Source organism: Arthrobacter sp. SRS-W-1-2016 (assembly GCF_002009585.1).
In the GTDB taxonomy this organism is placed as follows: Bacteria; Actinomycetota; Actinomycetes; order Actinomycetales; family Micrococcaceae; genus Arthrobacter; species Arthrobacter bambusae_A.
Map to the genome: position 1 here is coordinate 1 of NZ_MTPV01000001.1, position 54,023 is coordinate 54,023.

Sequence of the window (54,023 nt, forward strand, 5' to 3'; positions counted from 1 at the left end):
CAATCACCACAGGCCCCACACCGCCACCGGGAACAAACCACCCGTCAGCCGGCTAACCAACCTCCCTGGGCAGTACAGCTAGTCGGAGGGTATGACACTCAACGGCTGGCTGTTCGAAGGTAGCTGAATCAAAGCGCTTTCCGCGAGGGCGAGGTCCGGGAACTGTCCGTGTAGCGACGTAAGCTGGCAAAGTGAACGCGATACCTTCTCCGATCACCGTGGACGTCTTCGTCCGAACCGGGCCTGCCGAGTGGTGGCAGATCCTCGCAGCCTTGGGACCGCTGGCGGCCCTGCTGGGGGCAATTCCAATCGCCTACACTGTCTGGCGAGTCCGGAGGCACCGCGCGACGGCTGGGCGGAGCTTGCTGGAGCAGCAGCGCCAAACCTGCGCGACGGCCCTCGCGCAGCAGACTGAAGCGGATGATCGCGCGGAATGGTGGCGACGGACACAATGGGCGCTGGATCGTTCCCTTGACGACAACGAAGGTGCGAGAAGACTAGGACTGGCTACTTTGGATGCGCTGGCCCGGAGCGATTTGGCGCGCGAGGAAGATCTTAAGGTGCTGCATGCGGCTCGGGGGGCGGTCGCGCGCGCCGAGGGGAAGCGCCACGATCCGGGCACTGGCCTGGACGATGGACCCCGCTCAGGAAAGCACCCGGGTTCTTAGTCGCACCTATCTGGCAACGGCTGTGCGAGTCAGGGGACCACATACCAATAAGTGCGGCTAGAAGCCGCTTCAAAAGCTGACGGAAACCCCGCGGCGGGCCGGGATACTGTCGTCGGCGCCGAAATCGGTAGTCAGCGCGCTAAGCAATGCCGCCTCGTCTGGGCCTTGTCGAAGGGTTCAGGACACGGGAAACGGTTCGCTGGCCTCGGAGAAGACCCTCTCGACTGTCGTCTTGGAGCACCCGACGCGCTGGATAATGGCTCTCTGACTAGGCTTCTCGGCGGCCAGTTCCCGGACCTTCGCCGGGTCCACTTCGGTACGGGTTTACGGGGTGGTCCACCGAGTGGTCCTTTAGGTGGTCCACCGAGTGGTCCTTTAGGTGGTCCACCCTTGGTCCATTTACTGGTCCGCAGAGTGGTCCTTTTCGTGGTCCACTGTTCCTTTGCCTGGTCCATCTGGTCCGCACGAACCACCTGATCGCGGGCCCGCTTGCGGCGCTGGGCCACGGATCCGTAGGCCGGAGCCACCACCAGGTTGACCGTTGTTTCCGTGGCGAAGAACAGGCTGACGGGCATGATGGCAGCCAGGCAGGCAGCAGCACCATCGTCCGGCTGTCTGGTTCGATACGTGAAGTCATTCGTTCGCTTCCTCCCTTGGCGATGGTCCATGTGAACCGCTCGAGTGCCAGTCCGGGACTAGTCCACGACCGTTTTCACAGCACGCATGGACCAAGGGGTGGACCCCGGACCACGAAGGACCACCATGGACCACCATGGACCACTACTGTGGACCACGCCGAAGGACCACCATGGACCACCCTGATGGACCACTGTGGACCACATCGAAGGACCACCATGGACCACCCGGATAGGCGAACTGACTGCGCCTCGGCCCCATGGCCGGACGCCCAGACTTCGTCGCCTGAGGCGCTGTGGACGCAGGTCGAGTAGGACCAATCATGGCCAACAGCTCAAAAGACAAGGGCGACCGCTTCGAGCGCGAGTCCGTTCCCGTCCTGGTGAACCTCCTCCCCGAGTTCGCCCTGGAAAAGGCGATGCGCTACCTTGGCGCCGGACGCAAGGAAGACGTCGGGGACCTGTACGTCCTGTCCGACGCCGCCGTGCAGGTAAAAGCTTGGGACGACATGGGCGGCGCGATCCGCACCGCAGTCGCCGGCTCCGTCATCCAGGCCGGCCACGGGGACAAGGAATACGCCCTCGGCATGGTTCCCATTCTCGGCGCCCGGGCCCACCAGGTGCGCTGGCCCGCCTGCGTGGCTCCAGGCCGCTGGCCGGTGCCGATCGAACCGGTAGCCGAGTTCAAGCTGGTCTCCAAAGCCCTCAAATGGGTCAAGGACGACACCGGCCCGTACGGCTTCCGTGTCTGGGACCGGCTGGAACGCGTCGGCCTGCTCGGCGGCCCGGGCGAGCCGGCACTGATCGCGCCCATCGAAGCCTGGGCCGCGGCGTACCGGCAGGCGCATGAGGTCCAGCTGAAGCTCGCCGCCTGACCCGTGCCGGGCGCCGGCCGCACACAGTCCTGATGACACCGCCTTCGAAGGAGCATCATGACCGAAAGCACCAGCCGCCAGCCTCAGGGGATCCCCGTCGGCGGCCAGTTCGCGCCCACCGCCCATTCCGAACCTGACGTGGCCTTGACCCCGGCTGCCCCAGCCCGGCCCGCCGAGACGCAGCGAAAGCGCCGCGGGCATGACTTCTACCCGCCGGCCGAGGAGATGGCGTCCTGGCCTGAGCTTTACGAGACCGATGGCGAGGGCCCGATCGGCGATAAACCCATCCAGGCCCACTACTTCCAGGGCGGCATGGACTGGTATATCGCCGAATACGACCCCAAGGCGAACGAGGCGTTCGGCTACGTGAACCTGGGGCACGGCGGCGAATGGGGCTACATCGACCTCGCCGAGGTGGAAAGTGTGCGCGGCCAGATGGGACTGCCGATCGAACGCGACCTGGACTTCACGCCGGGCACGCTGGCCAAGGAATGCATCGACAGGTACAAGGCCGAGGCCGCGGCGGCTCTGGCCGAGGATCGGGACGAGACAGACTTGGGCTGGGACGGTCCCGACGAGCCGGATCCGCTGAGCCCCGAAGACCGCAAACAGTGGGACGAGCACCACCGTTTCGCCTTCAACTATGTCCACGAGGGCAATCTGCTGGGGGTCACCGGGTTTGAGGACCGGGACACCGTCGAGCGCTTCGCCGGCTTCGCTGCGAACGCGTACATGGAATCAGGCTGGGACGGCATGATGGACATCCGCACCATCGCCCAGGCCTGGAGGGACCAGGAACGCCCGCTCGGCTAAGGAGACCGGGGCCCGGCCAATCTCCGGCCGGGCCTTCCTCATCCGTCTCAACACCACGTACTGTAAGAAATATCGAACATTTCTCGTTTAACGTTGAATGTTCGAGATATTGAACAATTAGCCTTGAAGGCAATATGATCGATATATGGAACATGACGAGCTGACCCCGTTCTATCGGGCCGTGGATGCCCCGTCCCTGGGGCGGTGCATCAGTGATGCGCGCAAGGAGTCCGGCCTGACCCAGCAGGACCTGGCGGATAGGCTCAAAGTGACCCGCGGCACCGTCATCCGGCTCGAAGCAGGAGAGGCCGTGTCTGTCGTCGTCGCCATGCAGGCGATCAGGATCCTGGGCCGTGATGTCGCCCTCGTGCCGCGTTTCTCAAAGCTTCAGGTCAGCTCATGAGCGCACGCACCCTCGACGTCTTCCTTCGCGGCAGTCGGATCGGTGAGCTCACCGGCAGTGGACTTCGCCTGTCTTTCCAGTACGACCGGGCACCCCTGGCCGAGTACGGTGCCGAGTCCATCCTGCTTTCATTGTCCATGCCTTTGAGCCGGAAAAGGATCGTCGGACCGGAGGTCTACAACTTCTTCGACGGGCTGCTGCCGGAAGGCCAGGTGCGCTCCCACCTTGCCAAGGAAAACAGGCTTACCGCACCGGACGCCTTCGGCCTCCTGCGCGTGCTGGGCGCAGACTGTGCCGGCGCCGTCCAGGTCCTGCCACCCGGCGAATCACCGGAACGCCCGGGCGCCGCCATCCCCATGACGGAGGACGAAGTGACAGGGGTCGTGGAGTCCCTCCCGACCTGGGACCTGCCCGACGACTTCCTCGTCACCGCATCCCTGGGCGGCGTCCAGTCCAAGGTATTGCTGACCCGGCACGGCGACGGCTGGGCATGGCCTGGCCGCGGAGCCGTCTCCACCCACATCATCAAGCCGGAACCCCTGGATTCGACCATTCCGGATCTCCTCGGCTCGGAGGACTGGGCGCTGAGGACGGCTGCGGCCGCCGGATTGCCCGCCGCGAAGGCGCACCTGGAGATGTTCGGAACCCGGCAGGCCATCGTGGTGGACCGCTTCGACCGCGCACCGGACGGAAGCCGGCTGCACCAGGAAGACTTCACCCAGGCCCTGGCCCTGACAAGCGAAGCGAAATACGAGGGCACCTCGGCCCCGCCGTCGCGGCTGACCCGGCTGGTCAACGCGGCCGCCCCGCATACGCGCGATGACGCCGAGTTCCGCCGTGACCTGCTCCGGGCCGTTTCCTTCAACGTGGCGATCGGCAACGGGGATGCCCACTCCAAGAATTACTCACTCATCCTGCGCGACGGCGGCGAAGTGCTGCTCGCCCCGCTCTACGACGTGGCGCCCACCCTGCTCCTCTATGCGCCCAGCAACAACGCAGGCCATACCGTGGCCGGGCAGATCCGCCTGGGCTACATCACCCTGGAACACCTCGTCCGCGAGGGGACGGCCTGGGGGATGGACGCGGATGATGCACGCCAGACCGCGGTGTCCGCGCTGGAGTCTGTGGCGGCAGCGGCCGCCGGATCCCCGGCCGAAGGCAATCTCGGGTTCCTGCGGGAGCTCGTCCCGGCCCGCGTCAGCGACCTGCTCGACGGCAGCACCGCCCGGCGCGCTCTGGGCTGAGCCGCGGAGTGCCCGGCGTTTCCGGCGCGGGGAGAGACTTGGCCGGTTCCGCACACATAGGGTCCAGAAACGAAAGCCAACCCCCGGCGGGGAGGATCTGCCGGGGGCCAAGCCCTAATGGCTCAAGGCAGAGCGACCGGAACGTGAGTCCCGGAGGACAGCGGATTCGAGGCCGCGCAGGGCACTGGCACCCGATGGTGTCATTCGCAGTAACGCGCACCCGGCCGGGTGCCTCCCGATGGGGCAAACGGCCGGCGTCCTGGGAGTCGGGACGGGAGCCTTCCAAGCGGGGTGCTGCGCTGAAAGGTCCGGTACGGGCGCCCCCACGGTGCCCGCCGAGCACTTCATCGGAAGGAAGGCCCTAGAGCCACATGACGGAGCCGCCGGCGCGGGGCTCATACCGCTTGCCGACCAGGCTGAAGGCGAAGAGCCGCTCCTCTTCGGAAGAGGTCTCCGGGAAGGTTTTTTCGTAGGTCCGGACTTCACCTGTGAGGCGGCCGAGGAGCTCGAGCTCGAAGCGAGCTTTCCGGGGATCGCCGGAGGGGACGGCCTTGATGACCTTGGTGACGCCGGTGATCAGGCCGCCGAGTCCGACCAGCAGGTAGCCGACCTTGAAGATCCGGTCGGCACCGGCGCCGGTCCAGTCACCGCGCTGGGCATCCAGCCAGTCAGCGTCGCTCAGGTGCGGGGCGTCGCCCCACCATTTGCGCCAGCCGTCGGTGCTTTCCTCCGCGGGGGCCGTCTGAATCAGAGGCAGCGATCCGCCGCCGGTAACGAAGTCAGCCTTGCGAAGAGGCGTCAGGGACGACATGGACAAGTGCCTCAGGTACCCGGAGGCCAGCAGCTTGGCGATGTTCGGGCGGGTGGTGTTCAGGTAGGCCGCGGCGGCGTTCGGGGTGAGAGGCTCATCGAGGATCGGTTCGGCAGGGATGATGGTGAGTTCCGGGAGGGTCATTACTTCCTTCTTTCGATTCGTCGCCTTCAGTGATTCAACCATAAACAACATTATGTAAATGTGTCAATGGTTTTAGTGGGGGATGCTCCCGTAGTGTCTTCACCCGCGGCATTATCGAACGGCTGCTCGGGTGGACCGACCTACTTCGGGAAGTCCCCGGCTTCGACGAAACTCTTACGGATGCGGAGGCCCGATCTCCGGCGGCGCTCCTTGCGGCCCACTGCGGCGTCAGTTGGACCACTCGGCAGTATTTCATGGCCCATCTAGCACCCATCTCTGTGACGCCCATCAACCAATCCGGGCTGGACGTGGGCTCAAGGGCCGGCCGCCTGCTGATGGGACAAAATCGGAGGCTGTTGCTGTTGTTGCTGCTGTCACGCAGCCGACGCTGAGACCCCGAGCCGCTACCGCTGCGCCGCAGGCCTCAAGCCACTGAACCGGCAGCCAGTTCGCGGGCCATGCAAAGGACTGGGTCCACTGAGCCACCCTTCTCCAGCCACCGCGTCACGGACGCCGCATTTCCGTTCACGACCAAATCCGGTTGCGGGGTCAGGAAGAACCCGGCGACAGCCTGCGGATGCAAGTCGCCAGGGAGAGCAGCGAGAACCCGATCCAGGCCCGGGAGTGTCTGGTCGCCTGGCTGTATGAACTGCCAGTCCGGAAACACTAGGCGGCCGCGACTGCGGTAGGAGTACAGCCTCCGCACCGCCGTGCGGCGCCGAACGGTAGGTGCTGACAGGTGTAGCTTTTCGGCGACCTCGGCGACCGTGAGGGTTGATGAATCCACGGGTCCCTGCGCTGCAACGGCGTCATCGCGTGCACCCTCGGAGATCCCCGAATGGGCGACCCAGAAGGCGCGGTCGCGGGCAAGGGCCACCGCCGACTGGTTGGCAGCCGGGGTCACGCTCGATCGCTGCATGTTTGCTTGCAAAGCCGTAGTCCTCTCCTTCGGTCTCTATTCCAATCTAAGCTTGGACACAATAGCGCGAGAGGCAAGTCACCTCATCCCCGCTTGGGGGCAGTTTCCGTACTGGAAGCGTATGCGTTGGTTGCGGTTTCATAGGCATTCGGAATATAGCCCGAATCGTCCCTTTCAAGGTGTGTAAGGGTCCAGGAAGCCTTACCGCTTGGCATGCCGCCGAAGTTCGTTGCGTGAATGGAAGCGACCTCATTGAAATCGCTACGGAACTGATCGTCAGCCGTTTGCAGGGAGATTCCTGCCGTATGCGCCGGCGGCGGGGTGGAGGAGGGGCAGCGGCGCGGCTGCAAGCCGTTAGGAGGCCTGTAGCGGTTATTGTGAGCGTAATTTGAACGAGGGTCTTGGGCACGGTTGTTCCTTTGTCATGAAGAACAGATGCCGGCTATGTGGGCGGAGTTCCGGAGGACTTTCACCAGGCCCAGCGAGCCCTCGCTCATTCCATCGGGCAGGATACTAGTATGTGATTTGTCGGATTATCGTCAGCTCCGGCATTACCAGACCAGCAGGGGGATGCCATGTCTGAGGATGAGAGCGTGCCGGAAAACGAAGTTATAGGGGAGCCTCATCAGGACCCGGACGCTGTCGAGCACGCCGACTCTCGCCCGGGGACAGCGACTCGGCGCCCTTCGATGCGTAGCTGGCCCTACCCTGACTGGACGGATCCGTTCTACTGGCCCTAACAGGTAGAGGGACAGATGGGTGTCCACGCAACGGTGAGCCGGCCCGCTGGCCGTTCTGACCGGATGTGTGCGGCGCATTCGAAAAGCACCACTGCCATCGGAAAAATCGAGGCGACTTCCGGGTAAACACTGGGCTGCATGGCCAACAGCCGCACACAAAATAAGCATGACGCCTTCTTCACGCCAGCCCCGCGGCGTCCGGATCGGCGGCTAGTTCGCCGCTACCGCGCATGCCGAACCGTCCCTGACCTCACTCGCTCCTCTCGACACCCCGCCCACTGCCGGCACCGCGCCGCTGACCAAGCGTGAACTGATGGGTCCCGGCACCCTCAACGACCGGAACCCCGGCGTGGACGCCGGCGGCCATCAAGAAGTTCCTGGGAGAGCCGGACAAGCTGGTCCGCAACCCGGTGTACCGGAACGCCCCGCAGATGCGCATGTTCCTGACCAGCCGGGTCGAAGAAGTCGAAGCGACCGACGAATGGCAGACCTGGGAGGACGGGTACCGGCGTCGCAGCGCCGCAAACGGCCGCAAGAAGCCAGACGAGGAAAAGACTGCTCCGAAGGTCGAGCTCGGCCAGGGCCGCAACGGTTTCTACCCGGTTGTCCGGAGGTAATACAGACTGGCCAGGCTTTTGGGTCCGGTGAGCGATCTTCCGCACACATGGGTTCTGTCTGGGTTGAAAAGGCCCGGGTTGACGCTAACACCGGCATGCAGCCCATAGAATGCTCAAGCACCGGAAATGACACGAGGGAGATACCAGGACGCACATGGATAACTATGCGAAGTTTCTGGAGCGCCTCGATGCCGCCATTGCCAGCCTTACCAAGCGGAGAGCGGTTCTCATGACGGCGCATGATGTCGTTTCTTCGGCGCTGAAACACAACAATTCTGGACTTGCGCAATGGGCTGAGCGAAAGGCTCGGTTGGAGGAATCCCTTCGGAACGGAAGCATGGCCAATGGACCCAGACTCAAGGACCTCTACGATGTTTCCCACAAGATGGAATCGGTGTTCGGAGGTCGGGCGCAGCGCGTGGCTGAAAGACTGGACACAATCCGGGCGCGGATGGGCGACATCGACAGATCGCTCCAAGATCTTCGGATGAGCAAGCAGAAACTCACGTCCTCCCGCAAACTTGCCGAGGAGCGGGAGAACCTCAGCCGGGTTGTCCTGGGTCTTGCCGGAACCCCGGATGGCTCAGCGACCGCCACCCCGGACGGGGGACTCCGTGAAGATTTGCGGGCAGCTAGCGAGGCTGTCGTGCTTGCCGAGGCGCTGCTCGAACTGAAGGGGGACTGAGAATGCCGCTCAAAAATGGAGAACACCCTCTTACGAGCTTCGTTGCGAAGAAGTGGGGGCGCGAAAAGAACCCTGGCTGCGTTTTCATGGGTGCCGGCTTCGTGACTTTCCTCTTGTGCCTGATCCTGGTGTTCTTTATCGAACCGATGAGAAACGCCTCGATTGTCATCGGCTCATCCTTGGCCATCGCCACCCTCGCCGCAGTGTCCGAAAACATGTCTACCCCGGCGAGGGTGAAGTCATTTCGGGTCATGCTAACCAGAAAGGTCAACGAGCTGATCCTTGAAATGACCGGGGACCCGACGGCCAGGGTTTCCATCGCGGAATTAGGTGCACTGATCCAGCTCGAGTACGCCAAGCCGCTGCACATCAACGGGGTGCCGGGCCTTGAACTCAAAGTGGTCGACAAGGAACCAGGCATGAAGCAACTCATCGCTAAAGTCACCGCCCCGGACTACGGGCTGGAAAGCTTCGACTTGTTGCTCTCTGCCGAGCTCAAACGGAAGCCCTAGCCCGCAAGCGGCCATGACCACGCAGTCTGAAGCGCCGCGGGTACGGCTATCGGCCGGCCGATCCTTCCGCTCCGGAGGGGCGCATGGCTTCTACATTGAGCTCCAAAGCGATCCTCTCGTCCTCGGTCAGCGGGCGGACCGCTTCTTCATACAGTGACACGCCGGCGGCCCAGTTGCCCCAGCGCCCGTCACTGCGGACGGTCCCGGTGGGAGAGCCCAAGGCGTGAACTGCGGCCGCGATGAGAATGGCGGTCACGACGGCGTCGTATGGCTTGCCAGCAGTCGTGCAAAATGTCCACATGTCCGCGTGGCGCGGCTCAACGGAGCCCTGTAGCCGGAACGTTTCGTGAGCTTCGCCGGCGGCCCCGAACCCGTTCAGACGGATCCCCTCCGCAGCGTTGAGGACCGGCAAGCCCTGCCCCTTCGGCCCGCAGATAGTCACGGAAGAGGCGTCTATGACTTTCCCGGCGTCGGTGATCACTCCTGGTGTGGCCTTCAGGCCCGGGAAGTAGTGGGTGTAGCCCATCGAGCGTTCCTATCCTTAGCCTCGAATCTACCGGGTGGCTTCCTGAACTCGACACAGGCCTAGCTCCGTGTGGGGACGCGTCTGAACAGACCCTTAATGCGATAGGTTCCTCAACATAAGCTTCAGTGACCATCATCCGAAATGAATTCAAACATGCGAAGATTTGCCACTCTGGGCGTTGCCGCCATCTTGCTACTCACCGGCTGTTCCTCCCAAGCTGGGGCCACGGCCTCTCCTTCGGCGGCGGAAGCTTCTCCAGCTGCTCCAAGCCCCACGCAGACGGCCACACCATCGGCCTCGGTTTCAGCGTCAACTCTGGCGCTGGGCAACGGCACCATCGACGATGCCACCCTTGATAAGGCGTTTCTGGCCGGTGCGCGGAAAGTAATCCCTTCCGGGCCCGACGACGCCACGGTGATTTCCATGGGGAGGGGTCTATGTGCCGACCTTGCCGCAGGTGTCTCTACACAGGCAGCCCTGGACAAAGTAAAAGCTCACGGGCTGTCTCAGACCAATGCGTTGATCTTCTTGGTCACGGCCAAGACGGTTTACTGCACGACGACTAAGTAATCCAACCAGCACGAAGGCCCCGCACCGCCGAACGGTCCGAGGTCATTTCTGCCGAACCGTTCGATGACACCGGTTCGGTCGCCGAGTGCAACCGCATCCTGGGCTTGGCCCGCGGCGTGAACATCTCCTACAGCAGCATCGTGAAGTCCATCAGCTATGCAGCGGGCCAAGGCATCGGCGGAAGCGGCGCGGTCCAGTTCGTCACCAGCGGCAGCATCCAGTCAGATCAGGCAAACGTCGTGGCCTTCGATTTGCCCACGGCTGGGTACGGCCAGATCAACATGAGTATCAGCAGCCCCGGTTTCAGTGGTTCCAGCCAGGACGTGTACGCTTCCGTAGCCAATTACGCGGCCGACGGCACGTTCATCTCCGAGAGTTCCCCGGTCACTGCCTATGTGGGAGGCAGCTCCGGGTGGGTCGCTATGAATGTTCAGCGGCCCTGGATGCCCACACCGGCAGGCGGCACGCTGAAGCTGCTTGTCCGGGCGGGCGCGAACTACAACTATGCACCGCTTGAGAACGCGGTGTTCTACGTAGACAACGTGTCTTCCACTGACAACGGCCAGTACTTCGACGGTCAGACCGCGGCCTTGGGCGAATACACCTACAAGTGGTCCGGCGTGCAATACGACTCCCCCTCCCAGAAGATCACTCCGAAGCAGGTCGCCCTGTCGTCGGTCATCACGCTGGGTCAGCAGTTCACCGTGCAGGGCCGTGGGTTCCCCGCAAACACGGCGGTGCACCTGGAGGACAACGACTGGGGCGAGGGGGCTACCGATGTCACCACGGATGGCTCCGGCAATTTCACGACAGCCATGACCTTCCCGGCCAACACCGATCCGAACAACGGGCTGGTGGCCGGACCTGGGACGCTCCACGTCTTCTCCGGGTGGTCCCAAGCTCAGCTGTATCTGCCGATCACCCTCCAATAAACCAGGTGGATGCCCGGGTGATGAAGCGCCTACGCATGTTTCCGGACAGACGATGATCCGAATCCTCGACGGGGAGCATTTTGAAGAACCGTAACGCAGTCCGTGCCCTTGCCGCCACGTTGGCGAACGCTGCCACCTCAACCTCAGACACTCGTTCAGGCGATGAGCAAGGCGGCGAAGCTGCCGATAGGGCTGGTCACGACCGGGTGCCACCGGGTCGGTGATACTGATGCGCGGGGAGTGCTCAAATGCGGCGCCGTTCGCGAGCAAAGCCGACTCAGGCACGTCTTCGTTCTATCGTTGGCACGACATTTTTGGTTCACTGGCGAGAACAAGGATGGCAACCATCTCAGGAGGCTCCGTGGCAGCAATTGAAGCCGACTACCTGGTAGTTGGGAGCGGCGCGGTGGGGATGGCGTTTGCCGACGTGCTGCTCCACGAGACGGACCACACGATGGTCGTCGTCGATCGCCACCATGCTCCTGGCGGGCACTGGAACGATGCCTATCCGTTCGTGCGATTGCACCAGCCGTCGGCCACCTACGGGGTGAATTCACGTGATCTGGGCAGCGGCGCGCGCGACAGGACAGCGCTCAATCTGGGCCTGTGCGAACGCGCGAGCAGCGCCTCAATCCTCTACTACTACGAGGAATTGATGCGCGACTTTGTCGACTCCGGCCGGCTCCGGTACTTCCCGATGTGCGAATACGAGGGCGACTACGTGGAGCGTCATCGATTCACCTCGCTCACGGGCGGTGAGATCCACGAAGCGCACGTGAGGGACAAGGTCGTCGATACCTCGTACCTGAACACGGCTGTGCCTTCCACGCATCCGCCCAAATATGGAGTGGCTGCCGGCGTAGAGTGCGTGCCGCCCAATGATCTGCCGCACGTGAAGCGGCCGCCTGCAGGCTACGTCGTCATCGGGGCCGGTAAGACCGGTATAGATGCGTGCCTCTGGTTGCTGCAGAACCAGGTGTCGCCGGACGACATCTGCTGGATCGTGCCGCGCGACCCGTGGCTTCAGAACCGCGCGAACGTGCAGCCCGCCGAGGAGTTCTTCGAGCGATCGTTCGGCGCGTTCGCGATCCAAGCCGAGATCGCTGCGGCTGCGGAGACGATCGATGCACTTTTCGCCCAACTGGAAGCCACGGGACAACTGTTGCGGCTGGATACCGGCGTCACACCCACCATGTACCACGGGGCCATAGTCTCCTTGGCGGAGCTCCACGCGCTGAGGCAGATCAAGAACGTCGTTCGCATGGGCAGGATCCAACGTATCGAACGCGACCGGATCCTCCTGGAACGCGGGACAGCCGAGTCGTCATCGGAATGTCTGTACGTGGACTGCTCAGCCAGTGCGGTCGAGAGACGGCCGGCGACTCCGATCTTCACTGGCCGGAAGATCACCCCACAGATGGTACGTGCGCTCCAGCCGACGTTCAGCAGCGCCTTCATCGCCCATATCGAGGCCTCGATCGTCGGCGAGACCGAGAAGAACGAGCTCTGCACACCCATACCCATGTCGGATGCTCCGCAGGACTGGCTCAACATGATGCTGATGAATCTGACCAACCAGGACCGTTGGAGGCGCGATCCCCAGCTCAGGGACTGGATCACGCGCTCCAGGCTCGACCGGTTCTCCGATTTGGCCCGCAAGGCCACGCCGGCCGACGCCCACAAGGTCGCACTCCTGCAACGGTATGGCCACGCGGCATCGGCCGCAGTACCAAACCTTCAACGACTCATAGCCAATGCCACCGCGCCTGGCTCGTAAATCGGAGCGGAACGAGTACCGGGTTGCCGAAACCGGGTCAGCCCTGGGCGTCAAACGCGGCGTGGTGGAAGCCGCCCTCGCCGACGCTTCAGGTATTTTCGTGCCCCGGTGGAGGCCCTGCCGGAGAAGATGCGTTAGGTCGTCGAGGAGATCTACTTCGCCGGAAGGGGCATATGGTGCGCCTATCGGTGAGGCCGCGCGCCCGTTCTTCAAGAAGTACGCCACCTTCACTGGCCGTGCCAGCCGCAGCGAATACTGGTGGTGGGCCCTGATCTCCGGCGTCGTGGCCATCATCCTGAACATCATCATTTCCGCAGGCGCGACCGTCAGCGACTCCGGCGCCAAAGTCCCGGGCCCAGGTGCGGTCGTCGGCGACATTCTCCTGGGCATCTGGGGTCTGGCCACCATCATCCCGTCCGTTGCCGTCGTCGTCCGGCGCCTGCACGATGTGAACTTCAGCGGCTGGATGATCCTCATCGGGCCCGTCCCGTTCCTCGGAGGCCTGGCCCTGCTGATTTTCATGATCCTTCCGTCCAAGCCGGAAGGCCAGCGCTTCGACGTCCCCGCCTAGATTCGGTTGGTGGGGAAGCTGAAGGCCACCGGCGTCGTGCTGGTGACCTTCAGCTTCGTCGCGATCTTCCGTCTTTGTGTCTATCGTTGCCCGGCGTCCCCCCAGTGTCTGGGGACAAGTTCTATCGTCGGGCCGACATTCTTGATTCACTGACAAGAACGGAATTGATTGCACGAATTCGACGGGAGGATGGGTGGCCACAACGGAAGAAGTTCGCCGCAGGCTACTTCGCATCAGTTATTGGTTCCTTCCCGTCGTGGCCTTCGAATTCGTGGCCAACATACTGAGCCTCAGGGGTATCGATTCCGAACCATGGCGTTGGATCCGGACCATCATCCTGGCAGCCGCTGTGACGGTACTCTGCGTTCAGGTAACCCGGTTTTCGTTGTGGCAGCGCGACGAATACTGGCGCGAACGCGGTAAAGACCCCAAGCACCCGGAACGGCCAGGGAAGATGGACGGCCCTTGACGTTTCGAGAACTAGTCCCACATTCTTTGTTTGCATTTAACGTCCTTCGCCATCTCCGTGGCGTAGGTGATCCTCGACAGATTTCAGACTTTCTTCTGTTCCTGCCAGCTCGATCTCCCCTTTGTCGGTTCTAACCGCGATGACCCGGTTCGCCCGTCTCAAAGCCAGCACCCTCTTGTCCGACAAGGCCCGGTCGCCCATCGAGTGAAGATCCTCAAAAACCATCACAGACCCTTTTCGCTGCACCGCCATGTCGAATGCCGCCTGGAATTTGATGGTCCCGTCACGGACCTCCGCGAAGCCCGACGACCAGCCAGCCCCAAGCGACCCGGACACGGCACCCGGGTAGCGGATGGCACACTCAATCACTCCGGACTGGGCATCCTCCTCCAGCCGCCTGTTCCTCTCGGCAGTGGCCGGTAGCCGGAGGAGGAATGTTCCTGTCCCCATCACGCCGAGTGCGACCAGCAGCGACAGCCAGAATCCAAGCATGGTCCGAAGAGAGTTTGCGACGATCAACGCGATGGGAAGCATCCAGAACTGGGATGAATCTAGTGCCTTTTCCCATTTTCCCTTCGGCGTCGGTTTGCGCATTTCCATGGTCATTTTCGAATGATAGTCGTGCCGGGCCTTCGTGGATTCTGCATTTTCGTCAGCCCGGGCGACGATCCATAAGGGCAACGGCGGATCCACTCAACGGTTTACGGTCGTGAGCTCTCCGGCGAGGGTCGCGCCGAACAAGGCCCTCGGGTGTGCGTCCACCGGCCTGGTCTCGTTACGGAGTCCCAATTTCGGGCTGCACCAGGGTTAGGCCCCCGAACTGCAAGCGGCTTGGGTTTTTCACAAATTGACTGGAATGTCGGGAAGGAACAGCTGCCCGCTCAACTTTAGGATTGGATGTCAGCTCTACGCAATCACCATTTGGGGATCCATGAAAATCAGTTATGCCCTTGCTCTGTTCGCAGCTTCAGCGCTCATTCTCTCCGGCTGCTCCAGCAGCGCCCAGGCAGTAGCCCAAGGCACGCCAACCCAGACAGCTTCACCCGGGCCCTCCGTGGAGCCGTCGCAGACTTCTTCTCCCGCGGCATCTCCCAGCGCCAGCCCGCTAATAAATGCCCACGGGAACATTGTGAAGAAAGTCGGAGAGTTTGCGGGAGCAGGGGGGACATCGGCAGCTGACGGCACTCTGAAGTTCAAGGTCACGTCGATCGAGCCGATCAGCTGTGACTCCCCGTACTCGACCCGGCCGGCAGGCACGGCTTTGGCTGTGGCGCTGGAGGTTGAAACCACCGCCAATTTCAAGGGCGGCCTGACCATGAACAATGAGTCTGGGTTGACAAGCTTTATGGCTAATTATTGGAAGGGCTATACCCCCGACGGGACTCGCATGAACAAAGTTGACACCGTCGCGGTCCAGAGTTGTGTAGCGGACCAGAGCCGGCTCCTGCCGGACACCATCGGTAAAGGCGAGAAAGCCGCTGGCATCGTGATCCTTGAAGTCACGACGCCGACCGGCACAATCGCCTACGACGGCGCCGGCATGACGAGCGGCGGATGGGAATGGGATTACCGGGCCAAGTAGCCGGATCTGTCACGAGCAAGGCCCGGCAACTATTCAGTTCAAAGCTCGGCCCTGCTTTGACAAGCCAATACGATGTGAATGCGCCGATCTGCGGCCACTGTTGAATATGGGGAAGCATGATGACGGATCATCTCGAAGGCGAGTCTGCGCCGAACAACTCTCAGTCGGCAGTTCGTAAGAGGAAGCGCATCTTCCTCATTCTCGCTCTGGTCTTGGTCCTGGTGGCCGGGTCCGGGGTGGCCTGGTGGTTCAGTTCAGGGCTCCCATCAGCCCAGGCTCGAGATGCCCAGGCGGCTGCGCAGGCATCCGCGGATGCCTGCCGCCAAGAAGAAAAAGGAAGACTCGGACGCGTTCTGGGCAAAGGTCCAGGCAGACAACACCAAGCTGTACGACAAGCAGCGCAGTGACGTTGCCGCTGTCAATGCCTCCCAGGCAGTCGACCAGGCTGCCCAACAAGCCGGTACATCCGAATCGATCCGGACCCAGATGGAAGCCCAGGGATGGACCCGGTTCTCCGGCCCCTTCTACTACCAGTACGCGCCCAAGTCCGAGTACACCTGCGGGTACCTGAAGTGCTCCGTCGTGCACGTCACGACCATGGCCGCCGCAGGATGCCCGGGAGGGCTGTACGTAGCGGCCAGCATCGAGCACGGCTCCTCATCGCTCGGCGTCGCCAACAGCATCACCTTCCCGCTGACCCAGGGCAAGGACGCCATCGTGAAGCTGGACGACACCACAGGCCAAGGTGACGGCATGCGCCTGGCTGACATTCACTGCCTCTAGTCGATTTCTGGCTGGTGAAGCAAGGATTGGGCTGTTTCTGTGTAGCATGACGTCCAGTGACGGCGATGCGTCCGATTGCCTGTGGGGAGGGTTTGAATGGCCGAGGTGAGGTTCGTTCCACGCAGCGAATGGGACACTCTGCCTGTCCAGCCGCCGGCGGGGAAATGGCTGATCCGGGCCGTTCCTTTCATCAAGGGGATTCTGGCCGCCTTGGGTATCGGTGCGCCGCTGGCTCTGATCGACGCCGCTACCCACTATGCCTTCCCGACGTGGATACCTTTGGTGCCCCTCTGGCTGGCCATCGCTCTGTGCGCCGTGGCCATGGTGATCGCCGTCTTAGCGATCCGTCCCTACTACGCCGAGCGGAAACTCGGCTACACCACCTGGCCAGAGAGAAACCCGGCACCGGGGCCAGGCCGCGGATGAACCAGCTCACGAAGTCCGAAAGCCGACTTGGTCCGATCGAACCCCCAGGAGGCAAACGTGCTTCACACCATTAAGGACCAGGGCGGCGGCTTTGTCCCGACCGTGCCATGGGAGCCGACGGTCCGGTATCCCATGCTCCACGGTTTCAGCGCCGCAGCCTGGCAGCGGGTCTCCACAATGAGTTTCCTGACGTTTATAGGCGCAGGCATCCTTACGGTTGGGTTTGCGATCGCAAGCAACAAGGGCGCCGGTGTTAAGACCCTCGCCATCGCTTTTTACTGCATGCTCCTGCTCGCAGGACTCACCGCGGCCGTGTCGGGTGCTGTCTCCACTTACAAGGCCCGCAGGGAGTACCGGCACGGCTACACGACCCTGCAGAGCTTCTCAAAGTACGGGATGTACTACAGGACGCTCCCTCAACTCGACCCGCGCTCCGGCGTGCAAGTCAGGGCCGCCGGGGAAGCGAAGCTTGCACAGTCGGGGCTCACCCAACGCTGGGCCGTTTCCCGCGCCCGGTACCCCCGCGCGGACCGGATGTCCCGACAGGACGCAGCCGAGGCGGCCGCAACGGCGAAAAGAATCAATGAGACAAACCTGGAGCTGGTCAGAGCGAAATCAACCCGCGCCCGACTCGTCAACAGATTCGGCGCCGCCGCCGGGAACATGCGCGCGGACGCCCGGAAGTACACGTTCGCGGCACTCCTCACTGCCGGCGGCGGGCTCCCTGCATTGATTTTCGGCCTCATGGGTGCGTCCCTTGGAAAACCGGTCTGGGTGCTTCCTGCAATTGTTCAAGGCTCCGTCATTGCCGTCCTAGCGCTGATCGGCCGGCGGAAGAGCGTGCACGCCGCGCGGCTCGCGGCGGAGTTTCTGGGTGTGGCCCTCAAGGACCTTCCGCCGTGGACGAGCGCCGGCGCGCAGGATTCCCCTTTCCCGCGGGACCACGGGGCGGGCAATCCTGCAGCATAGGGACCTGGGTGGTGCTGCTTAGCCCGTGTCGATTCGTTCGGCCTGTGCATCCGGTGACCAGGGCTTTCGACGGAATGTTGGCCGAGTTTGAGATACCTGAGCCGCGTGGCGAGGCCGCCCCTCCGGTTGCGTCGCACCCGGGACACATCGTGATTAGTAAGTAGGCTGAGTGTTTTCGCTCGAGTGCCCGTCAGAAATCAAGTATCTTGCACTCGTGCGAGGACCCGTCCCCGGGCCGTTGACTCTAACCAAGAACCTTGGTGCCTTTGGGGAGGACATGGATGGACGCTGGAGTGCCGTCACGGCCGGCCCGGTTGACTTTGCGGCAGGCAGCTAAACGGGCTGGAATGGACGTGATGTCCTTTAAGGCCTTGGCAGACGTGAACAACGGTACGTTGGCTGAATTGCGCCTGTCTGGGGCGCGGCGTCGATGACGGACCGCAATGATGGGGACGCGGTACAACGTTGGGCTGCGGCCGAACGTGTCGCCCAGGGCTTGCCGTCAGGGACGGGGCCGCCACCCAAACGCGAGGCCTGGACCCTCGTCGTCTTTGCCGTCCTGGTTGTTTTCGCGATCAGTGGCGTCGTCACGTTCTTTATTCTCCAGCCGCAGCCCCTGTTCGGGGATGTCGTAGCGGTGCCCGGATGGTTGAAAACGGTGGGCGCAATTGTTGAGTGTGCCGGGATACTCCTCGGTGTCATTGTCTGGGTCCGTGCCGCTCGAAGCGGAGAAAGACCCATCAGTCAGGGCTCGGTAGTGGCTCAGTTGTCCCGCACGCAGCGGCGCCGCGTCGCGAACCAGATCAAAGGCCGGGAGCCGGTCCTTCCCGAAGAGTTGAACGTCGTGCTTGCGGCCGCCCGGCAGGCTCTCATTCTCCAGCGATTCTCATTGCGTCTGCTTCCGGCATATTTCCTGTTCGCTTTAGGAAATCTGATGTGGACGGACTTGGGACTCGCGAAGGCGTTATATGTCCTCACCTTGATCCTCTTCGTCGTAGCGGCCCCCATCGCACTAAGAAGATTGCGGCGGACCCAGGACTTCCTTCAGCGCACCGGCCCTTTGCCCTAAATACGTAGAGATTTACTCTCTGGGAAAGGCTTGGTACAGGCTCAATAGGAGGAAGCTAGTCAGTTGTGAATGTGCTAAGCGCCAGTTTCAGTCGCTGTTGTGGGTGGTTCGTGTCTAGTTGTCCGCGGTGGTTCTGTCGCCGAACGTGCCGAAAAGGAAATCGGACATGGCGGTTCTGAGGGTGTCGATGTTGCAGGGAAGGGCGACGGCGTTGCGTGCAGCGCCTCGCATGTCGCCGTGGAGGAGGCTTTGTTCGAGGCCGTTGCAGGTTTTCTCCAGGGAGCGTGCACCGACCATGTGGGCGTTGACTTTGAGGCTGAGGACGGCGTCCATGGCGTCCTCGGTGTCATTGTTGCTGATGGTGGCGAGGATTCGTTCTACGCGGGCCTGGAGCATTTCGAGAAAGGTCAGCGCGTAGCGCCTGGGGATGGTTGTGCATTGCAGCTGGTCTGCGAGGTCGAGCAGGGCGTCCGGGTGGAAGACCGCATCGCATGCTGTGGCTGCCAAGTTCTTGTCCTGTTCGGGTTCTGCGCGGTTGCCGCGGGTGCTTTGCGGGTCCAGTGTTGTCATGGTTCAGCCGCTGGTGGTGGTCGCGGTCCGAACCTGGGTGCGGTCTACGTTGATGTTGATGGTCAGCGTCGAGGCGGGTGTTTTGGTGACGTTGCCGTTGCTGTTGGCCCTGGCCCGTAGCCGGATGCCCGTTCCGGAGGCGGCCGGGGCGGGTCCCGTGGTGGCCGGGATTGTCGAGGATCCAAAAGACGTGGTCAGGATTGTTGCCACCGTTCCGCCCGGGCACGTGCCGGTGCTTTCGTTCCACGTCGTGCTGCAGGATTCGATGATGAACTGCACGGTGGACTGGGCTGAGGTGGAGCCGCCGTAGGTTGCCGCTGTGATGGGCAGGGTTCCGGTGTTCCCGACCGTGAAGTATTGGGGGGTGAACGAAGGGCTCCCCGTACCGCCGTTGTTGCTGAACGAGAGGGTCAGGGGGCCGCTGCCGTACGGGGCTGCGGTACTCAGTGACGGGGCGGCTCCCCAGCTGCCGCTCGAGACGGCCTGGGACGCGGAGGCGGCATTGGCTGTGGTGGCGGCCTGGGCTGGTGTGGACGTGCAGGCCAGCAGGACCGCTGCCGCGATGGCGGCTGCGGCCCTGCCGGTGTGGTGGTGCACGTTCACCCGGTGTTAGCTTCCGGTGGTGGTGGAGGTCCGCTGGGTTTCGCCGAACTTCCAGGTCAGTGCCGAGGACAGGCCCTGGATGCTGCTGGTGGGAAGGACTCCGTTGACCGTTGTTTCGGCCTGGTCCGGCAGGGTGAGGGCGACCTGGAGGTTCAAAGTGGACCCGGCCGTCACGGTGCCGGCGATCAAGGTCGAGGGCGTCGTCAGGAGGGTGTTGAGGGGGACGTTCGTCGCCAGGACGGTAGTGGTGGCTCCGGTGCCTGTGCAGGCTCCGGCACCGGTGGTGGTCCAGGTGCCGCCGACGCATTCGGTGACGGTGACGTGCAGCCCGTTGGTGGCGTCGGTGGTGAGCTTGCTCGGGGTGGCGTCTGCGACGGCCAGTGTCAGGGCCTTGGCGTCCATGGCGTTGCCCTGGGTGAGGTTGATGTAGCGGTTCACGATGTCGCCGGGGGCCAGGTTGGAGACGGATTGGCCGAACCCGGTTCCGTTGTTGGCCATGGTCAGGCTCAGGGTGCCGGAGGTGGCGTTCTGGGCGGTGGCGTTGGAGGCGTTGGCGTTCAGGGCGGCGAACACGCCGCCTCCGGTGATTGCCAGGCCGGCTGCTGCGACGGCGCAGGCGGCGAACAGGGCAGGGGTGGGGCGGCGGGTGGAGCGGGCGGCGCGGCGGGCTGTGGTTGCAGACATGACTGATCCTTTGGAGGAGGTGGTGCGGGATGGTTTTTAGAGAGCGGGGGCGGCGCTGCGGCGGCCGGAGGTACCGGATTTGCGGCGTGCCGATGGGGCAGGGGTGCTTCGGAGGATCCACCAGACAGCTGACCCGGTGACGGTCAGGCCGAACAAGGCCGTCAGGAGGGCCCTCTGCAGAGGATTCTCGATCCACAGCAGGGCGCTTCCCACCGAGGGAACGACGGCGACGACGACGGGCACCTGGGCCTGGTCCAGCACGGCCTTCCAGTTGTCCGGGGCCGGGTTGGCGTCGCCCTTGGTGGTGAGGACCGGCTTCGACGGTGTGCCGGAGATGGCGGTGATGCGGTGGGCGAAGGGGGTGCTTTCATCTGGAGGTGTGAAAACGGCGATCTGGCCCGGGCGGAGACTGGTCACGTCGGCCGGTGCCGTGATGAGCAGGTCGCCGGGGGCGTAAGCGGGGCGCATGCTGCCGGTCAGGACGGGGGAGAACCCGATGTGGAGCAGCGGTGCGACGACACCGACGGCAAGGAATGCCAGTGTCGCGAGCGTCGAGACGGTCGTCGTGATCATGCGGAGTAGGCGGCGTGCAGATGAGCGTTGGCGGTTCCTCGCCCCCAGGCGGGAACCCATGCCAGAGCTGAGAGAGCTGTCCATGGGGACGTTTCCGTTTCGTTTGAGACCGTGTAGCGGAACAAGATCCACTTTTCGGGGCCCACCTCAAGAAAGCTCAAAGATTCAACTAAGGTTCGTTTAGGTTTTTTCCTCAAGACTTAAGCGAATCTTGAGCAGAACTTTGAAGAAACCTGCATCGTTGGAAAACACAACGCAACCGCCGAGCATGAGTCATTGTGGCGATTGCGATGGCCAGCCCGAAGGAGCCGGTGCCGGCGAATAGACCACCAAGCGAGAAGTGCTCTACAACGACCGGTTGATGGAACCCGGGAGCAGAGCACGGGCGAAAATAAATTCTTTGGATTTTCGCGTCACGATCCGGTTCGAACCCGCACTGTAACCGTAGGGAGTGGTCTGCGACTGGCAGCCATGACGTGCCTTCAGGCAGGCTGTCTACCCCCTAAGCATTGCCCATGCCCATGCCCATGCCCATGCCGCTGTCACGGTCAGAAAACTCTCGGGAACTAGAGTAGGAGGCCAGGCGGGAGCGGAACTTCCGGCGCGCTAGGGCCCGCCTGCAAAAAACCTTGGATGAAAGATTAGATCGGCATACGGCCGAGCGTCTTACGTTTAGCGGCCGAAAACGATGAGTAATATTCACTGGACCGCACTGCAGCTGGCATAATGGCCCGCACTGCTGCACCAGCGCACCGAGAACGATTTGTCGGTCTGACGCTACGATTTGCTAAGTGGTCAATACGCTCTTACTCCTCGACATAGACGGCGCCGTCCTTCCGATGAGGCACCCTAATATTCTGCCGGCTGTCGATCAGGTGACCTTGGCAGTGGCGATCCCGCCGCGCGTCCCTGCAAGCGTCAGCGTCCGCCCGGCGGTCATCGACGCCATCAAGCGGTGGACGGTTTCCGGGACTGACGTCCAGTGGCTGACCTCCTGGGGTTGGCGGACAAAGTGGCTTGACCAGATCGGTTTGCCGCAGCTTCCCATCTTTTACGACCCAGAACCAGGCGAGGTCTTCATGTGGGGCCGTTCCGGCTTGTCTTGGAAGAGACCCGCCGTGTCCGAGTTCCTCGAGAGGCAGACGGAAGGCGTTAGGCTAGTCTGGGTTGACGATGACTCATTTTATGCGAGCTACGGGGACGAATTACGGGGGACCTACGACCAATTGGAGGATCTTCTCTTGGTCCAACCCGACAGTTTCGTCGGCCTGACCGACGAGGATCTTCGTCGAATCGACGGGTTTCTCTCACCTTAGCGGCCCGCGCCGCTCACAATGAGCGTCTCGATCCGCAAACGGGGCGCCGGGCCAGACCGAGACGGCGTTGCCATCGCGCGAACCATTCAAATTCAGGACGCCCACTCGGGTTGGAAGAACGAGTGGAAGACGGCCGGGGGCGAACTAAGAAGTCACTTCTGGCTCCCTCGTCCTCTACCTCATGGGCAATCTTCGCGCGGATCTCGATAACGCCCCACCCCTTCGTGAGACCCGTTCGGGACACGGGCCTCATCAAAGTCGGAAGACAACATACGCAAGCGGACCGTTACCCTCTGGGTTGCACCTCACTGACGGATGCTGCCGCGGTTACATCTTGGCTGGCCGGTCAACCCGTCCTGCAACGATGTGTGGCGATTGCCGACGACGGCCGGATTGCCGGTCACATCTCCGTCAACCAGCTGCGCCCGGCCCTAGGGGCCCACCTGCCGGTCATGGGGTGTGTGCCGGTGGCGGAACGGGGCTTCTGCGAGATCAGTCAGTTTTTCGTTCACCCGGAATTCCAGGGCCGCGGCGTGGGACGCGAACTGTTCTCCATCGCGACAGGCTACGCGTGGGAAAACGGCTATCAGCCGGCGCTGACGGTCGAGGAAACCTCATGGGATGCCCGGCGGTTCTGCACCGCCCGGGGCTTCCGCGAGGTCGGCACCTTCACCGGACTTCGCGGAGTCAGCCATGTCTTTGTTGATGAGACCGTCCATGTTTTCACCGGTTGGTGACCAGTCGCTGACGTCCCCGATCAGCCTCCCCTCCGCCTTAGTTGCCGCCAACCAAATACAGCGGTTCTGAGTCGTGATAGACCGTGTCCTGTTGATGATTTGGAAGGACAACGACCCTGGGCTTGGTCGTGTCGTGCGCGGTCGAGTAATCCGGATCGCAGGTGTGGAGTTGAGCTGCGTAGCGATTCTTTGAGCAATCCCATCCGACTCCGGCCGGGAAATAGCGGACAAACATCGATGCGAACGTGGGACAGGAGTTGCCGTACTTGGGATCGATGCAAAATATGTAGTCCGTTGCGCCTGGCGCATCATCCGCCGGCGCACTGTCTGAGACGAACAAATTCGGAGACTGGGCCTTCTTGTCTGCGGCGCTGAAGCAGTAGTTCGAGTTCGATGGAGAACACCACTTACCTTCGAGTGATGCTGGAAGACCTGGGATGGACGGCGGCGCCGGATAGGACAGGACAATGGTGTAGCCGTTGAAATTAAGGGCCGTGTCCGCTGCCGCGGCCAGGCCATTGGCAGCGATCTGTATGCCGGACCAGACCCAAGTGAAGACCTGGGCGAATGATACCGCCAGGACATCGAGCAGTTTGCCTTTGGCAAGGTTCTCAAAGACTTTGCCCATACAGGACATCACAGTGCCGATGGCGCCGTTCATATAGTTTGCGGCGGCTTTCGCATCTTTCACGTCAGCGGTGGCCATTCCCTGGAAGCCGGCTATACAGTCCGCGGCATCAGCTGCCGTGCCGACGGCTTCGGCGGATACTTTGCCAAGCACCTTGGTGTAGACCATGGTGGTCGTTTGGATACCGAACCACAAAGCCGTGGCCAGGTAAGCCGGCGGTGATGGCTCCAGCCGGACGCCCTCCGATCCGGCCGTGGTGACCTTGTATTCCACCGTTTCGCCGGGACCGATGATGTCGATGACGTTGCCGCGCTTCGAAGGCGCGGTGATGTACTTGGCGAGCCTCGGAACCATCTGCCCGAAATCCAGGCTGCGGGTCCCCATCGTCAGACCAGGGGTATGTTCAGCGGCCACGGCATACCCTCGAGAGTTGTTCACCTTCAAGACGGTGGACCCGTCCGAAGATTTGCCCAGGCACCATTGCACCCGACCGCCGCTGTCGCTGGTGACCGAAACGTTTCCGGCCCTAGCCTCGGACTCGCGGTCGCACTTTGGCTGCTCCCCGGTCCCGGCGTCCTTATAGATCCGGTCTAGTTGACCGCGTGCCCAGCTCGTCACCCAGTCCCAGCTGTCGGTGAACCAGTTCGAGAAGTGGGTGGTGTGTACGATCAGGTCACGTCCAGAGATTTCGCTGTTCAGGACATACTGCGGCGCGTCGGTCGGGTTCTCTGTAAAGCCCACCAGCGGTGCAGGAGTTCCATTGTCTGGGACAGCATTTTTGAAGACGAGGGTAGCCTGCCCGGTCAGCTGGGCACCGCTCAGCTTGATGGACCACCCGTGGCGGTTCTCCGGGAGATCGACAGCTGCGACCTGAAGACTTCCTTCTCCCTTGAGCGACGACCCGGGAATAGTCACATCCGGTGCGCCGTCTTTGCCCGGGAGCGTCACGTCTTTGCCCTGGGTGACGGCGACAGGGGAACCTGGCTGTGACGGCGCCGCAACCACCCAAGGTGGAGACCAAACCCCGGTAAGGACCAATGCGACGGCTGCAGCGCATAACAGGGCGACGACGGAAAGAGCTACCCCCAACGGCTTTTTCATACTCCGAGTTTGGATGACGTGTTCGGGTTTCGACTCAATTGATCAATATGTTTCTTTCCCACGTCGCGTCCGGCTTGAGCAAGCATCCTACGCCGATGGAGTAGACCTCGAATTCACAAGTCCTACATGGGCCTGCTGGCACCCCGGTGAGCTTAGGGCCCGGTCAGTACTTCGTCTCGAAGATTGTAGAAGGGCGCATCGGGGATGACTTCCTCCTCGGGGCTCCCAGGGGCGAAGTGGAGGCTGTGCAGTTGCTCGACCATCGCGAACAGCGCCGCGGATCGCTCCAGGTCAGCGAGACGCTGAGAGTCGATCCTGGCCACACGGTCACGAAGTTCAGCTGCCATTCTTCCGCCGACCCCGGTACTAACGCTTGCGATCTCTTCCCGGAGCCCGTCGACGTTTAGGATCAGCTCACCGACCCCGTACCCGGTGTACCAGCCGACCTGGGAGATCCGGGCTATCGGGAACTCGACGAAGGCCTTTGTGAACCATCCCTCCATCAGGAACATCAGGCGCCGACCGGTCAGCGCGACGAGCCCGAGCTTCTTGCCGTAGCGGACACCGGCGACGATCTGGACTTTTTCGTCCGGCTCCAGCCGGGCTTCCAGGGCACGGAGTTCACGCCCGCACCCACGGGTGGCGCCGCCGCTGCGGCGGACGGCGGAAGCGATGTCGGTGCGCAACGCGGGACGGGCCATGATTGCCTCTCGGGGAACGGGTGAAGCCTCTGCTCGCATACATGCGCAGACGGTGCACTGCTGTTCAGGCCGCTTTCCGGTCAGGCCATGGCCAGCGTGAGACCTTCCAGTGAGCGGTAGGCCCGTTCGCGGATCTCAGGCCATTCCTCTACCAGAAGGGACAGAATGGTGATGTCCCGCCAGGTGCCGTCCACACGCTGGGAGGACCGGCGCCGGGTCCCCTCGACAGTGAACCCGAACCGGGTCAGGGAGGACAGGGACCGGTGGTTGCGCGGGTCCACATCGCATTCGATCCGGCCCGCTCCGCGGGCGACGAGCCAGTCCAGGAGGGCCAACTTCACTTCCTGGTTGGCCTTCATACCCCAGAAGGCAGGGCTGATTACGGTCCGGCCGATCTTTACGCGCTCGGTCCTGGCGTGCGATTCGGTGATTCCGGTCGTGCCGATGAAGAGCGGGCCGTCGGGCAGGCCGGTGTAGTAGATGGCGAATACGCGCAGTCCCTCGTACCGGTGGTGGATGTACGCCACGATCTCGTCGTGGGTTCCCGGACGGTGGTCACCGTCACCGAAGCCCTGGGCCCAGATGTCGTCGTTGGCCAGGATGTGCGCCAGGGGTTCCACATCGACAGTGCTGAACGAGGCCATGACGAACCGGCCTGTGGCCGTCGTGAGGGTCGGGAGGGTGTGGGGGAGTCGCAGTGCCATCGCGGATCCTCTCAATGTTCAATAGGCTCTCTGGGCCAAGGTGTTCAGTTGTTGCCCGTTAGTGTGCGGCGCGAAAAACACAATCCTCTGTTGCCAAGACCAACAAGAAGTGAACGTGCTGTCTCGCTTCGGTCACGGGTTGAATCCGACCACAAGGAAGCAGCGCCACGCTCATGCTTCCTTGTATAAAAAGGTCGGGTCTGAGGAGTGTAGGCCTAGAATCTTCGGAGGCATCAGTTACGTGCCGAACAACTGCGGCCCCCGGCAGAATCACCGGCACGCCGTTGGAGAGACTTCACGTGAGGGGGCCGATGAGCGACGCCAAAGGGACCGGCCAGGCGCCAAGTAGCACGACGGCCGCGGACCAGGTACGCCACGAGAACAACGGCACCGACCGGGACTGGTCATGGCCCTGTTGGGATCCTGAAGGCGGATACAACCCGTACGGCTGGGGAGAAGCCGACCAAGCACTGTTCGCGACAGTGTGGGGCTCGGACGGTGACGCGCTCGTGGACGAACTCATCGAAACATACGGCGCCATGTGGGTGTGGATGATCCCTTCGACACTGCTCACCCGTCTGCCTGAGATCGCTGACGGCATCTACGACCTCGCCAAGCGGCGCCTGATCAACCAGCACCACACCTACAGCCAAATGCCGGACGCCGTCTATGAAAACGCCTCGATGTACGGCTCATTCCATGCGACTCGCAAGCGCCGGACATGGGCTGACGCGAAACCGCAGAACTGTGTCCTGTGCGGGGAAGCCTTCACGGCTGGCCAGCTAAATCCGTGGATCATCCGTCAGTTCGGCCCCGCCAGATGGTGTAAGGAATGCTGTATCGAGGCCCGCAGCGGCAGCTACCTTCCAGCTACTCCGGACACTGTCCGTTCGGCTGTCGCCGCGCTTGCCGCCTTTTTGGGCGCTGTCCCGGCTCAGAACGTGGCCTCGAGCCCGATACCGGTCGATCTGGAATCCGAACGGCGGGACGGGATCGTTGCCGCCCTGGTGCGGTGCCCGCCGCCACAGGTCGCACGTGAAGTCCTCGGCGCGGCGAGCTGGCTGGAAGTCTTGCATGAAGCGGGCGTCATCACCGGAGCATGGCGCCCCTCGATGGGCACCTACTGCCTCGCTGAGGACCGTCACCCGTGCCGATCCTTGGCGGAGCAGACAATAGACAACTGGTTGACCCGACACGGCATACCCCACGACATCGAACCGCCTTGGCCACGTCACCCCGAGCTGAACCCGAGCGGCCGCCGACGCGCCGACTGGCTCCTCGCCGACGGGACCTACCTGGAGTACGCAGGGCTCAACGACGACAAATATCTCACGAAGATCCGGGAAAAGAGACAGCTGGCAGCCGCAACCGGCATCCACCTTGTCGTGATCAGCCCCGGCGATATGGTGAACCTCACCGCCATCCTCGGAGAATTCATTCCCGACGTCGAGCCTGCGAACTCAGGTGTCCTGTAAATCCTCTTCGGGGCCGGCCGGGATGGCCAGTTGTTCGCAGGGTATCCGACAGCCGGCCCGTGGCGTACGTGGAGAACCCGCCCACACATGGTTTCCGGCACGCATCCCTCATCGTCCCGGTCGACCGCAGCTTTCTGAGGGCCGCCGAGAAATAGGTAAGCCGCCATACTGCGACACTAGACAGCTCGGGACAAACTGGCCGGTTTCACCTGATTCGTGCGATATGTTCAGCCGAAGGTCTTCGGCAAACAACGATGGGGTACAAGTGGGAATCATTCGACGGGCTGGATGGGGTATTCGCAAATCGATCCGCAGAGACATCCAGGCCGGGCGGCGCCGCAGGGCAAGGTGGGCCGCAGAGTCCAAGCGTCAGTCCGCAAAGAGCAAAGCCTGGGCCCGCGCCCGCACTGCCAGGAAGTTCAACGGGCCCAGTTGCGACATCGCCCATCGAAGCATGGGAGCTTCCCTCCGGTGCCCACAATGTCAGCTAGGCCGTGCGACCCGGGCAAGGAATGAAGCAGCGCGGGTCGCGGAGGCACAAGCCGCGGAGCAGCGCCGTCGTGCATTGAAGGCCGCCAAGGTGGCACGTCACGCCCATGCAAAACAGATGGTGCCCGAAGCCCGCTGGCGAGAGATGCTGGCACCTGATGGAACCGCGCCAGCGCTCAGGAACCAGCGGCAATATGTCCGCAACATAGTGCTCTACGCCATGGGCACCAAGCCAAGCCTCAAGCACCTGACCATCGGCCAGGCGGATAAAATCCTTCGCGCCTACCAGGTTGACCCCGCAGGCCTGTGGGCGAACCGGAGAGGTGAGCCGGGCAAAAACCGACTGACATTGTTCACAACATGGTCCTTCGGCATCCTCGCCTTCCTGGTACTTTGCCTGATCCCAGTCCTCGGCTGGATCGGGGCAGCCGTGTGGATCGTGGTATTCGTCGTCAAAATGGTCAATCGGAGCAAGCGCCAGACCTACGAAGACATGCTCGCGTCAACGCCGCCGCCATTTCCAGCCCAGCAATACTTCCAGGAACCTGCGGCCGGTAGCCAAGCGCCAGCGGAGATGCTTGGCGATCCAGCGGCCGGCCACGATGGTTCAGAACCCGACCCATCGACCTGGCCGGTCGGACCGGGCGAGCGGTGAGGTCACCCTTCCGGGCGGCAGTCGATGATGAACTGCATCAAAGGGGTCGCGTCGGCGTCGGCATAGAGAACGATCAGTTCCTGGTTGAATTCGAGGCGTCGGCTGAACGGGATCGAGATCGCGTCATGCCCTGAGCTCATCAGGATTCCGTTCATCATCAGCCGTGACGTGCGCTTGTTGCCGTCGAAGTAGAACTGGTGGCGTGTGCCGAAGCAGAAGTAGGCGGCAGCTCGCTCCACTGGGTTTTCAATGGAGGAGAGATAGACGAGACCCCGGTCGTATTCTGCCCCGAGCTCCTCACCGCCATCTTCACACCCGGTCGCGTAGGAGGTGCCTGCCTCGCCAAGGTTGACTGTTCCCCCACCCCGGACGGAGCCTTCGCCTCGGAAGTGGCCTGCTTCGATCGCCTCGTGGGGCGCGACGACACCGTGCAGCCGGTCTGATACCTCTTTATCGGTCCGGAATGTTCCGTCCTTGACCATGTCGTGGAGCAAGCGGGTCGATGATGCCAGGGCCAGCACCTGCATCTCGTCATCCAGCCTGTGGCCGCCGACGGTGACCCCTTCCAGAAGGGTCCGGACTTCGGGAAGTGTGTAGGGATTGCCTTCAAGGGCGGCGGCGTCCCAGACATGGCCGGCGAGTTGTGATTCGAAACGGGCGAGGGCTCGCGGAACCTCCATCTCCGTCATCTGATCCCAGGGTACAGCGGAGGAATCCCATGCAAACCCCAGTTCCTGTGCTTGGTCTTTGGCGGCCGCACCGAGAAGATCCGGGGCCGGCTCATGCGTCCGGGGCCGCCCTGGGCGTTTCTTGTACTGGTTGGAGCCGACGCCCCAACGTGATGGCTCACTCATTGTCTCCCTGCCATTCCTTTGTCAGCTCATCTGCCATGCGAACCGTGGAAGGCATCCCGTAACAGTCAAGGATGATCTGGATCGGATCAGCCCACACGACGCCTTCGTCATTCCACGCGCCACTCTCACTGGTCCCGTCGAAAGGCAGCAAGAGCACCTCTACCGCCGCTGCGCCTGGACGGTTGATGATGGAAGCAACCCTGAGTGGCTCCTCTACATATAGGATCAGCGGGCCGGTCTGCTCGGGGGCGCCGATCCGGGCCGCCGCAGGACCGCCGCTGGCAGCCCAACCCTTGCGGGTAGCCGCGACGGCGGAGCAAATACGCAGGAAACCCCAGTCGCTTGCCACCGTAACGGCGCCCGGACGCAGCAGCGGCGGCGCGGCGGCGGCGGCTTCACGGACCAACGAACGCGGGCGGGGGCGGCCGTCGGGGCTCGCCCAGCGCATTAGAGCGGTCGCCATCTCCTTGACCGCCGTCATTTCCTCATCCGGACCAGGCTCTGCAATTGAATCGTCGAGGATGGCCCGTGCCGCACGCAACGCGGTGACATCGCAGAGTGGTTCGGAACGCGACGGGATCTGGAGTCCGGTTGCGGCCAAGATACGTGATGCCATTCCCAGTGTCGGATCGACATCGCCTTTTTCGATGCGTGTGATGGTCGATGCGGACACGCCTGCCCGTCGGGCTAGCTCCCTGCGGTTGAAGCGTGACTCGCGAATGGCTTCCTGGACGAGATTTTGCATATACGCAACAATAGTCAAGAAGTTGCATATATGCAACAAGATGGAGGTGTTTGCGTATATGCAACTGTGAGGGCCATTGCTCCAAGACCCGATCGCCCCCCCGAACCACTGTTAGTAAAGCTGGAAACCGGTTCGCTGTGCCCGTAGGCGGCGAAGCTGCCCCGGTTGGACGCCGCCGTGGTCTTGCCCCGTCCGGCGGCCGCAGTTACCTTGGCCATCCGCTGCTGCAGCTTGCGCTGGGCGTTCCACAACTCCTGTTGGATACGGCTCAGGTCGCTGCGCGTGACCCGGTTGCCTTTCGAGTCGGTGTACTCCTCGCAGTGGGACGGTTCAGTGGCGGCGCCGATCGGCCCGAACGCGACGTGGCAGGACGGGGCCACGCCTTCCTCCTGGGCGTATTCGTTGGTGCCCGTGATGACCCCGCCGGTGTTCCGGGTCCATTTCACCGTCTTGAGCCGGTCGAAGAAGACGGTGCCCGCCACCGAGGCGTGGGCCCGTTCCGTCGCACCGCGGTTCTCGTTGGTGCTCCACCGGACGGTGTTGGCGTCTTTGTCGAACGACACGGACCCTTCGCCGGCGGTGAAGCTGGTGGTGCGGTTCGTGGGGAACGGCAGGTCCGCTTTCAGCACCCGGGCCGGCTTGCTGCCGTATGGGAGGCCGAGCCGCCATTCGACGTCGTCAAGGAACTCTTCCGTGAACGGGGGCTTCGTCGCCTGGTTCCAGTAGGGCCGGTCCCGGTGGGCGTTGAGCTCATCGTGCTTGGCGTCCGTGTACTCGCTCAGCGCCGCCATGTAGGCGGCCGGGTCGGTCTGCTCCTTGCGGGTCAGACTCTTCCAGAACGCCTGGGTTTCCTCGAAGACCTTGGTCTGGTGTTCGTGGGTCGCTTTCTGCACGGCCTGGCGGACGGCGGCGAATTCTGCGGAAGGGAGGGCGATCTCCCCGTGCTGGGTATCCCAGTGGCCCATTTAGATTCCTTTCATCGGGTTCACCCTAGGTGTGTGCGGCCGGGACTTCAGCCGCACACAGACAGACATGACCAACCTTGAGAATCGAAATCGTGTCCAGGCCGGCGTCCCCACGGGCGGTCAGTTCGCCCCCGAACGCCATGCAGAAGCAGGCGTCACCCTGACCGCCCCGTCCCCGCTCGATGCTCTGTCCGTCGCCGCCGCCGCCGACCTGGCCCGCAGCCGCTACTCCGAGGAGCTCGGGCGCTGGAAGCGCCGGATGGACAAAGGCTCCCGGGAATGCCCCCTTGGCCGCCGCTGCCCCCGATCCTCGTTGAAACCGCCCGCCAGACGGAAAGCTTCGAGACCCTGCCGCGGGACGAGCAGGAAGCCGTGCTAGAGAAGCTGGAGATCCCCGGCGCCAAACACCTGCTCGAACCCGGACAGCGTCGTGGCAACGACCGCGTCCAGGTCGCCGAGGACCTGAACGATCCCGAGGACATCGGGCTTGCCCTGTCCGCCCAGAAGGTCATCGCAGAGTCCGGCATCGAGGGAACCATCACCCTGACGGAAGCCGGGAAGTACCCGGAGTTCACCATCGAGGACGGCCCGCTGGTCCATAAGATCAGGGTCGGCGCCCGCTCCCTTTCGATCTCCTCGGAGGCCGCAAGAGAAGATTGGGACTACGAGCGGAGCACCTGGCTGGCCCGGGCTGACCTGATCTCGTCCGGCGGGTCCGTCTTTGAAGCGCGTCGCCCCGCCGAGGTCGGACACGTCTACCAGGAGCAGCGCGACTCCGCCGTCATGATGGACGTCGTCGCCGCCTCATCATTCCGGGATTCCTGCGACATGTTCGGCGAGCTGCACCGCAGGGACCGGACCGCCGACCTCACCGTGGACGGCACCGAGTACCAGCTGGATGTCTCCGGGGCCGAACCGGCGCTGAAGACCAGTCGCGGCGACGCCCTGCACCCCTCCATGGTGGCCGGTTTCCTGAACCACCTGGCTACCCAGACCGGGCACCCGGACGGTGACGCCCTCGCCTCCGACCTGCGTGAAGTGTTCCGGGAGACCGACCGCCGGCTCATCCGCTAGCGGGGTTCCCGGCCGCCTCCGCGGGCGGCCGGGGCCTACTGGGTGTCTTCGGGCCAATAATGTCGTCGACGCATGTGCACAATAAAGGTCCGCACACGCACTGGAGGCGTTCATGTTCTTTCTCCCCGCCGAAGACCCCTACGGTGAGGACGACCTGGTCATCTCCGCGACCGACATCGTCACCGGCTACACCTGCGAGTACGCTGTCATGCGCCGGTTGGATGCCCTCACGGGTCGGATCGAGGTGGAGCCGGTCAAGGATGCGATGCTCCGTGTCGTGACCGATCTGGGCACCCGGCACGAAACCGAGGTGCTGGAGTCTTTGCGCCCGCGCGGCGTCTACGAAGTCCAGGCCTCCGGCCGCTTGTCCCGCACAGCGCTTCTGGCCCGTCACGAGGACACTCTGGCGGCTCTCGCCGGAGACCACGGGGTCATCTACCAGGCATCATTCTTTGACGGATCCTTTCACGGCGCTGCCGACTTCCTCGTCCGGGAACAGGACGGGTCCTGGGCGGTGCACGACACCAAGCTGGCCCGCTCCGCGAAAGCACCGGCCCTGATGCAGCTGGCCGCGTACGCGGACCAGCTCGAGACCGCCGGCGTGAAAGTCCACCCGGAGGCGGTCCTGATCCTTGGCTCCGGCCAACGCAGCAGCCACGCTCTGTCCGATCTGCTGCCCGGCTACCGGCATGCCCGAATGCACCTGTCCGCACTCCTGCACGACCACCTCGACGACGAGGACCCGGCCGGTTGGGGCGACACCCGCTGGACAGCGTGCCTGACCTGCGCCGAGTGCAAGGCAGCGATCGCGGCCAACGATGACCTCATGCTCATCGGCGGCATGAACCGCACCCGGCGTGCCCGGCTGATCGCCGCCGGCACCGACACCATGCACGGGTTCGCCTCCACCGATTTCCTGGGCGGGGACAGAATCCAGGACACCTTGTACGAGCAGGCGAGGCTGCAATGCGGGATGGGCAACGAGGCCGGAACCATCAACGGTGTGTCCTTCAGGTTCATCGTCCCGCACACGCTCTCCCGGATCCCGCAGGCGGACCCCGGGGACATCTTCTTCGACTTCGAAGGTGACCCGCTCTACCAGGACCCCGCCACGAAGGAATGGGGCCTGGAGTACCTGTTCGGGCTCCTCGAACACGGGCCCCGGGGCGGGACCAGGTTCACGGCGTTCACCGCCCACGACTATGCCGCCGAGAAGCAGGCCCTCATCGACTTCATCACACATGTGAAGCAGCAGGTGAAGGAACACCCGGGCCTGCACATCTACCATTACGCAAGCTACGAGGTCACAGCGCTGCGCCGTCTCGCTGCCCGCCACGGGGTGATGTCCGCCGAAGTGGAATGGCTTGTCGAAGCCGGGATCCTGTTCGATCTGTACGAAATCGTCAAAACATCCCTGATGATTTCGGACCGGTCACTATCGATCAAAAAGCTGGAACCGCTCTACATGGACGGGCACCGGACCGGGACCGCGACGGCGCTCGATTCGATCACCCAGTACGCCGACTACCGGGCTGCCGACGAGAACGGCGACACCGGCACCGCGGAGAGCATCTTCGGTGACATCCTCGCGTACAACGAATACGACTGCCTCTCCACAATGAAGCTCCGTGACTGGCTGCAGGGGCTGCCGATCGGTCAGTGACTCTGAGATTCCACTCTAGTTGACCCATGTTCCGTTCTAGTTGACTCTATTCCGACCTACTTGACCTTGTTGTTCCAACCAAGTTGATAGCAGAAGAGCGGTGGGGCACCAGTGCTGTTTTCGTCGACTCAGCTGGCGTTAGGAAGTGACTCGGCCAGCTGGCGGCGGCAGCAACAGCAGAGGGCCGTCTCCACGGCGACGGGTTCGTCGTTGGACGCGGACTTTGTTTATCTCTGTACCGTTCATGTTGAGTGGATTCCGGTCTACTTGCCACATTCCATCCACGTTGACTCAGACTTATGGCGGAGGGCGGCACGGCCCTGTTCGTTCTCGTTGAGAGATTTCCGAATCCGAAGTTGCGATAAATGGTCAATCAGCTTTCGACTGAAAAGTGGTGATTGCTCCCGAAGTCTCACCGACGACAATTGTTGTCGTTGTTCGGTCCTGGCCGATTTGTAAGCAGGACATACTCGACGTTGTCGCGACCGTCTGCAGCTGCATTCCGGTGGTGAGGTCCCAGAGCCGAGCAGTATCGTCTCTGCCGGCGGTGACGGCGCGGGTGCCGTCCGGGGTGATGGCCACGGTGCGGACGGCGCCAGTGTGCCCTTTGAGAGTGTGGAGTTCTTTCCCGGTGGCCAGGTCCCAGAGCCGGGCTGTCGCGTCGTTGCCGGTAGTGGCGGCGCGGGTGCCGTCCGGGGTGATGGCCACGCTGCGGACGGTGCCAGTGTGGCCTTTGAGAGTGTGGAGTTCCTCGCCTTTGGCCAGGTCCCAGAGCCGGGCTGTCCCGTCGTTGCCCGCGGTCACGGCCCGGGTGCCGTCCGGGGTGATGGCCACTCTGCGGACGGCGCCAGTGTGGCCTTTGAGAGTGTGGAGTTCCTCGCCTGTGGCCAGGTCCCAGAGCCGCGCGGTCCCATCGTTGCCCGCGGTCACGGCCCGGGTGCCATCGGCAGTGATGGCCACGTCATTCACCGCGCCAGTGTGGCCTTTGAGAGTGTGGAGTTCCTCGCCTTTGGCCAGGTCCCAGAGCCGCGCGGTCCCGTCGTTGCCCGCGGTCACGGCCCGGGTGCCGTCGGCAGTGATGGCCACGGCATTCACAACGTCCTTGTGGCCTTTGAGCGTGTGGAGTTCCACGCCGCTGGCCATGTCCCACATCCTGGCAGTTCGGTCGTTTCCTGCGGTGATGGCGCGGGTGCCGTCGGGGGTGATGGCCACGGCATCCACCCATCCGGCGTGGCCCTTGAGAGTGTGGAGTTCCACGCCGGTGGCCAGGTCCCAGATCCTGGCTGTCTCGTCGCTGCTGGCGGTGACGGCGCGGGTCCCGTCGGCGGTAATGGCCACGGCATTCACAGTGCCCTTGTGGCCCTTGAATGTGTGGAGTTCCGTGGCGGTGGCTAGGTCCCAGATCCTGGCCGTGTGGTCGCTGCTGGCGGTGACGGCGCGGGTCCCGTCGGCGGTAATGGCCACGGCATTCACAGCGCCGTTGTGGCCCTTGAATTTGTGGAGTTCCGTAGCGGTGGTTAGCTCCCAGATCCTGGCCGTGTGGTCGCTGCTCGCGGTGACGGCGCGGGTCCCGTCGGGGGTGATGGCCACGGCATTCACCCAGTTCCAGCCGGTCTTGGCCCCTAGGGTGTGGAGTTCCGTGCCGGTGGTTAGGTCCCAGATCCTGGCCGTGCGGTCGTTGCCTGCGGTGACGGCTCGGGAGCCGTCACCGGTGATCGCCACCACGTCAACCAAGCCGGAGTGGCCCTCCAGTGTGCGTACGAGCGCTTGACTGATCTTGTTCGTGGACCAGACCGGAATGAGCTGGCCGGAGGGCAGGGAAAGCAGGTAATGATGGGCGCTTTCAGCGAGGCGCTCCCATCCGCTGGCGAGAGCCTGAAGCCCGAGCTGACGAGCTGCATATCCGGGGGTGGCGAGCAGCGAGACGTCTCGGAGGCGGTGCGATTCACGCTCGAGCGGCCGAAGGCATCGTTGGAGATCGTACTGGAGGTCGCGTGGCAAATCATTGGAAAGTACCTTCTTCAAGGTGCCAATTACTCGATCAATGCCTAAAGACCTTACTGCAGCTTCAAGATACGCGGCGTCGCTGTATAGGTGTGGTAAATCCGATGGCTCGAGCTCAGCCAAATGGGAGGGGTAGTGGGCGAGTGCGTAGAGGCTGTTCTGGTCTTTCCAATGGCGACAAAGCCCAAGCAAGTCCCTTCGGGCGTTGCTCACGTCGCCCTTGGGGATGTGTTTGGGAGTGAGGAGATGGTGTCTGAGTCTGGGGTGGGAGAATGCGTAGCCCATGGTGTCGGAGCCGCTGACCATGCGCCGGATTTTGGGCAATACTTCATCGTCGAAGGTGTCGCCGACCCACCCTCGGAACAGTTCGGGAAGGATCGCTTCCAAGTCAGTACGAGTTAAAGGGCCTTCGGCAGCAGCGAGGACGGCGAGCAGTTTCTGGACAGGGACGTCACCTGCGACACGTTTCAGCTCTTGCCACCATCGTTCCAAATAGCCGGTAAACCCGGCCGGTTGTTCCTTCAGGTCCCGAAGCGTAGCGGTGGCGTCGTTGGAGTCTTCGGCGAGGAACCGGATGTAGAGGGGGTCGGCGCCGTGAACGGCTGACCCGTCCGTGTGCAACCGACTGAGTGAGGTGTACGTCGCCTTGCTCATGATTGCTTCGAGAGCCCCTGATTGATGGATCAGGTCAGCGGCGTGCCCTCCGGTGGCGGTGAACACGGCTGTGACAGAGTCTTGGTCGAATCCATCCAGAGGAAGGACCGTTAGATATTTGGCTAGCAAGCGGTATATCTCGCGCCAGTCCTGCCCGGTGTCCCGAATGGAGACGATCACATGTACATGAGGCAAATAGATCGAGAGGTAATCGGCCGGAGACCAGCCACTGACTTCGTCCAAGCCGTCGATCAGGAGCGGGCGGATGCCTGTTCCGTCGCCGGTGGGCGCTTCGGTGAGGAACTGGCGGAAGGCTGAACGCAGGGATGGAAGATCTAGACCCTGTCTGCTGCCCCCCGGTGGGTCGAGCTGTTGGAGCATGTTGCGGAGGAAGAAGGATTCATCGAGCCAAGTGCCGTTGTCGTATCGGCCGCTGAGAAAATGGTAGGCGAACCTATCGGGTGTTGAACGGACGAGCTGAGCTAATAGTGCGGTCTTTCCCAGACCAGGTGGAGCAGTAACCGAAAGTATGCCCGGTGGACCGGCCAGAAACTTTTCAATGATAGCTAAAGCATCATTTCGGCCAGCGAAGACAGCGAAATCTCGGTCGTTAAGGAGGAGCCCGAAACTCACCCGCAAGGAGGGATCTCTGCTATGCAGACCGCCTATATAAACATTGCCGTGAACGTGTCCGAACTGCGCGAGCTTGTCGACACGGCCAAACAAACCACCGAGTCCGTCCGAGTCAGAAGCTGACATCACCATGAACGGTCCCAAACTGGACGAGCTTTTCGACGTTGCCAATATTGTTGACGAACGCCAGGTCCGCGTGGGTATTCACGATCTGGGTGAGCAAACCCGAGAGTTCCGAGGCGAACCCGGGGTCATCTGCAAGTTGGGTCTTCAGATGGTCCTGCACTGATGCAACTGCGTCAGAATCGGAAGGAGTCTTCGTGAAGGTCTCAAGGCTTTTTTCGGCCTCCTCCTTGCCATGAAACTTCTTCTTCACCAACTCCAGGAGCTGTCCGGCGGCCTTCACCGCCGTGCCGGCGGCAGCATCGGAGGCCTTCTCCATGAAGGTATTCGACGCTTTTCCTGCAAAGTCACGTAAGTACGGCCCGAGAGTATTAATAGCAGTACTAGCTAGGAACCCCACACTAACCGGATCCATGATTACTCCCCGTTCAAGAGACACGGCGATTGCCCGATCACCATAGCTCTGTCTCGGTGCTTTGCCAATAGCCAAAATGCCACGGTCGGCAGTGTTAGCGCGCTCATGGAAAAGGTCAACAAGTTTGGAACAACCCCCGTCGCCTTGGTGGGTGATCTATGGGAACTACGGGGCTCAACTGCGTGGAACGGGCCAAATAGATTGGAATCTCACAGTGACAGTAACGTCCAGGACCTGTTCCTTCTTGTACAGGCCCCGCTCCTCCGGGAGATACCCGAGGCGGATGCCGTCGCGCGGCTCGAAGGTCTTCCCTCCGATGTGCAGGGTCCCGGCGGTGGGCTGGTAGATGCCCAGAAGCGCGCGCAACGTGGTTGTTTTGCCCGAGCCGTTGCTGCCCAGGAACCCGAACGTCTCCCCGGCCCTCACGTCGAAGGACAGGTCTTTGATGACCTTCGTGTCCCCGAAGTCCATCCTGAAATCTTTGATGTGCACCAACGGCTCAACAGCCGCACCCCCAGCAGTCATACAGTCACCCTACAAAGATTTTTGGGATTTCGCGTCACGATTCGGCGGGAACCCACACTGTAACCGTAGGGTGGGATCTTGCCACTGGCAGCACGACTCGTCCTACGTCAGGCCGCTTCCCTACGAGGTATCGGTTTTGTCTGCCGGTAGGGTCGGGGCCATGGTCTCCCAACGCGCAATCTTCGTCGATGCAGGTTTCCTTCTGGCCGTGGGAGGCACGCAGGCGGCGGGAACGTCCCTCCGATCGGCTTTTCGCGTCGACTTCGAGAAGCTGATTGAAGGCATCATGAAGTGCACGGAGGAGCACTCCGGGCTGGAGGTGCTGCGTACCTATTGGTATGACGCCTCCAAGGACGCGCTGTTCACCGATCAGCACAAGCAGATCGGACTCCTGCCCGGGGTGAAGGTCAGGGTCGGAAGGATCTCCTTCAACGGTGAACAGAAGGGCGTCGACCTGAAACTGGGCCTGGACCTGGTCGGGGTGGCGCGCAACCGGGCAGCCTCGGTTGCCTACCTTGTCTCTGGGGATGACGACCTGGCCGAAGCCGTCGAAGAAGCCCAGGACCTGGGCATGAAGGTTGTCCTCGTCGGCGTCGCGGACTCGGCGCACCGTCTCGGGGTGATGTCAGTCGCCGAGCACCTGGCGCTGCGGGTGGACAGCATCATTACCCTGACCGCGGAGCTGATCGACGAGTGCTTCACCAAGATCGTCCAGGAAGCCCCGCGGCCAGCCCCTTTGGTTCCTGCCCACACGGGACATCCGCTGCCGCGCCCCGTTCCGAAGCCAGCTGCATCGGTGGCAAAGCCGGGACCGCCAACGCGTCCGCTTCACTATGCTCCCCAACGCTCGCATCCGGAGGAGACGCACCTGGTCTACAGCTCAGGAGGCGCCGGCGCCTCATTTGTCACCGAAGACAGTCCCATGGACGTCGCCCAGGACGTCGGCGAAAGCGTCGCGGCCAGCTGGTACGGCTTGGTATCCCAAGGGTAGCTGAACGAACTGCTCGCCGACCGGCCCATCCTCCCCGTCGAGATCGACCGTGTACTCCTGAAAGATTGCGCCCAGCGAATCGGCGAATACAAAACCGACCTGCAAGGAGTCCGCAAAGCCTTGCGCCTGGCATTCTGGGAAAAGCTGGACACACTCATCTGAGGCTCGACCCCTCAGGCGTTCGGCGATTCGGCCTACGCGATAATCACCGGCCGGTGCCTGATCCGCGAGGCCTGGACCACCACCCCCGGGGACGTCCAGCACGACCCCCTGAGGTATCGGGGGAACCGCTAAGGCGCTACTGGCGAACCTCGATCTCGGGGTGGTACTCCATGACCCACTTGGCCATCCGATGCTGCCGTCCCGCGATGAACTCCAGCGTGGCCTCCCGGTACGTCACGTACTCCTCGGTTGTGGCCGGTGTCCCGGAACGCCCGAAGTTATCGAACGGCAGGTAGAACCGAACCTCGTCATGGTCGGGCGTCACGAGGTCTTGAAGGTGGAAGAAGTCCACGAACTCCGCGAACCCGTCGAAGAGGGCAAAGAAGTCCGCGTAGGCGTTGAGGGCGCTGGCCAGTGGGCTCTCTGGCTCTCTGGTGTAGTGACGCCGGATGCACTCAAGGGTGAGGTCCATGCGGTCACCGATCAGCCGACCTGAGGGACCGAACCCTCGTGCCGTGTTCATGGTGGGTCGGTCCTTCGACCTGACGGGCCAAATCATCGAACTGCCGATGGTGTACGGCGGGTCAAGGTAGCGGGACCGCTGCTCCTCGTTCAGCGACGCGATGGCGTCGACCAGAGCCTTCGGTTTCAACCAGGTGGTGTGGGAGCTGGTGATGGCGTCGCTGCCGTACCAATGCCTCGCCCCGGAGGTATCAGTGAAGATGAGGTAGCCGTCCCGTCGAGCCGCCGGCGCGGTCGGGGCGAAAAGGACGCCGGAGCGCCGTTTCTTGGTCCACAGCAGCTCATGGTCCGACCGTAGCCTCTGGCTGTCCCTGTCCCTGTCCGCGTCGGGGCTGGTCTTCGTAGGCTTGTCGGACTTGTAGTCGAATGAAGTATCGAAGACCGCCATGTTGGAAAGTGTATGCGCAGGTCAAGTCTTTGAGACCGTTTCATCGCTGTTTTTGGGTTACGTGCCCAAGAGTTCATGGCCGATAGCTTGATGTGTGCCGGTGCCAGGGCGGCCGCCGGGTCCGGTGTGGACGCGTTCTGCCATGTGGATTGAATCTTCTATTTTTGCCAATCTCAGTTCGGGATCGCATTGTCCCGCTGGTTTCGAGCGCTGATCATGGCGGGGTTGGCTGGAAATTTAAGCGTGCCGATACACGGGGCTGCTACCGGGAGGTCCTGCTAGTTGCGCGAGAATAAGTAGATAAGAACGCTCCCGGTGGCAGAGGCTCGATCGCACTTTTCGCGGATCGTGGAGCAGGTATCGTCCACGCACGAACGATTCGAAATCACCCGGACGGCGCCCGTGCCGCTGTCCTCCTGGGCGCCGACGATTACGACGCCATGATCGAAACGGTGGCTGTTTTGTCCGACGCGAAACTCGTCAAGGATATTGGCGGCGGGCTGAGAGAGCTAGCTGGCGGAGAAACTTTCACCGTCGATGAGCTCAAGGCGGACATGCGCACGACCAAGCACGGGGCATGACTGTGACAGGTTTGGATGGCCCCGGTAGGACGGTTATTTCTGGCCCCACTTCGTGACTCGCCGGGCACTTGTGACGGTTATATGTGGCCCCACCTTCAACCTTGGATTCATCACTGGATGGATACGACGGAAGGCTGGTCTGGATGGGCACTTCGACATTGGCCGGATCCAGTTCGGCGCGGACTCGACGGAACTGCAAACCATGGCGGAAGGCCCGGCCCGACCACGCAGTGTCAGCAGCAATTTCAACGACAATCGGTTCAACGAGTGTCAGATCGACCGGTGACGCGTCGCGGTTGAACCGATCAAGCGTGGTTCCTTTGACCGTTCGCGGCCAAGGATGAGGACCGCGGGCTGGTCGGAGCCAGCGCGCCCAGACCCGGCTGTCCGCCTGGCTCAGGGGTGAGCGGCCAACAATCCGCAGTTTGCCACGGATCGGCAGGCTGGCCACGATTTCCGTTGGGCGGTCGACGGGGCCGATGACAGCCCCACACACCACGTCAAGCTCTGAAACATGTTTGGCCCTCAGATCCTCTTTCCGCCGATATAGGACTGGACGCTGCTCTTCGCCTTCCCACTCAATTCGAGCGTGTTGAAGCCTCACAGACAGGCCCATCCCGAACGGCGAAACGCAGCTGGCAATTGTCCGCGGAACACAGACAAGGTTCCGGAGATGATCGATCAGCCCGCTTGTTTGATGCGGAGACGACCGCAAACGGCACTCAGCGATGCAGGCGGAAAGTCAAAACGGTCTCAGGAGCGCCGTCCAAGAAAGAAGACCACCACTGCCCGGGTCTTCATCTTTGCCAGCAGTGGGCACACGTTGTCATCATTCGCCGGTCTATTCCCAGAAGCCACCATGCTTGGGACACAGCCAACCACTGCTTTTACATGTTTTGCAGGTGAGCGTATCTCCAAGGGGGCTTTTACGTGTCTGGCCCCGACAGTCTGGGCATTCGTATAACTTCTCATGACACTTTGCACATTCCACGCTTTACCTCGGAGTAGATTTTGCACGCATGCAAGCAGTATGGCCTACGGCATCTCCCCTCGCTCATGACGTTCGATCAGCGCTTGGCGTTCCGAAGCAGCCTGTCGCCGTTCCTCGATAATTCCGAGTGTTATCCCGTATATATGCTGTTCGACCTGGCTGCGAGGCCAACGTTTTACACCATTGTCATGTTCGCCGGGGTGTATTGAATCCAGCTTGCACTTCGCCGCAAACATTCCAGGTTTACTTTCACAACGTGACATTACTTCTCCCTTTGTTGTTATTTGGGTTTGAGGTCGTGCGTCGTTCTTGAGGTTGGCTTCTTAGGCTAGTTGTGCAGGATGAATTTGGAAATCCCGAAGTCGTCCGCGATCTGCTCGAGGCATCGTGCTTCCGGACACCTGCGACCATGTCACGGCGCAACTCATCGGGAAAATCATGTTGAATCTCCTTTGCTGTAAGCAGTGACTCATCGAAGCCAAGAGTCAGGCAACCCGGGCGCAGCGCTGTTCTATCACCACGGCCCCAGCGGACGGTCGGTTGTCTCAGAGGGCATGCAACCTGCTGCCTGGTCCGATAATCCTCCGTGCACACCTGTGCGAGTACCTTCGATGTGTCAGGGGACAGCGGACCACCGTACGAGCGATCAGACGGCCGACTACAAGCTGTCGAATATCTTGTCGCAGTATTCGCTCACGCTGAACCAGAACTTTTGGAGGTCGAAATCTGCTTCGGCTTCGGCGCTGTACGTCGCGGTGCTGCTTCCATAGCTTGCTGCCATGCTTTGCTGCGTGAGTAGGAATAGTTGGCTTTGACTATCAGGAGTTTCAAAGTCGGGAAGAGGGAAATTGCCTGCAGCCTTTCGGATCTCTTTGGTGAATTTCTTCGCATTGCCAGTGCGATTTTCTTCCACGCGCTGAAGCCATTCATCCACTGCGTCTGTGATGGCCTCGTCCTCTTTTTCTCGTAGGGCCTTGTTGTTCTGCCATGCGAGCTCCTCCTCCGGAGAGCGCACGGAACTCTTGAATCCAGGGAGATCCATGGACGTCCTTTCGTCGTGGGCGGCGGTCACCACCGTCCTGCAGAAAATACGCCAACCTAACGGCATGGGAACAGAGTGGCGGCTACCTGTCTTTGCCATTTCCGCGTTGCGTCCTCTGTTGATGCCAAACGTACGAACGTCGGACGACCGGCTCGCCGGGCCGGGAACGCTCCATGTCTTCTCCGGATGGTCCCAGGCTCAGCTGTATCTGCCGATCACCCTCCAGTAGGCCACGATGCCCCGGCCGCGGAAAACGGCCGGGGCATCTACGGTCGGGCCCGGTTGTTTTCCGCGGCCGTGCACCGCTGTGTCCAATGAACCATCCTGACGCTTTTATGGCGTGACCGTCAGGGCGTACGTCGAATTGATGGTTTGGCCATTGAGCGTCCCGGTGAAATTCAGCGTGTGCGTGCCAGGAAGCACATCCTGGATCAGGGCGTAGTAGCCGGCATCAGCCCCGGGTTCGTAGACGCCGGCGAGGGTCGGGTCACCGAAGATATTGTCAGTGGGCAGAGCGACCTTGAAAATGGACGATTCTTCGTACTTCACGACACCGGGGCCGACGGCCGATCCATCAAAGGTGACCGTCAGGTTGCTCGCACCGTTTTGGACACCAGCCTGCGCGACAACGCTCCGGACGAATGCCGGCGTCTCGTGAGCGGACTGAGGCTCGATGTCGAAGCTGTTGGCGAGTGGGAAGAACAGATCGATATGGGCAGGAACGGTGCAGCTGCGGGTAACGCTTCCGCCGGTGTTGAAGAGCCCGGCGAGGAACCAGGTGGGGCCGGACTGTTGATTTGCGCACTGGGAGCCGGTGGTGTCCAGGAGCGGGTTCGAGGACGCGGGCTGACTCAGCGCCCAGACCCACCACTTCGCAGCCAGGGGGCTGTACGAATTGGCCACGGCCGGGCCAGCCGCTCCCGCCGAGGTGCCAACCGACGAGGCTGAGGCCGCCAGTGGCGCTGCCAGCAACAGTATGGAGGCACTGATGAACGCGAAAATTGCCTTTTTCATGTCTGATCCTTCGTTCTGGCGGAGGACGGAGACGCCGAGCCAAACGTGCCCTGGCCCCTGCGCTCCGGGCTCCGATGCTATGAGAGGGCTGCGCACACGTCGACTGACTGGCCTGAGGTGAAGTCGACCGAGAGGGTGTTGGCGAGGCTGGAATCGACGGTGACAACCAAGCGTCCGGTGTACTCGATTACCCGGGGCCCTGTGGCATCCGTGTTGAAGTAGACGTAGCCGTTGTGGCCTGACAAGTAAACGGTGTAGGTTCCGTCCGCGTTCTGCACGAAGCGGTCGACGGAGCCGGCTGTGTTCACCGTGTAGGACTCGCCGTTTGTTGGGTTGGTGTAAGTGAGCAGGACCCCTTTTCCAACATTGAAGAAGTCGCCGTTCTTGAAGGTGATCTCGGTTAGCATCCCGTTTGTGCCGGTGATGTCGAGGGGGAAAGGACAGGCGACACCGGCGGGGAATGAGGCGCTGAATGCCTGAATCTGGGGCGGTTTGCTGGCGGCCGCGGAGGCCGGTTGTGCAACGAGGAGGATCGCCGCGATCGCGGCGAGAGGCGAAAGCCGTCGAACGGACTTACCAAACATGATGTTCTCCTTGCATGGGGTGATGAAGGCAGTGCTGCGACATCGTGCAGTGCACATTTGAGGTTCGGGACTTACCCTGACGGCCGCATCCGCGCGGCTGGCGTAGACCCTTGGATGCTAGTAGTGCCCCAAGAGGGCTACATGAGTGGTGGTCTCTGGTCTTCTGCGCAGATGACGTCGTCTTGCACTTGACCAAATACTTGACCAATAGGATGCGCGGCGGGCAAAGAAGCGCGATTGCTTGGGATACCGGAGGGCCTCCCGCGCCCTCGTTCCTGATCCAGGCGGCCACGGACATCTCCGACCCGGCCGACGTGGCGTTCCCCGGCTTCGATTCGCTCCTGATCGGCTAGGACGAACTCCAGGCCGTCATCTCGGACGACCGCTACAAGCAGTGGCAGACGGCCCTCCGGTCCGTCCAATGGCATCTACGTCATCGCCGACACCCTGACGGGCAAACTGTATGTCGGCAAAGCCGACGGCGCCGAACGCTTTCTGGGCCGCTGGAGCGAGTACGCCAGGAACGGCCACGGCGGCAACGTCGCGCTCCGGGAGCTGGCGGCCGCCGACGCCCGGCACCGGCGGCACTTCCAGTTCAGCATCCTGCAGGTCTTCTCGCCGAGCGCGCCGGCCGCACAGGTGGATGCTGCCGAGGCCCATTTCAAGCGGGCTCTCCTCTCGCGGCAGTTTGGCATGAACCTGAACTGACGGTTTCCAAGGAGCTCACCGGCCGGAACCTCAGTGGGTACGGATTCTTAGCTGGGATCCGTGCACGGTAGAGCGTTGATCCTGGCGTTTCGTGCGCTGATGAAACTGTTGCTCTTGGCCAGGTACTTCAGGTATTCGGCCTCGTCCTGTGGAACGGCCGGGGTTTTGAAGTCATCGAAGTCGTGGAAGAAGTCGATGGTCGCGTCATCCTTCAGGAGGTCCTGCAGCAGGAAAAAGTCGACGTACCCGTTGAAGTCGCGGAACAGGTCGAAGAATTTGTCGTACCTGAGCAGGACGTCTTCGAGGGGACTCGGCTGCTGGCGTCCGTCGTAGTAGCGGCGGATGCATTCCAGGGTCAGGTCGAAACGGTCAGCGATCTTGCTGTTGAATCCGCGGGCCCCGTTGATGGTCATCTTCCCGTCGACTTTGTTACCCGGGAACACGATGGAGCTTCCAACCGTATAGCCCGGCCACGCTGGCAGGTCCTCCGGCGGGATGTCCCTGATGATCCGCCCGGCCCGCTTCTGCAGCCTAGTAGTGATGGCGTCGCTGGCCATGAAAAAGACGCCATTCGAGGACCTGTGCACGAGGTACGCATTGGGTTCAGGTTCCAGATCGAAACACCCGTTTCCGCAGGGTAGATTCTTGCTCCATAGCTTCTGGTGGTAGTCCTTCAGAGTCTGACTGTGCTCATCAGGGTCTCTCCCTTGTGCGTCGGAGTTGAAGTCAAAGGACGTGTCAATACATTCCGTCTTTACAGGTTCCATCAGGGTCCCCCTTGATCGTCTGGCTCCGCGGTCACGACATGGCAGGAGCGTCTGAAGACGACCAGCGTAGCTGGTCGCCGGAGAATCCCGTTCCTGCATCGCTTTGATTATCTATGTGGCGCGCAGGGAACGCCGGTAGTTACGGACTGCGACACTGCCTGCGCGCCGCGGGCGGACGGTTTGCTCTGGAGTCTCGCGGACTCTCGATAAAGGGGAACGTCACCCTGGGCCCGTTTTCCCTGTCGTTCTCAGATGTCGACTGCACAGGCGCGCGCGGAATTCCGGGGTAGTGCAGACGAGTATGGACATTGAAATCGAAACACCAATGCGTCCAGTAACCGACCCGCGGGAGCACAAGCTGCTCCTAGTCATCATGGGTTCCCCTCCTCCGGTCCGTGTTCAGTCAGCCGGACGGGTACAGCTGGTCGATGGCATGAGTAAACGAACCGCCAAGAATGCCGGCAACCTGCCGGGCCATCCATCGTGACGCATATAGTGTCATTCCATGGAATCCGCATCGCCGGTCTCAGTGATCGGCCGTTTGGTCGATGAACTGTCTTGTGCGGGCTCGAGCATCCGTCGTCTCAGGAACGGCGGACGCGGGGACGAGAACGTCCTTACCGCCGACACCATCCTGCCCAAGACGGTGAGGCCTTGGGGGCCCACGGTAAGCTGGCCTTGGTCTACGCATCAGTGGCGATACGGGCTGTTGCGGTGATCATCTCGCGGCCTAACACCGGTGCGGCCCCAGCCTTCCTCAGGTGGGACCTCAAAACTGCCATGCGTTACCCGGGATCAGGGGGCTTCTTATAGAAGGTCGCAGCGTCCTCGTACGCGAGGGCAAGATAGAAATCGCCGGCACGACGACCCGCCGTCACCGGATCTGGTCGTTATACCGGACCGGATAGCCGAGCTCTTCGGCGGCGCCAAGGACACCCTCCGGCCATTCGGCCAGAAATGTCCACGGCATGTTCTCCTTGGCGAGAAAATTTACCCGTCCCCAAGAATAGAACGGATGCGGACGGCCTGGATAAACCTCGCGGACGTCGGAACGCTCGAGCCTCCAAGGTCCGAAGTGGCGCGCCCACCAACGGGATCTGGGCCGGAACTCAAGCTGCGAGGCGCTCATGGTGAGTACGACGTACGGTCCTTGGATCCTGAACCGACCGGGGATTTCAAACCCGCCCCTGAACTCATATGTCATTCGGTCGACTTTCTAACCCGATGCTGGACGGGGTAGCCAAGCTTTTCCGCAGCATCGAGGACTTCCTCGGGCCATTGAGCCAGAAACGACCAAGGCATATTGTCCTGTCCAAGGAAGTTTACTTTCACCCAACGGGCCAAGGCGTTCGGGCGGCCTAAATAGACCTCGCGGATGGCGGAACGCTCTACCCGCCATGGCCCAGCAGCCCCTTTGGTTCCTGCCCACGCAGGACATCCGCTGCCGCGCACCGTTCCAAGGCCGGCTGCGTCGGTGGCAAAGCCGGGGCCGCGAACGCGTCCGCTTCAGCATGTTCCCCAGCCCCCGCATCCGGCCGGCACACAGGCTGGAGCGCACCTGGTCTACAGCTCAGGAGGCGCCGGCGCCTCATTTGTCACCGAAGACAGTCCCATGGACGTCGCCCAGGACGTCGGCGAAAGCGTCGCGGCCAGCTGGTACGGCTTGGTATCCCAAGGGTAGCTGAACGAACTGCTCGCCGACCGGCCCATCCTCCCCGTCGAGATCGACCGTGTACTCCTGAAAGATTGCGCCCAGCGAATCGGCGAATACAAAACCGACCTGCAAGGAGTCCGCAAAGCCTTGCGCCTGGCATTCTGGGAAAAGCTGGACACACTCATCTGAGGCTCGAAACCTGCCGATGGCGTACGGCCCGTCAGGTTCGGGTTAGCGGGACCACCAGTCCCCATATAGCAGACCGGAAGCACAAGTTAGAAGGATGACTGGTCTGCTTCCTGAGCCTTCAGTTCGTCGATCAAGGCGTCAATCTTAGCGGCACGACGGATCGACCAGAGCGGAATCCAGATCCCCAGGCAGACGAATAGAACTGTCCCAAGCCACCAGAACCAAACCGATGGTTCCGTTACGATCAGGAAGACGCAGAGGGCTGAGAAGAGAGCAAATTCGATGGGTCCTACCCATACCATGCGCCGCTCGGTGCGTCTCTTGCGTTCAAGCAGCGGAAGCCAGATCTCGGGCTCGGCACTTTCCGGCAGCGAGCCTTCCTTTACAGCCTGCTGAATGGCCTTTGAGGTGTCGGGGCCACCGTATTTCGCCTGCTGGCGGCGGAAAATTAGAGCCATGAATCCGCCGTAAAAGATTCCCCCAACAAGGGCGCCTACCAGCAAGCCCCAACTGGCTCCACCCGGACGAATAGCAGCCTGAATCCCGAACCAGCCCAGCGTCCAGAACACAGCCAAGATGGCCGCCAGCGTCCACCACGATCGCTTTCCTAGCCAGTCCTGCCACTTCTTCAGCATCGACCCTCCCACAGTTTGCGGCCACCCCCAGGGTGTTGAAGACATCGTAGCCTCGCTGTTTCGCCCCTGGACCCATGCCACAATCGAAAAAAGGCCCCTCATTCAGGTTCTGAACGCCTCGCCGGCATCGACCGAGAAGAAACGCGAACTGCTGGCGGCCCTGACATCGACCTATGCCGAAGTGATAGGGATCCGGCCGGATACCATCCGTGTTGTTCTCCAAGAGGTGCCGCGGGAGAACTGGCCGGTGGCTGGAGTGACCCTTGGTGATTCAGGACAGGACGAAGCGGTCTAGCGTTCCGCCTGGCGCTTCGTCGACCAGGGACGACCTGGACTTATCTTGAGCCGAAGGATGCCGACAGCCGAGAGGATGACTACCGCGTGCTGCGCAACGAATAATCTCTCATATGTGTGGAAAACCGACCCCGGATCGACCGGATGCAGGGAGCTGATTGTGAAACTTGTTGATGGAAGCTACCACCGGGCGCTGTTCCAGTTCCGGCCATGAACAGTAAGAGGGCGGTTGACAGGCGCCGGCGGCTCGCGCTGCTGCCTGCATGTGCCGGAATTATCGGCTGCTGTCTTCTGTCCGGGTGCGGAATCCAGGCCGGCACCCCGTCCCCGGCAGGGACAGTGACCGGCCGCAATAGCACCGGGACCGCCTCCAGCACCCCGCACAGCGACAGCGACCCGGGGGACAGGAAGCTGCACATGCTCGCCGTGGACCCCGTCCTGGCTGAACTGCCGTCAGGACTGGCCAAAACGGATGAGAAGCAGACCCCGGCCCACTACGAGACTCCCGGCTTCGGTTCCGGGGGTTCCTTCGGTGCCGGGGTTAGTGTCACCTTCACCAGCGCCGCCAGCATCCCCGACGTCTACAGGATGATCGGGGAAAACGCCGTCCGGAACGGCTGGGTAGCTAAGGCGGCCGACTCGACGGGGATGACCAACAGGTGGCTGAAAACCTATCCCGACGGCTCCCCGGCAACCCTGATCCTTTCCTGCAAGGACCAGAACGCCACCACAACGACCCGCTCCTGCACCCTGGACGGCGGAATCTGAGGCCCGGCATCCGCGGACCGGGAGGGTGTTTCCTGAAGAGCCGTACCGCAATCTGATAGCCCGGTTGCTGCAGAAGGGGAGCCCTTCTCGGCTTCAATCCCACAAGCTACTCTGTGGCCAAGGGCAATCAGTGGAGGGGTGGGCAGTGGGGAGAACTTTCAAGGAACTGGCGTCGCTCCCGTTGCCGCTGCGGGTGGCATGGGTGACGTGCGGCGTCCTCATTCTGCTCACCGTCCTGGGCTCACTTGCGCTGCCGCGCGACGTGGCGAAAGCGGTCTTTCCGTACGCCTTCGGGTTGATTGGCCTTGCCGCGTTCCTTGAAGGCATGATTCTGGTCACCGACCATCGCGGTTCCTTATCTGCGGTTGCCAAGCTCTCAACGATCGGCATCGGGTCGCTGCTACGAGTTTTTCTTCGCGTGTACGGCGCCCTCTCTGTGGTCTTCGGCGCGATCTTCGTGGCGGTGTCCGTTTTTGTCCTGGTCTACGTGCACCCGTCATGACACCTCGCAGCAAGAAATGGATCCCTTTAGAAGCGGGCCCCGCGTCTGCAACAGATTCGCGAGCGGTTGCGCTGTTCCTAAGCGGGACTGGCTAGTGGCAGCTTTGGCGAGGTGATTCGATGGCTCCCGGGGTATTGTTCGGGCTCGTGCTAGTCGGCGCGGGCCTGTTTGGCTGGGCGATCGCACGGCCGCTGGCGCGTCGCGCCGCCAAGATCCGGACGTGGGTTTCGGCCACTGCCGATGTCGCCTGGTGGACACAGCGAGGTACCACGCAGGTCCGTGTCATGGCGGCCTGTTGGATTGTCATCGGATTCGTAATCGCGGTTCTCTCCCTGACGGCCGGCCCGTAGGGGGCCGCTCTGTGTCGGCCCTGTCAGGCGCGCTCAAGAGGGCGTCTCGGTCACCGATTCCGGTAGCCGGCTAGTACCTCACGAAGCCGTGCTGGATGACCTGCCGGTCAGCGGCGAGGGCCGCCAGTGGAGGTGGGCTCTTCCTGTTCTCCGCCGGTATTCCCTTGGCGGGCGCTCGTACCCAACAGGGTCAGCGGGGCATAGGACCGGGATGAATTGCCGCAACGCGGCACGACTAGACGAACCCCGGGGCCATCGCAACGGTCACCGGCGTCCTCGTGGGCAGCGCGTTCGCCATGGTCTCCTACCGGCATATCTCTCAGGCCAGAGCCCGCGATAAGGTCAGCGACATGGATACCGTCCCGGGGAAGCCCGCCGACAATGAGCAATACAGAGAAGTCATTGGATTCAACAATCAACGTTTCAACGCCACGGTGCCTTTGATCGAGCTTGTGGCCACGAGGGAGCGGCTGGAGTTCCGTGCACGGTTTGGTTTTGGTCGGTTCGTGGGACCGTGGCGAGTTGAGCGATCGCAGGTCAGAAGAGTCTTCAGAGCCCCCGGACTGTTTTCCGACGGCATCGCCATCCAGGGCGACAACTACTTGGACTGGACCATCTACTCATTCCACCCCGAGGTAGTGCTTCTCTCGCTTGAGGAGCTCGGCTATCCGGTCAACTGGCTTGACCGCTACTGAGGCACACACCCGCCGAGCCAACCCCGGTCGAGTCTCACAGACTCTAGCTTGGTGCTCCACGATCGGGAAACGACTTCGAGTGGGTTCTTCGTTTCCAGGAGTGTCTCACCAAGTCAGTCGCATTGCGCCTGTCTCACAAGTCCTTAAGGTCTGGCGAGACATGGATCCAAGACTCCGGCAGACCTCGTAAAGCGCGAGGGTGTCCATCCATCGTTGATGCGGAAGTCGGAGAAGCTGCCGCAGTGGTCGATCCACCGAGCACTGTCCTTTACCGGAAGCGGCCCTCCATTCAGCATCGAGCGCGGTCCATGTTGGACACCGATGATGACGCCGGTGCCTCCGGGTGATCCTTTAGCAAGCGCGGCCGGGCAAAACCTCACACAATACAAAACTCTGGTCCGTGGGAGGTGGTGATCCATGATGAAGGCGTCACCACGGCGGCTGCCGTGCCCATTTGGAAGCACCTGATTGGTGGGGCCACGTGTCCCGATGCGGCCACATTCGCTTTTCCCGAGAGTGCCAGGCCGGCCTGAGATGCTCCAATTCCCGCTTGCAGGTCTCCGAATTATCTGAGAGGACCGATTCGAAAGGAAAGTTCGATGTTTTCGAAAATCCCTCCAGAAACGAGAAAAGGCCCCCTTCCGGGAGCCATGTGATAACCATCGTCTCTAAGAGGCCAATGTCGTTCCTCAGGTTATCACATGAGGAGAAATTCCCGGTCTCTCACATTCCCGCCACTCCACCGGGAAAACGCCCGGAAACACCGCTCAACCTACCTGTGGTCGAGTGGAAAAACGGCCCCGCATCCCAATGCTGGCGCGGATTTTAGCCTCCACCGGACCCCCACTCGACCAAAACCACCTCGGGAGGTACGTGCTTACTAAGAGGGAAAGTACTCTCTTACTAAGAGCCTAGAGGGGTCTCTGGGGAAGAGAACCAGGGGCCCCTTATATATATCTCTATTTAAGGTCGTTTAAGTAGAGTAGTAGTAGTAGGGGGCCCTATATTCCCCGCCATTCCGGGGATTTTCCCACTCGACCAGATGGTAGGTTTCCGGCGGTAGGACGGCGATTTCAGCCTTCGACTCTACGGGCAGGCCGCCGCGGCCCCTTTTGGCAGCGGCCGCACACATAGGCTACTGGGTCTCCCCGGCCAAAACGGTCAGCATCAGCAGCCTCATCACCGACTCCGATCCGCGACTGCCCGGGGAAGCACTCGCGACCTGGCTGGACAACCCCGTCATCGAAGATTTCCTCGCCGAACCCTACGACACCGCCGTCACCACCGACGAAGGCTGGGACGAGACGGGCATCGAATGCACCGCCCAGCTTCCCGACGGGCCGCTCACCGAAGGCCAGATCGTCGACGCTGCGTGGAACGGCACCAAGATCGTCCAGCTCCACAACGAATCCGACCACGGCTCCTTCGGCTCCGAGAACCTCGGCTGGCTCATCATTGAGCGCGGCGAAGGGCGCCACCGTACTGGGGACCCGTCGCAGCACGCGGCGCCGGCCTGTATCTGGGGCCGGACGAGGGCCACGCATGACCCATGACCGGCACGGCAAACGTTCCCTCACCCGATGTGGCCGCCATCGCGAATGCCAAGGAGCTCAACGGCATTCGGATCCCGACGCGTCATTGCCTAGACTGCCAACCGCCGGCTCGCAAAGCTCAGAGGACATTCAAGTCGGGGACCGCGAAAGGTGAGAGATCGTTGGACTTCCTGAATCAGTCGTCTCTCAGATATGGTTTTCTCACTGCCCTGATGGGCCTCTGGCACGATGGTGTCGCTAATTACCGCGAGGGGAGACGAAACCTCCGCGGACCCTGCAGCCCTGATGGGCCTGATCTGGCACCGGTGATTGGTGTCGCTTTTTACCGCGAGGGGAGACGAAACCTCCGCGGACCCTGCAGCCCTGATGGGCCGCCCGCGTTCCTTCCCTATGAATTCATAGCGAAGAGCGCGCTCGCACTGTGTAGGACTAGTCCATCGACTCCGTCTGCACAGTGCGGGCGGTCCTCTCCCCAAGACTGAGATGATCAGCCGCTGACAGTTCGTGCAGCCGGGACGTCAGCCTCGTCATCACCAAACAGCCTTCCAGAGGCAGGGCTGGCTATAGGGGATAGCGGGGACGGTTTCTGCTGTCTCCGCACACATCTCGTGACGTGAACGATTTCGGAATTGACGCAGCGGCCTATCGATCCGGGCTTGATCCGGAAGAGGTCGCATACTCACGATGGCTGGCAGGTCTATTCGACGGACTGGTGAGTCCAGACTTGAGGATGGCCAACGAGCGCCAACTGCTGTTGCAAGTCCGGGCGAGACCCCTCTTGTTCGCGACCTTCGTGTCGGGCGTGGTCTCAGACTTGCTGAGGAGCCTGCCGACTGAGGACCCATGGAGGCACACAGCCCTGGTTCGGGGGACGGTACTGTCCGTGCGAGGGGATTGGTTCGGAACCAGGGTCGACGCCACAGACTGTCAACGGCAACTTAGAAATGACCGGGCGCGGTATGTTGGGTTGCCCGTTGGCGGCAAGTGATTGACCGGGCGCGG

The 54,023-nt window shown here is 62.1% G+C and carries 60 protein-coding genes and 1 pseudogene; 36 read left to right on the top strand and 25 right to left on the bottom strand.

What is annotated here, in order from left to right; genetic code table 11:
• The first annotated feature begins 191 nt into the window (after positions 1-191).
• The 5 genes from BMF89_RS00005 to BMF89_RS00025 all read left to right on the top strand — a co-directional run bounded on the left by BMF89_RS00005 (position 192) and on the right by BMF89_RS00025 (position 4,638).
• Positions 192-668, top strand: a complete 477-nt coding sequence (locus BMF89_RS00005; RefSeq protein WP_078105026.1) for a hypothetical protein — start codon at positions 192-194, stop codon at positions 666-668.
• A gap of 958 nt (positions 669-1,626) precedes the next feature.
• Positions 1,627-2,178 carry a hypothetical protein gene (locus tag BMF89_RS00010; protein WP_078105027.1) on the top strand — a complete coding sequence of 184 codons (552 nt, stop codon included), beginning with the start codon at positions 1,627-1,629 and terminating at the stop codon, positions 2,176-2,178.
• A 57-nt stretch (positions 2,179-2,235) separates the two neighbouring features.
• Positions 2,236-2,991, top strand: coding sequence for a DUF2958 domain-containing protein (locus tag BMF89_RS00015; RefSeq protein WP_078105028.1), 756 nt, complete (start codon positions 2,236-2,238; stop codon positions 2,989-2,991).
• 145 nt (positions 2,992-3,136) lie between these two features.
• A complete protein-coding gene (locus BMF89_RS00020; protein WP_078105029.1) occupies positions 3,137-3,394 on the top strand; it encodes a helix-turn-helix transcriptional regulator in 258 nt (85 codons plus the stop codon).
• Entirely contained in the window at positions 3,391-4,638 is a 1,248-nt protein-coding gene (locus BMF89_RS00025; protein WP_078105031.1) for a HipA domain-containing protein, read from the top strand. Before BMF89_RS00020 ends, BMF89_RS00025 begins: the two co-directional genes overlap by 4 nt.
• 361 nt (positions 4,639-4,999) lie before the next feature.
• Here BMF89_RS00025 and BMF89_RS00030 read toward each other — a convergent pair whose 3' ends face one another.
• Together BMF89_RS00030 and BMF89_RS00035 are read right to left on the bottom strand one after the other, a co-directional pair.
• Complete coding sequence (locus tag BMF89_RS00030) at positions 5,000-5,635, bottom strand: hypothetical protein (protein WP_253190626.1); 636 nt, start codon at positions 5,633-5,635, stop codon at positions 5,000-5,002.
• Between the two features lie 382 nt (positions 5,636-6,017).
• Positions 6,018-6,512 carry a hypothetical protein gene (locus tag BMF89_RS00035; protein ID WP_078105034.1) on the bottom strand — a complete coding sequence of 165 codons (495 nt, stop codon included), beginning with the start codon at positions 6,510-6,512 and terminating at the stop codon, positions 6,018-6,020.
• Positions 6,513-7,683: 1,171 nt separating this feature from the next.
• On the opposite strand from BMF89_RS00035, the gene BMF89_RS00045 reads away from it, so the two are divergent.
• The 3 genes from BMF89_RS00045 (at position 7,684) to BMF89_RS00055 (ending at position 9,066) form a co-directional block, all read left to right on the top strand.
• Complete coding sequence (locus BMF89_RS00045) at positions 7,684-7,869, top strand: hypothetical protein (protein WP_078105037.1); 186 nt, start codon at positions 7,684-7,686, stop codon at positions 7,867-7,869.
• A gap of 487 nt (positions 7,870-8,356) precedes the next feature.
• Entirely contained in the window at positions 8,357-8,554 is a 198-nt protein-coding gene (locus BMF89_RS21420) for a hypothetical protein (protein ID WP_139359476.1), read from the top strand.
• A gap of 2 nt (positions 8,555-8,556) precedes the next feature.
• Positions 8,557-9,066, top strand: a complete 510-nt coding sequence (locus BMF89_RS00055; RefSeq protein WP_078105040.1) for a hypothetical protein — start codon at positions 8,557-8,559, stop codon at positions 9,064-9,066.
• Positions 9,067-9,112: 46 nt separating this feature from the next.
• Here the strand turns inward: BMF89_RS00055 and BMF89_RS00060 are convergent, their stop codons facing one another.
• Positions 9,113-9,592 (bottom strand): hypothetical protein, encoded by a 480-nt coding sequence (locus BMF89_RS00060; RefSeq protein ID WP_078105042.1) that lies wholly within the window; start codon positions 9,590-9,592, stop codon positions 9,113-9,115.
• Between the two features lie 122 nt (positions 9,593-9,714).
• Positions 9,715-10,017, bottom strand: coding sequence for a hypothetical protein (locus tag BMF89_RS22235; RefSeq protein WP_253190627.1), 303 nt, complete (start codon positions 10,015-10,017; stop codon positions 9,715-9,717).
• On the opposite strand from BMF89_RS22235, the gene BMF89_RS22650 reads away from it, so the two are divergent.
• The 5 genes from BMF89_RS22650 (at position 10,007) to BMF89_RS00085 (ending at position 13,911) form a co-directional block, all read left to right on the top strand.
• On the top strand, positions 10,007-10,162 hold the full coding sequence (locus BMF89_RS22650; RefSeq protein WP_366214745.1) for a DUF732 domain-containing protein: 156 nt from the start codon (positions 10,007-10,009) through the stop codon (positions 10,160-10,162). The two genes, BMF89_RS22235 and BMF89_RS22650, sit on opposite strands and share 11 nt — an antisense overlap.
• 116 nt (positions 10,163-10,278) lie before the next feature.
• Complete coding sequence (locus BMF89_RS00070; protein WP_078105044.1) at positions 10,279-11,094, top strand: hypothetical protein; 816 nt, start codon at positions 10,279-10,281, stop codon at positions 11,092-11,094.
• A gap of 361 nt (positions 11,095-11,455) precedes the next feature.
• Positions 11,456-12,871: an FAD/NAD(P)-binding protein gene (locus BMF89_RS00075; protein ID WP_216353752.1), complete on the top strand. Its 1,416-nt coding sequence runs from the start codon at positions 11,456-11,458 to the stop codon at positions 12,869-12,871.
• On the top strand, positions 12,849-13,442 hold the full coding sequence (locus BMF89_RS00080) for a DUF805 domain-containing protein (protein ID WP_078105046.1): 594 nt from the start codon (positions 12,849-12,851) through the stop codon (positions 13,440-13,442). The genes BMF89_RS00075 and BMF89_RS00080 overlap by 23 nt, the downstream gene beginning before the upstream one ends.
• A gap of 193 nt (positions 13,443-13,635) precedes the next feature.
• Entirely contained in the window at positions 13,636-13,911 is a 276-nt protein-coding gene (locus BMF89_RS00085) for a hypothetical protein (RefSeq protein ID WP_078105047.1), read from the top strand.
• Positions 13,912-13,947: 36 nt separating this feature from the next.
• Here the strand turns inward: BMF89_RS00085 and BMF89_RS00090 are convergent, their stop codons facing one another.
• Positions 13,948-14,517, bottom strand: coding sequence for a DUF2550 family protein (locus tag BMF89_RS00090; RefSeq protein ID WP_139359477.1), 570 nt, complete (start codon positions 14,515-14,517; stop codon positions 13,948-13,950).
• A gap of 523 nt (positions 14,518-15,040) precedes the next feature.
• Between BMF89_RS00090 and BMF89_RS00095 the strand changes: the two genes are divergently transcribed.
• The 5 genes from BMF89_RS00095 to BMF89_RS00115 all read left to right on the top strand — a co-directional run bounded on the left by BMF89_RS00095 (position 15,041) and on the right by BMF89_RS00115 (position 18,740).
• Entirely contained in the window at positions 15,041-15,493 is a 453-nt protein-coding gene (locus BMF89_RS00095) for a hypothetical protein (RefSeq protein WP_078105050.1), read from the top strand.
• A 312-nt stretch (positions 15,494-15,805) separates the two neighbouring features.
• Positions 15,806-16,276: a hypothetical protein gene (locus tag BMF89_RS00100; protein ID WP_078105052.1), complete on the top strand. Its 471-nt coding sequence runs from the start codon at positions 15,806-15,808 to the stop codon at positions 16,274-16,276.
• A 96-nt stretch (positions 16,277-16,372) separates the two neighbouring features.
• Positions 16,373-16,702, top strand: coding sequence for a hypothetical protein (locus tag BMF89_RS00105; protein WP_078105054.1), 330 nt, complete (start codon positions 16,373-16,375; stop codon positions 16,700-16,702).
• A 57-nt stretch (positions 16,703-16,759) separates the two neighbouring features.
• A complete protein-coding gene (locus BMF89_RS00110) occupies positions 16,760-17,671 on the top strand; it encodes a hypothetical protein (RefSeq protein ID WP_078105055.1) in 912 nt (303 codons plus the stop codon).
• Between the two features lie 430 nt (positions 17,672-18,101).
• Positions 18,102-18,740 carry a hypothetical protein gene (locus tag BMF89_RS00115; protein ID WP_078105057.1) on the top strand — a complete coding sequence of 213 codons (639 nt, stop codon included), beginning with the start codon at positions 18,102-18,104 and terminating at the stop codon, positions 18,738-18,740.
• A 114-nt stretch (positions 18,741-18,854) separates the two neighbouring features.
• Here the strand turns inward: BMF89_RS00115 and BMF89_RS00120 are convergent, their stop codons facing one another.
• From BMF89_RS00120 to BMF89_RS00135, 4 genes are read right to left on the bottom strand one after another with little or no spacing between them, the layout of a single operon-like run.
• Entirely contained in the window at positions 18,855-19,310 is a 456-nt protein-coding gene (locus BMF89_RS00120; protein WP_078105059.1) for an Hpt domain-containing protein, read from the bottom strand.
• 3 nt (positions 19,311-19,313) lie between these two features.
• A complete protein-coding gene (locus BMF89_RS00125) occupies positions 19,314-19,913 on the bottom strand; it encodes a hypothetical protein (RefSeq protein WP_078105061.1) in 600 nt (199 codons plus the stop codon).
• Between the two features lie 6 nt (positions 19,914-19,919).
• Entirely contained in the window at positions 19,920-20,597 is a 678-nt protein-coding gene (locus BMF89_RS00130; RefSeq protein ID WP_078105062.1) for a TasA family protein, read from the bottom strand.
• 36 nt (positions 20,598-20,633) lie between these two features.
• Positions 20,634-21,170 (bottom strand): signal peptidase I, encoded by a 537-nt coding sequence (locus BMF89_RS00135; RefSeq protein WP_171983345.1) that lies wholly within the window; start codon positions 21,168-21,170, stop codon positions 20,634-20,636.
• 791 nt (positions 21,171-21,961) lie between these two features.
• Between BMF89_RS00135 and BMF89_RS21780 the strand changes: the two genes are divergently transcribed.
• Positions 21,962-22,486, top strand: a complete 525-nt coding sequence (locus BMF89_RS21780; RefSeq protein ID WP_171983346.1) for a hypothetical protein — start codon at positions 21,962-21,964, stop codon at positions 22,484-22,486.
• Between the two features lie 368 nt (positions 22,487-22,854).
• A complete protein-coding gene (locus BMF89_RS21785; protein ID WP_171983347.1) occupies positions 22,855-23,223 on the top strand; it encodes a GNAT family N-acetyltransferase in 369 nt (122 codons plus the stop codon).
• Between the two features lie 37 nt (positions 23,224-23,260).
• On the opposite strand, the gene BMF89_RS00145 is transcribed toward BMF89_RS21785, so the two are convergent.
• The 3 genes from BMF89_RS00145 to BMF89_RS00155 all read right to left on the bottom strand — a co-directional run bounded on the left by BMF89_RS00145 (position 23,261) and on the right by BMF89_RS00155 (position 26,357).
• Complete coding sequence (locus tag BMF89_RS00145) at positions 23,261-24,952, bottom strand: hypothetical protein (RefSeq protein ID WP_139359478.1); 1,692 nt, start codon at positions 24,950-24,952, stop codon at positions 23,261-23,263.
• A 152-nt stretch (positions 24,953-25,104) separates the two neighbouring features.
• Positions 25,105-25,653, bottom strand: a complete 549-nt coding sequence (locus BMF89_RS00150; RefSeq protein ID WP_078105070.1) for a hypothetical protein — start codon at positions 25,651-25,653, stop codon at positions 25,105-25,107.
• An 80-nt stretch (positions 25,654-25,733) separates the two neighbouring features.
• The gene (locus tag BMF89_RS00155; protein WP_078105072.1) at positions 25,734-26,357 is read right to left on the bottom strand and encodes a GNAT family protein; all 624 of its coding nucleotides are present in this window, start codon (positions 26,355-26,357) and stop codon (positions 25,734-25,736) included.
• Positions 26,358-26,668: 311 nt separating this feature from the next.
• On the opposite strand from BMF89_RS00155, the gene BMF89_RS00160 reads away from it, so the two are divergent.
• Positions 26,669-27,832 carry a hypothetical protein gene (locus BMF89_RS00160; protein ID WP_078105073.1) on the top strand — a complete coding sequence of 388 codons (1,164 nt, stop codon included), beginning with the start codon at positions 26,669-26,671 and terminating at the stop codon, positions 27,830-27,832.
• A gap of 565 nt (positions 27,833-28,397) precedes the next feature.
• The gene (locus tag BMF89_RS00165) at positions 28,398-28,976 is read left to right on the top strand and encodes a hypothetical protein (protein WP_139359479.1); all 579 of its coding nucleotides are present in this window, start codon (positions 28,398-28,400) and stop codon (positions 28,974-28,976) included.
• A 2-nt stretch (positions 28,977-28,978) separates the two neighbouring features.
• On the opposite strand, the gene BMF89_RS00170 is transcribed toward BMF89_RS00165, so the two are convergent.
• Genes BMF89_RS00170 through BMF89_RS00180 form a run of 3 tightly spaced genes read right to left on the bottom strand, consistent with a single transcriptional unit; the run spans position 28,979 to position 31,540 of the window.
• Positions 28,979-29,830: a Fic family protein gene (locus BMF89_RS00170; protein WP_216353753.1), complete on the bottom strand. Its 852-nt coding sequence runs from the start codon at positions 29,828-29,830 to the stop codon at positions 28,979-28,981.
• Complete coding sequence (locus BMF89_RS00175; RefSeq protein ID WP_078105075.1) at positions 29,823-30,575, bottom strand: helix-turn-helix transcriptional regulator; 753 nt, start codon at positions 30,573-30,575, stop codon at positions 29,823-29,825. The genes BMF89_RS00170 and BMF89_RS00175 overlap by 8 nt, the downstream gene beginning before the upstream one ends.
• A 14-nt stretch (positions 30,576-30,589) precedes the next feature.
• Positions 30,590-31,540, bottom strand: a complete 951-nt coding sequence (locus tag BMF89_RS00180; RefSeq protein ID WP_216353754.1) for a hypothetical protein — start codon at positions 31,538-31,540, stop codon at positions 30,590-30,592.
• Positions 31,541-31,819: 279 nt separating this feature from the next.
• On the opposite strand from BMF89_RS00180, the gene BMF89_RS00185 reads away from it, so the two are divergent.
• Both BMF89_RS00185 and BMF89_RS00190 read left to right on the top strand, forming a co-directional pair.
• Positions 31,820-32,614, top strand: a complete 795-nt coding sequence (locus BMF89_RS00185) for a hypothetical protein (protein ID WP_078105076.1) — start codon at positions 31,820-31,822, stop codon at positions 32,612-32,614.
• A gap of 112 nt (positions 32,615-32,726) precedes the next feature.
• Positions 32,727-34,277 carry a TM0106 family RecB-like putative nuclease gene (locus BMF89_RS00190; RefSeq protein ID WP_078105077.1) on the top strand — a complete coding sequence of 517 codons (1,551 nt, stop codon included), beginning with the start codon at positions 32,727-32,729 and terminating at the stop codon, positions 34,275-34,277.
• A gap of 369 nt (positions 34,278-34,646) precedes the next feature.
• Here BMF89_RS00190 and BMF89_RS00195 read toward each other — a convergent pair whose 3' ends face one another.
• The 3 genes and pseudogenes from BMF89_RS00195 to BMF89_RS00205 form a co-directional block, all read right to left on the bottom strand.
• The gene (locus tag BMF89_RS00195) at positions 34,647-37,316 is read right to left on the bottom strand and encodes a WD40 repeat domain-containing protein (RefSeq protein WP_171983348.1); all 2,670 of its coding nucleotides are present in this window, start codon (positions 37,314-37,316) and stop codon (positions 34,647-34,649) included.
• A gap of 364 nt (positions 37,317-37,680) precedes the next feature.
• The gene (locus BMF89_RS00200; RefSeq protein ID WP_078105079.1) at positions 37,681-38,010 is read right to left on the bottom strand and encodes a hypothetical protein; all 330 of its coding nucleotides are present in this window, start codon (positions 38,008-38,010) and stop codon (positions 37,681-37,683) included.
• A gap of 318 nt (positions 38,011-38,328) precedes the next feature.
• Positions 38,329-38,631 (bottom strand): annotated as a pseudogene (locus BMF89_RS00205) (ATP-binding cassette domain-containing protein); the annotation flags it as partial.
• Positions 38,632-38,791: 160 nt separating this feature from the next.
• Here BMF89_RS00205 and BMF89_RS00210 point away from each other — a divergent pair.
• A complete protein-coding gene (locus BMF89_RS00210) occupies positions 38,792-39,622 on the top strand; it encodes an NYN domain-containing protein (protein ID WP_253190628.1) in 831 nt (276 codons plus the stop codon).
• 298 nt (positions 39,623-39,920) lie between these two features.
• On the opposite strand, the gene BMF89_RS00215 is transcribed toward BMF89_RS00210, so the two are convergent.
• A complete protein-coding gene (locus tag BMF89_RS00215) occupies positions 39,921-40,694 on the bottom strand; it encodes a hypothetical protein (RefSeq protein WP_078105080.1) in 774 nt (257 codons plus the stop codon).
• Positions 40,695-41,009: 315 nt separating this feature from the next.
• Here BMF89_RS00215 and BMF89_RS22655 point away from each other — a divergent pair, with 315 nt between their 5' ends.
• Entirely contained in the window at positions 41,010-41,138 is a 129-nt protein-coding gene (locus tag BMF89_RS22655) for a type II toxin-antitoxin system Phd/YefM family antitoxin (RefSeq protein ID WP_216353755.1), read from the top strand.
• Positions 41,135-41,275 (top strand): hypothetical protein, encoded by a 141-nt coding sequence (locus BMF89_RS22100; RefSeq protein ID WP_216353756.1) that lies wholly within the window; start codon positions 41,135-41,137, stop codon positions 41,273-41,275. Before BMF89_RS22655 ends, BMF89_RS22100 begins: the two co-directional genes overlap by 4 nt.
• 1,649 nt (positions 41,276-42,924) lie before the next feature.
• Here BMF89_RS22100 and BMF89_RS00225 read toward each other — a convergent pair.
• Complete coding sequence (locus tag BMF89_RS00225) at positions 42,925-43,308, bottom strand: hypothetical protein (protein ID WP_078105081.1); 384 nt, start codon at positions 43,306-43,308, stop codon at positions 42,925-42,927.
• Between BMF89_RS00225 and BMF89_RS00230 the strand changes: the two genes are divergently transcribed.
• Complete coding sequence (locus tag BMF89_RS00230; protein WP_078105082.1) at positions 43,307-43,537, top strand: hypothetical protein; 231 nt, start codon at positions 43,307-43,309, stop codon at positions 43,535-43,537. The genes BMF89_RS00225 and BMF89_RS00230 overlap by 2 nt on opposite strands.
• 104 nt (positions 43,538-43,641) lie before the next feature.
• On the opposite strand, the gene BMF89_RS00235 is transcribed toward BMF89_RS00230, so the two are convergent.
• Positions 43,642-44,322, bottom strand: a complete 681-nt coding sequence (locus tag BMF89_RS00235; RefSeq protein ID WP_078105083.1) for a hypothetical protein — start codon at positions 44,320-44,322, stop codon at positions 43,642-43,644.
• A 77-nt stretch (positions 44,323-44,399) separates the two neighbouring features.
• Positions 44,400-44,906 (bottom strand): hypothetical protein, encoded by a 507-nt coding sequence (locus BMF89_RS00240; protein ID WP_078105084.1) that lies wholly within the window; start codon positions 44,904-44,906, stop codon positions 44,400-44,402.
• Between the two features lie 200 nt (positions 44,907-45,106).
• On the opposite strand from BMF89_RS00240, the gene BMF89_RS22105 reads away from it, so the two are divergent.
• Both BMF89_RS22105 and BMF89_RS22660 read left to right on the top strand, forming a co-directional pair.
• Positions 45,107-45,259 (top strand): hypothetical protein, encoded by a 153-nt coding sequence (locus tag BMF89_RS22105; RefSeq protein ID WP_216353757.1) that lies wholly within the window; start codon positions 45,107-45,109, stop codon positions 45,257-45,259.
• Positions 45,260-45,365: 106 nt separating this feature from the next.
• Positions 45,366-45,614, top strand: a complete 249-nt coding sequence (locus BMF89_RS22660) for a GIY-YIG nuclease family protein (RefSeq protein WP_366214746.1) — start codon at positions 45,366-45,368, stop codon at positions 45,612-45,614.
• A 47-nt stretch (positions 45,615-45,661) separates the two neighbouring features.
• Here BMF89_RS22660 and BMF89_RS00250 read toward each other — a convergent pair whose 3' ends face one another.
• From BMF89_RS00250 to BMF89_RS00260, 3 genes are all read right to left on the bottom strand, one after another.
• Complete coding sequence (locus BMF89_RS00250) at positions 45,662-46,171, bottom strand: hypothetical protein (RefSeq protein ID WP_253190629.1); 510 nt, start codon at positions 46,169-46,171, stop codon at positions 45,662-45,664.
• 1,798 nt (positions 46,172-47,969) lie between these two features.
• Positions 47,970-48,167 (bottom strand): hypothetical protein, encoded by a 198-nt coding sequence (locus BMF89_RS21790; RefSeq protein ID WP_171983349.1) that lies wholly within the window; start codon positions 48,165-48,167, stop codon positions 47,970-47,972.
• A 143-nt stretch (positions 48,168-48,310) separates the two neighbouring features.
• Positions 48,311-48,799 (bottom strand): hypothetical protein, encoded by a 489-nt coding sequence (locus tag BMF89_RS00260; RefSeq protein WP_078105086.1) that lies wholly within the window; start codon positions 48,797-48,799, stop codon positions 48,311-48,313.
• Between the two features lies 1 nt (position 48,800).
• Between BMF89_RS00260 and BMF89_RS00265 the strand changes: the two genes are divergently transcribed.
• From BMF89_RS00265 to BMF89_RS00290, 6 genes are all read left to right on the top strand, one after another.
• A complete protein-coding gene (locus BMF89_RS00265) occupies positions 48,801-49,154 on the top strand; it encodes a tautomerase family protein (RefSeq protein ID WP_078105087.1) in 354 nt (117 codons plus the stop codon).
• A 209-nt stretch (positions 49,155-49,363) separates the two neighbouring features.
• Positions 49,364-49,921, top strand: coding sequence for a hypothetical protein (locus BMF89_RS21425; RefSeq protein ID WP_139359480.1), 558 nt, complete (start codon positions 49,364-49,366; stop codon positions 49,919-49,921).
• Positions 49,922-50,066: 145 nt separating this feature from the next.
• On the top strand, positions 50,067-50,423 hold the full coding sequence (locus tag BMF89_RS00275) for a hypothetical protein (protein WP_078105089.1): 357 nt from the start codon (positions 50,067-50,069) through the stop codon (positions 50,421-50,423).
• Between the two features lie 119 nt (positions 50,424-50,542).
• Complete coding sequence (locus BMF89_RS00280; protein ID WP_078105090.1) at positions 50,543-50,773, top strand: hypothetical protein; 231 nt, start codon at positions 50,543-50,545, stop codon at positions 50,771-50,773.
• Positions 50,774-51,123: 350 nt separating this feature from the next.
• Complete coding sequence (locus BMF89_RS00285; RefSeq protein WP_139359481.1) at positions 51,124-51,468, top strand: hypothetical protein; 345 nt, start codon at positions 51,124-51,126, stop codon at positions 51,466-51,468.
• Positions 51,469-52,580: 1,112 nt separating this feature from the next.
• Positions 52,581-53,021, top strand: a complete 441-nt coding sequence (locus BMF89_RS00290) for a hypothetical protein (RefSeq protein ID WP_078105092.1) — start codon at positions 52,581-52,583, stop codon at positions 53,019-53,021.
• Positions 53,022-54,023 lie beyond the last annotated feature (1,002 nt).

Coding starts and splice junctions, on each gene's coding strand:
- BMF89_RS00010 (WP_078105027.1), top strand. CDS start 1,627: ATGGCCAACAGCTCAAAAGACAAGGGCGACCGCTTCGAGCGCGAGTCC.
- BMF89_RS00015 (WP_078105028.1), top strand. CDS start 2,236: ATGACCGAAAGCACCAGCCGCCAGCCTCAGGGGATCCCCGTCGGCGGC.
- BMF89_RS00020 (WP_078105029.1), top strand. CDS start 3,137: ATGGAACATGACGAGCTGACCCCGTTCTATCGGGCCGTGGATGCCCCG.
- BMF89_RS00025 (WP_078105031.1), top strand. CDS start 3,391: ATGAGCGCACGCACCCTCGACGTCTTCCTTCGCGGCAGTCGGATCGGT.
- BMF89_RS00030 (WP_253190626.1), bottom strand. CDS start 5,635: ATGGTTGAATCACTGAAGGCGACGAATCGAAAGAAGGAAGTAATGACC.
- BMF89_RS00035 (WP_078105034.1), bottom strand. CDS start 6,512: ATGCAGCGATCGAGCGTGACCCCGGCTGCCAACCAGTCGGCGGTGGCC.
- BMF89_RS00045 (WP_078105037.1), top strand. CDS start 7,684: ATGCGCATGTTCCTGACCAGCCGGGTCGAAGAAGTCGAAGCGACCGAC.
- BMF89_RS21420 (WP_139359476.1), top strand. CDS start 8,357: ATGAGCAAGCAGAAACTCACGTCCTCCCGCAAACTTGCCGAGGAGCGG.
- BMF89_RS00055 (WP_078105040.1), top strand. CDS start 8,557: ATGCCGCTCAAAAATGGAGAACACCCTCTTACGAGCTTCGTTGCGAAG.
- BMF89_RS00060 (WP_078105042.1), bottom strand. CDS start 9,592: ATGGGCTACACCCACTACTTCCCGGGCCTGAAGGCCACACCAGGAGTG.
- BMF89_RS22235 (WP_253190627.1), bottom strand. CDS start 10,017: ATGGAAATCACCGTGGCGTCGTCGGGCCCGGAAGGGATTACTTTCCGC.
- BMF89_RS00080 (WP_078105046.1), top strand. CDS start 12,849: ATGCCACCGCGCCTGGCTCGTAAATCGGAGCGGAACGAGTACCGGGTT.
- BMF89_RS00090 (WP_139359477.1), bottom strand. CDS start 14,517: ATGACCATGGAAATGCGCAAACCGACGCCGAAGGGAAAATGGGAAAAG.
- BMF89_RS00100 (WP_078105052.1), top strand. CDS start 15,806: ATGCCTGCCGCCAAGAAGAAAAAGGAAGACTCGGACGCGTTCTGGGCA.
- BMF89_RS00105 (WP_078105054.1), top strand. CDS start 16,373: ATGGCCGAGGTGAGGTTCGTTCCACGCAGCGAATGGGACACTCTGCCT.
- BMF89_RS00115 (WP_078105057.1), top strand. CDS start 18,102: ATGACGGACCGCAATGATGGGGACGCGGTACAACGTTGGGCTGCGGCC.
- BMF89_RS00120 (WP_078105059.1), bottom strand. CDS start 19,310: ATGACAACACTGGACCCGCAAAGCACCCGCGGCAACCGCGCAGAACCC.
- BMF89_RS00130 (WP_078105062.1), bottom strand. CDS start 20,597: ATGTCTGCAACCACAGCCCGCCGCGCCGCCCGCTCCACCCGCCGCCCC.
- BMF89_RS00135 (WP_171983345.1), bottom strand. CDS start 21,170: ATGATCACGACGACCGTCTCGACGCTCGCGACACTGGCATTCCTTGCC.
- BMF89_RS00145 (WP_139359478.1), bottom strand. CDS start 24,952: ATGAAAAAGCCGTTGGGGGTAGCTCTTTCCGTCGTCGCCCTGTTATGC.
- BMF89_RS00150 (WP_078105070.1), bottom strand. CDS start 25,653: ATGGCCCGTCCCGCGTTGCGCACCGACATCGCTTCCGCCGTCCGCCGC.
- BMF89_RS00155 (WP_078105072.1), bottom strand. CDS start 26,357: ATGGCACTGCGACTCCCCCACACCCTCCCGACCCTCACGACGGCCACA.
- BMF89_RS00160 (WP_078105073.1), top strand. CDS start 26,669: ATGAGCGACGCCAAAGGGACCGGCCAGGCGCCAAGTAGCACGACGGCC.
- BMF89_RS00170 (WP_216353753.1), bottom strand. CDS start 29,830: ATGAGTGAGCCATCACGTTGGGGCGTCGGCTCCAACCAGTACAAGAAA.
- BMF89_RS00175 (WP_078105075.1), bottom strand. CDS start 30,575: ATGCAAAATCTCGTCCAGGAAGCCATTCGCGAGTCACGCTTCAACCGC.
- BMF89_RS00180 (WP_216353754.1), bottom strand. CDS start 31,540: ATGGGCCACTGGGATACCCAGCACGGGGAGATCGCCCTCCCTTCCGCA.
- BMF89_RS00185 (WP_078105076.1), top strand. CDS start 31,820: ATGCCCCCTTGGCCGCCGCTGCCCCCGATCCTCGTTGAAACCGCCCGC.
- BMF89_RS00190 (WP_078105077.1), top strand. CDS start 32,727: ATGTTCTTTCTCCCCGCCGAAGACCCCTACGGTGAGGACGACCTGGTC.
- BMF89_RS00195 (WP_171983348.1), bottom strand. CDS start 37,316: ATGCTCCAACAGCTCGACCCACCGGGGGGCAGCAGACAGGGTCTAGAT.
- BMF89_RS00200 (WP_078105079.1), bottom strand. CDS start 38,010: ATGGAGAAGGCCTCCGATGCTGCCGCCGGCACGGCGGTGAAGGCCGCC.
- BMF89_RS00210 (WP_253190628.1), top strand. CDS start 38,792: ATGGTCTCCCAACGCGCAATCTTCGTCGATGCAGGTTTCCTTCTGGCC.
- BMF89_RS00215 (WP_078105080.1), bottom strand. CDS start 40,694: ATGGCGGTCTTCGATACTTCATTCGACTACAAGTCCGACAAGCCTACG.
- BMF89_RS22100 (WP_216353756.1), top strand. CDS start 41,135: ATGATCGAAACGGTGGCTGTTTTGTCCGACGCGAAACTCGTCAAGGAT.
- BMF89_RS00230 (WP_078105082.1), top strand. CDS start 43,307: ATGGACGTCCTTTCGTCGTGGGCGGCGGTCACCACCGTCCTGCAGAAA.
- BMF89_RS00225 (WP_078105081.1), bottom strand. CDS start 43,308: ATGGATCTCCCTGGATTCAAGAGTTCCGTGCGCTCTCCGGAGGAGGAG.
- BMF89_RS00235 (WP_078105083.1), bottom strand. CDS start 44,322: ATGAAAAAGGCAATTTTCGCGTTCATCAGTGCCTCCATACTGTTGCTG.
- BMF89_RS00240 (WP_078105084.1), bottom strand. CDS start 44,906: ATGTTTGGTAAGTCCGTTCGACGGCTTTCGCCTCTCGCCGCGATCGCG.
- BMF89_RS00250 (WP_253190629.1), bottom strand. CDS start 46,171: ATGGCCAGCGACGCCATCACTACTAGGCTGCAGAAGCGGGCCGGGCGG.
- BMF89_RS00265 (WP_078105087.1), top strand. CDS start 48,801: ATGGCCGCCAGCGTCCACCACGATCGCTTTCCTAGCCAGTCCTGCCAC.
- BMF89_RS21425 (WP_139359480.1), top strand. CDS start 49,364: ATGAACAGTAAGAGGGCGGTTGACAGGCGCCGGCGGCTCGCGCTGCTG.
- BMF89_RS00280 (WP_078105090.1), top strand. CDS start 50,543: ATGGCTCCCGGGGTATTGTTCGGGCTCGTGCTAGTCGGCGCGGGCCTG.
- BMF89_RS00285 (WP_139359481.1), top strand. CDS start 51,124: ATGGATACCGTCCCGGGGAAGCCCGCCGACAATGAGCAATACAGAGAA.